We start from the raw sequence: 54,697 nt of genomic DNA, 5'->3' as shown, positions 1-54,697 counted from the left end.
TGGTAATTAAGGCTGTTTTGACCGCGGCCGTCATTGGAAGTGCAGCTTCGGCGAATCCTGCTTCATCAGCAGCGTGCAAGGTTGCTACACGCGGGACTTCCTCGGCGATGCAAATCGCACTATCGACCGTTGCCACCGTTCATAATGTGTTCCCGATCCGGATTGCCGGAGTGGATATCAACCCAACGGCAAACGAAGACAGCTCGCTCAATGGTTCAAGAAATCCGATATGCACTTGTATGGACCCTTTCCCAAGGGTGGGCATAACGCTTTCATTATGGGAGCCAATCTTGATCTCTGAACCAACGGCCATTCCGTACTGCACACCTACACTAGGGACAAGCCTTCCTGTATCGGTTGGGCTCGGGGCCGCCAGTTTTGGGCAGAATAACAGTGATAACACGAAGCAGACCTACACATACCAGATCCAGTTAATCAAATACCCGATTTTCAAACTGCTCGGGTTGTTTCTTGATTTTGTGTGTCTTCAGGACAGCGGAAACCTCGACTATCTCTATATCACAGAACTTGACCCGCTTTGGCAAAACGATATTTGGGCTGCCATCATCGGGCCAGAAGCGTTCTTGGTGGCAAATCCGATCGCCGAAATGGCGTGCATGGTGGATGCGGTAACCTCCGCAGTCGGGTTCCCAACCGATCCGCTTTGGTGGTGCCTTGGTTCTTGGAACGGTACGTTCCCAATGACACAGACCAACAAGGGGACCAGCGCAATGCAGGCTCAGGCGGCGATGACCTCACGGATGCTTTCAAAAATGCACCGGCAGCTCATGCTAAAAGGCGGGGTTGGGAATCAGGGGCTATGCGGCCTTTACCCTATGCCGATCATGCAAAAAAGCCAGTATGGGATCTTCCCAGTTTACCCGTTTGTCTGGCCAAACCGTATTCCGATCGGCAGAACCGGCGTTATGTGGGAAGCCGGGTTTGATAATCCAGCCAACCAGCACGTCGGGGCGTGGATGGTATATCGAAAGCGCGATTGCTGCGCATTTTAATAGGAGCACATAGAATGAAAATAGAAACCGTTTTGAAAATCACCCGCGAATGGGAATTTGCGATGGCACGAAATGCAAAGGAATCTTTGTGTGTGCTCATATCGAGCGCAGTAAGAAACGGCGATGTTGGACGACTGGCGGAGTTGATCGATTCAAGAGACGTCGCAGAGAGGGCGATAGCGGCTTATATGCGGATTCATCGATCAGATGAACCATCTCATCTGGAGGCCGCATCGTGATGAAAGCATCCGGGTTTACCGCCCTTTTCTTATTGGCCTGCCATCTCAACGCATACGACTTGAATTCCGAAGCGGCAAAGCTGCAACAGCGTGCAGCCGGGCAAAGCGTCAATGGAACCATCAAGATTTCTGATGAAATGCAAAAACGTGCGCAAAGCGTCGGATACACGTTTGACGCCAAGAAGCCAGAGATCGAGAAGTGGAAAGATTCTATGAGCTACGAGGATGGGAAGGTGGTCTTCAACCAGCAGAAGAAAACCGGCAAGCCCGACGCGAAGAAGCATCCGATATTCGGGGAAGACGAGCGGGTTTATATTTTCATCAGCTCATCGATTCCAAAGCAGACGCTTATCGAGTATGCCAAGGCGATTGATGCCTATGGCCTCGGCTACCATGTCGTGATGGTTATGCGCGGGTGTATAGGTGGTTGCGAAAAGATCCGTCCGACACTGCGTTACATCAACGACGTGATCACTGACGGGGGGAATGAAAAAAACGGAATGAAAGCACAGGTTTGGATCGACCCGCTGCTGTTTCGCAGATACGGAATTACCTCAGCCCCGGTGTTTGTTTACGCAAAAGGGGTAAATACCCAAAAGATCGAACTTTCAGAGGGAATGGAGCAGAACTTGCGCGGTCGGCCGCTTACCTATAAAAGCGAGGGGGACTGGGATATCGAGACCCACCTAAAAACTCTTTACCAAAAATCCAAAAGCCCCTCCCTTCAAAAACTTATCGCCCGGATGAACCAAAGCGGTTTTTTCGGTGCAAATAAATAAAGGAGACAGAGTATGTTAAAGCGGATCGCCATACCGGCATTGTTGTTGTTTTCAGCGCAGGCATTCGGCGCAGAGATGATTTATGCTTGGGGGGACGGCGATTCCCTTAGCAAGACATTGACTGCTGTAAAATTCACATTTGCACACGGCGACTTCGAGGGGCTTTTTAAATTCGTCCTCCTGATCGCCATCACAATGGCCCTCATATCCACCGCACGGCTCGGTATGAAAAGCGACATGCTCAGTCTCCCAAAAATGTTTGCCATGTCGATGGGTATTTCTACGCTGTTCATCGTATGGCGAATCGATACGGTCGTCAAGGACGTAAACACCAACCAGAATTATGTCGTCGATAGCGTCCCTTGGGCTGTCGCAAAACCACTTGTATGGTTTACCGGAGCGGAAAAGACGCTCGGCGAAATCATGGAATCGACGTTTGCGGTGCCGGGCGATCTGACGTATTCAAAAAGCGGTTTTTTGTCTCCCTTTGCCATTATGGACGGCGCGGCCAATGCGAAGATTGTCGATCCGTATATCTTCCAAAGCGTTGACAACTTCATCATCGATTGCGTGGCGCCCGACATCTCCTCTGGATACTATGACATCACCGCGCTGGCGAACTCGGAGGATTTATGGGCTGAGTTTGCAGATACCAACCCTGCCCGCGTTGTGTATTATTACGATCCTGCGACGCGACAACCTCAACTTGAAACGTGCCAATCCGCCTATAACCTGATAAACGGCAATCTGAATACCTATGCAAGCGGGGTTGGTATGACGTCGCTTGGGAGTATGCTAGGGGGATATACTGGGGCGCAGATCAGTTCGCTTCTCGGAACATCTTCTAACTACTTTATGGGGTATTCCAAATCGGCATCGAGTTTTCTTCTCCAATCGATCATGGTCAATCAGTTTAGTGAAACCTACAAGAACTGGGCGACTGTCAACGGAATGTCAAATGAGGCGGTCGCGTATGGTGTAGGTAAAGGGGAACAAACTGCACAAGCAAATATGGTAATTTCGGGAGCGCTTGGGAGTAAATATCTCCCCGTTATCAAAAGCATTCTCACGATCATCATCGTTGCGCTTACGCCGATTGTTGCATTGCTGCTGCTGACCCCATTGTTTTGGAAGGTTCTTGCCGGTTATCTCACTACATTGATTTGGCTTTCTTTGTGGCACGTCGGTGAGGTCATCCTCAATTTCTACATCCTCAATAAGGCGGCAAGCTACATCCAGGGCGTGACCGATTCAAACGGCGTTTATAATCTCGTTTCCAAGCCGGTTGTTGATGGAAAGTACATCGAGTATGTCAATATGGCCGCATCGATGTACTGGATGATCCCGACGATTGCAGGGGTGATCGTAGGTGGGTTCGGATGGATGGCGTTCCAGGGCATGACTGGTGGTATGACTGCGCGTGTTGCCAGAGGTGAAGGGGCATCTATGGAGGTTGGATCGGGTGAAGCGAAGCTTGGCAATATCACCATGAACAACGCCAGAACCAATCAGCAAAACTGGGCGGCAAATTCGTCTTTTGGACAGGGGACGAATATGAACAGTAGTTTTGGAATTGACAATGGTTACAATGAAAACAATAAAAATAAAGCAAGCACCCGTTCTCTGAGCGTCGGAGGCAAAACATATACTGGCGACATTAATTACGAAACTGATGGACAGGGAAATTACATTATTTCAAATATGTCGGCAATTGGTAATGACGGGAAAAGATATGACACAAAAGGAGGCAAGGTCGTCATGGATTCATCCGGCCATCTAATTAACGGAACACTGGTTGCTTCATGGTCTGACGACGGAAAGCCAATGTCAAGTGAAACAACCGCCGCGGGTGGAGGAATGCTTGCTACATCGGAAATGCTTGGAAACGGAAACACACTATCGTCCAACAATGCAGGTGGAAAACTCCAGTTCAAACTGTCCAATGATAATGGCAATCAGGTTGTATATGCGCCTGGATATGACTTGCGTGGTATTAAAGGCGCAGTGTCACTTGGGAATGAGGCGACAAGCACGGAGGAGCAGGTTAAGCAAGAGAATGAAAAACTCGCTCTACAAAAAGCGATTACGGCGCAACAGTCTGGAGAAAAGCTTGTAGGAACACAGGCGGAGCTTGTGGCAGGTGCAAAATTCGCGGCGTCGAGTGAAAATTCGACAGCCTCAGAACGCATAAAAGCAACAACCAGGAGCGACGTTGTTTCCGGTACCTCAAGTACCTTAGAGGCATATAGCCAGAAAAACGATAAGGCATTTGAGAAGGCAGAGAGTACCAAAGAGTCGGAAACCCGTCGCTTTGCAAACGGGACAAAGGTATCAGCAGCGGTTGAAAGTGATAAGGCATTGCTTGGCAAATTGGCTTCTGCTTTGTTTGGCGCGAAAGCTGGAGCTGAGGCAAGCACAAGCCTTGAAAATGCTTGGGTGGATGAGCATGGGGTTACAGTCACCACCAAGGATGGGACGACAATATCTCGGGATTACTCACAATCGTTTAAGCATGACGTGACAACATCCGTTGCTAATTCGGATACATTTAGTACAAAAACAGCACATACGGATAAACAAACTCGGACTGACGAGGTGGGGGCTTCCGCCAAGAAAAATATTGGAATGAGCTACAAAACAGGACTTACCGAGGAAGAAAAAGAGAGTTATACTGCCGAACTGAGCGCGGCATATTCTCAGAAAATGGCTAACAACACCAAGCTTTCCAGTGAGTCCAAATTTCTTGAAATTATGAGTGGGTTTTTTAAAGAAGAAGGCGCCGGATATAAATCCACACAATATGGAAATGGTGTTGAAGGACTTATGCAGGCATGGACGGCAAACGATCCTGAAGCAATCAAGAGAAGTGAAGAATACATACGGTCTAAGGCCGGGCTGGCAACCCCCGAACCCGTGCTGGATCAATCAACAAAGGCAGCAGTTGTAAAAGCAGGTGGACACGCACAAGGCGTCAGCACCATGCCAGAGGCGACTGCAATCTATGAAACCGCCGAAAAACTAAAGAACAGCGGAATGTCTCTTCCGGAGCTCAAGGGTATGCTCTCTCAATTTTCAGGCAACATTCAAGGCGCTGGTGGAGGCAGTGTTTCGAGTAATAGCCAGGAGGCGGCCGAACTACTAAGACAGATAAACGAACTAAAGGCCAGCAGTCCCGAAATGCTCAAGGAGTATATTTCACAATTGAACAAGGCTGCCGATACTGTTTATACGGGCAGTGTTACCAATCAGGCATTTAAGTATCCAACCTTTGATACGACTGGAGGCACATCGGCAATTGTAGATGTATTGGGAAACAACAAAAACAATAAGGGGACTGGCAGCACCATAGCGAACCCACCCGCAAGATAAAAAGGTTTTGCCAAATTAAGCATGAGTGGAATAAGGGCTGTCAAAGGAAAGCTCCGTGCTTCTGATGTGATAATCACTGAAGCCACCAGCGCCAGTGCCAGATGACAAAGAAAAATCACTTTCTTTGTCGTTTGTCTCATGGGCATCATATCTGGCTTTCATCGAGTTGATGCTAATCTCTACTTTTCCTACAATAAAAAGAGAAGCCAAATAAACAATAAACCCAACTACCCCTAAAATAGGAGAATTCTTAATCGCCCCTACGGACATAACTAGAAGCGAAACAAACATCACGAAAGATGAAAGCGATCTCAACAATGGTTTATCTTTCCCCCGAAGAATTTTTTTTGCAACAAAAAAGAAAGGTGTCATGCCCACCAAAATACCAAGATATTGCATGGTTTCTGAAAAAGTTTGGAGCACTTCATAAAGACCAACCGCAAATACGATGGCAATAAAGTTAATAACTGAGAATAGAACAATGTAGTCGCTTTTCAGAAACTTGCTCTCATTGGTTTTCAAAATATTCGCAGCAACCCCTACCGACTTCGCTCTCGCGCTCTGCGCCTGATCGAGCGTTACCAGCCCAAGATCGTAATCCTTCGCAATTTCAATAATCCGAGAATCATTGATGTCTTTAGCGCGATACCATTTCCGCGAAAGAGTATAAACGTGCGCACCGCTGTCGATTGAACCCTCCGTGAGAGTATCATTTTTCATTACGGGCATCCCAGTTTCAGGGAGAGTGTCGAGCGTCTTAAAATCGTTTTTATTGAACTGACGGAAGAACTCACGGGCGTTGTAGCCTTTTGATCCTTCAGCACCTTTGTTGCCGTCTAATTCGCGCAGAACGACATCAGATACGAACACATTATTCTGCTTATCGAGCATCGTGACGTTTTCAACTCCGTCGAGGACAATCGATGTATCAATGAGGACATTCTTCATGTAGCACCTCCTAAATCTTGTATAAATTATACCGAATAATATACATAATGTCAATATTATTTACATATTTATATTATTGTTTTTTTGTGGACGTTATACATATTGTCAAATAGATTATATCCGTGAATTTTGTAAAAAAATCAGCAATTTCCCCATAAGGAATTCAATGCGTACCATCACCCTTTCTTTAATGGCCTGCACCGTCTTGATTGCGGCCGATCCCGCTGCCGCTTCAAGGGGGTCAAATATTGGGAACACGGCTCTCGGAATCTTTGGCAGTAAGGACGGTGTAAACAATCGCCTTGCACAGCCGCTTATGAGCAAAACGCAAATGACGACCGTTGACGGGACAAAAAGTTTTGACGCGCAGATTCAATGTCCTGCAAGCTCCAAAAGCGTCGGGATCACTTTCATCCCCGCAGGCGGAAACGATTACCGCCTTATCATCAAACAAGACACGAATCTCGACGGGACGTATGATTATACATACGACACGAATTCGATCGGCAGGACGGTTTCAGGAGTTTGCACCAATGGGGTGCTGATGTGTAACCCAGCGGGTAGCTGGACGGATTGCAAGCCATACGTTTGGGACGCTACCAGCAACAAGCAAGTCAAACTGCGCGGTGTTACCGCCCAATCGACTGAACTCGGAGCTTGCTATTGCTCAAACGCATCCTGCGGGGTTTCCTCTCTCGCTCCTCAAATCTACGAAAACATCGGCGGCGGGATCTCTGCCGCGATCATGAAAAGCAACCCTTTGTTTTTACAGTCAAAAAGCGAATGGAGTTTCGCGGAAATGACCTATTTCCTATACGGGCAGGATAAAACGAATTGTACGGGTCTTGGGTCGTCTAACTGGGATAAGTACGGGGAAAAGAACCCAACGATCTATTACGAGGGACAGTTTCCACCAAGCACATCGATCGGCGATGTCGCCATTGAGCAAGGAAGCGACCCAACCAGCTATTATTCGATGATTAGCCATCAGAATGAGGTAGCCTACAATAATGCTGGGGACACGATCACGATGCCGTCAAAAACATCCTGTGTCGTTACAAAAACCCCAATCGCACAGCTTACAACCAAATCAACCACTTTATCAACCACCCAAAGCATCTGTACTGACCATGAACTTTGGCTCAAGCTGGTCTATAATAAAGACACAAGTGTATTTACATACGATATGGCTGGAGCTGCTCCCGGAAGCTATCTGCTGCCAAATGGAAACCCAAACACGATGGGGCATAACTGCGGAGGGGCTGGATGGCAAAATTTCATTACCAAAAATCTCAGCACAACGCTTGGTTTTGGCGGCGGGACCGTTCTCAACACATCTTATCGTGTAAATATGACGGTCACAGATGGAGGCGGGTGCAATGTTGGTGCAACCGGAACAGCGAACTACCTTGGAAACAATGGGGTCTCCATTGCAAAATGGTTCCAGAATTTATGTCCAGCGAGCGGAGCCCAAACACCCACGCTGGCCGTGTCGATTGATGTTAGCGCTGAAAAAGAGGAATTCAAACTCACCGAGTCAAATGGCTGTGCGACGCAGGAGGCAGACAGTACATGTCGAGTCGTTGACGAACAAATATGTGACCAAGGTGGGAGCAACTGTATATACACCATCAGAGATGGCGCCAAACAAACAACCATCCCGCAAAAGCGATGTTACTCTCATGACTCATCTATTGTCCCAACAACCCTCTGTGCCGACGGCAGCAACATTACGGCAGCAAACACAAGTGGAAGTGTTGTTCTTGGAAGTGGGGACAAATCATGGTTTTACATTAAAAGAACCTACGAATGCACCGCCAAAGACATTAACATCAACGCATCTGCCATGACCCGTGCCGCCGGTACCGCTTCAAAAACCGATCAGTCTGCGACATCAATGACCTATACCGATTTGGATGGCTCAGTTAAAACGATCAGCAACCTCCCCGGAGGCGACGACTGCCCAAATCCGGTATGCACCGTAAAGCGGCCGAAACAAAGTGCGGACCAGTTCGGCGACGGCACCAATCGGAGCCAAACGCCGGGCGGGACAACTGTTACCGAAACGATCATCAAAACCTGCACCAAATCCGGCAGCACGATGACTTGCCCCGTGGATGCCTCCTTGTCTGAAACGAAGGTGGAGGATTGCTCATGTACCGGAAGCTGGACAGGGTTTCAGCAGGCGGTCACAACGGTCGGTGCCGTCAGCGAGGCCGCAAAGGATCTTATATGTTCTCAAAATTAACCACCTTCATATTAATCACTATGACCCCGCTCGTTTTACAGGCGAACCCGTTTGTAGAAGCCGGAGAGCGATATGGGATCGACCCGTGGCTTCTTTATTCCATATCCAAAGTTGAGAGCGGAGGGAATCCTATGGCGATCAACAAAAACCGTAACGGCACTACTGATATCGGGATCATGCAGATCAACACGGTCCACCTCCCTACTCTCGCCAAATTCGGGATAACCCAGCAAAACCTTTGGCACCCTGAAACGAACATCAATGTTGGTGCATGGGTGCTGGCGGGGTGTGTGAATAAGCACGGATACACCTATAAAGCCCTCGATTGCTACAACGGCGACCGGACCGGCAGATATTCGCGTAAGGTGATGGATATGTTTAAAAAGGAGACTCGACGCTATGCTCAAAACTGATCTGAAAATAGCCATTTTGGGGTTGGCCATATCGACGTCGGCTCTGTCCGCACCTTTTCATTGCAGTAACAACGGCTTGACCTATTCGGTGCAAGCCATGTGTAACTCCGTCTGCGGAAAGACCTGTGAGGAAATGGACCCGAATCCGACAAATGCGGGGGCTTGTGATACCGCCAATTACGACGGATTCGTGAGTGACGGTTCAAAGTCCTACGGCATCAGCAAAACAACGAATTTCTGGACGTCATTCTCGAACCTCTCCGTGCCGAACGATTCGAACGAAAACGATCTCATCAAGGGGATTGTCGGATACTATGGAGTGAATGCTTGGATCGGCATTTATGATCCGCTCAAATCAAACAGCTACAACAGCGTCGATCCGAGCCGATTCAAAGACAAAGACGGCCTTGCGATTACGTTTTCAAACTGGGCGGCGGGGCAACCCGACAACAAAAATGATAGTGCCGATATCGGCGTTGTTCCAATCAACGGTGAGCATTGGGCTCGAATTGGAACGGATGGGAAATGGAGCGACGACGGTTACCACGCGAGCTACGGGGGAGATTACAAGGCAAAATTCAAAGCGATTGCAGAATGGAATGGCGAGCTTGCATGTGTCGCCGGAACGCCAAAGCCGACCACCTCAACTTCGACTGGGTATTGGTGTTCTAATGACAGCGGGCAGTTGGCGCAATGTGCGTATTCTACCGACTACACCTCAAAAACGGGGTCGTCTTATACTTATCCGGCGACAGCTTCAAGTGGATTGACGTGGGATGGATGCGAAGGGGGAATTACCGCCTATGCCGAAGGAGGCGGGGATAATTGCTACCCCCATTCGGCGGCAGGCTATTGCGCCTCGAAGGGCATGCGGCTTCCAACATTGGGCGAAACTACTGCCGGGGGCGGCCCTACTCCCTCATGTCCCTCGGGAGGATGGACTTCCAATAAGGTCTATTACAACTATGGATGGGTTAATTATATTTGGAGCGGGGCAAGATACATGCCCTATAGTGATAATAACGGCGGATCTGGTTGCGGTTCTTTTGTTGGGATTCGTTGCGTCAAAAACACAACAACCTACTCCTGCCCTTCCGGCGGCACTCTCTCCGGCACAACGTGTACCGTAAATACTCTTGCGTGTCCGACCGGATACACCGCAACAACCGGGGCGGAAACCGCATTTGGCGAATGCAAAAAGACCGTCGGGCCGAATTGTCCGCTTGGAAATTTTCAGTGCGTCAACATATCAGGGGGTGTAGAAAACACCGACACGACCGAGGGGCAGACCGATAAGCAAAACGACGGACAAGTTGACTCATCTGGAAACTGTCTTGGGACTATCTACATTTTTAATGGTCAGGACCACAGATGCAGAACATCAGGAATTCAGACAGGCTATACCGACTGCTGCCAAAAGGGAACCACATGGTTTGGTCTTGGCCAGTGTCGCGAATCCGAAAAAACGCTTGGAAAGTTGCGGGAATATGGTGAGCTTGATGGGAACTGCCATTACGTTGGAGACTACTGCGCAGAAAAATGGCCGCTGATCGGATGCGTGCAGAAGAAAAAAACGTTTTGTTGCTTTTCCTCTCCGCTCGCACGGATCATTCAAGAAGGCGGAAGACCTCAACTTGGGATAGCATGGGGGTCCCCACAAGCGCCGAATTGCCGCGGGTTTACCCCGGAAGAATTTCAGAAGATCGATTTCTCAAAAGTGGATTTCAATGAATGGATTGAGTATGAAGTTGTGCCAAATATCCAAAACAACGTCGTCGGCGATCTTCAAAACGTCATCAACAATGTTGACACAAACCTGGCACCGTAAGGTGCCCCTCCCCTATTTCCTCGTTACGCCCATTTCTCTTCCTTTGCCGGATCAAGAACTGCTTTAATTACCGATTCCTTTGTCGCCTTGGCATACACCGTCGTGGTTGTAATACTCGAATGCCGAAGCGCATCTTTGATGTCAACCAGATCCACACCTCGCGACGTCATCCACATAGCAAACGTGTGTCGAAGAATGTGTAATCCATCGTGCCGCACCCCCGCGTGACGATAGAGAGTCGATGCAACCTGATAGGCTCCCTGTCGCGTCATGCGTTTGCCGGAGCGTGTCTGCATAATGTATTCGTCCGGTGCCAGGGCGGCCACCTTTTTAAAATATTCCAGCTCATCCTCGATCTTTCTTGAATCGATATGTGCTTCTTGAAATATTCCCCCCTTCGCAAACACTTTGATTGCAAAAGTGTCGTCGCTCGATCTGGAGATATCGGACAGTTTCACTCCGAGGGCTTCGGATATCCTGAGACCGGCGAAAAGCATCAGCCTGATAAGGAGAGAGTCGCGGTACGATCCGTAATCGCCGGATTTGCTTTTTTGGCGTTCGAGAACCGAGATCAACGACGACACTTCTTGCGTGGTGAGGTAATCTATCTTCCCTTCCGGTTTTGTATCGTTTGCGATTCGGATGTTTTTGAAAAAACGCTCAAAGGTGACAAGCTCATCGTTGTTGTCGCTGATAAAGGTAAAAAAAGCCTTTACCGCCTTTAAATATGTCTCTTTTGTCGATTTTGACAAAATATTACCGTTTAATGCACTCTTTCCTTGCTTTTCAGCTTGTTCTTCCATCCATCCGAGAAATCCAGTGAAGTGATGCGCCCTTATGCCTACAATCATAATATCTTCTTGATATTCGTGCATATACTCAATAAACTGTAATATAGCTCTGTTGTATAGCTCTAGTGTGTTATTAGAGTATGAAAGCGCCTTTATATGTCTAATATAAGCTTTATGCCATCGGTTTAGATCGGCTATAAGATCGTCTGTTTCGAGCTTCATCGCCTATTTTCCCCTTTTTCTTTGGTTTTCATATTCATACTGTATAGTATGTATAGTATATCCCACAACGTTTGTCATTGTTCAAAAAACAAAAAGCGCTATTATGGAATAACCGTTATGAATAGTATGATATTCTATATTGTTTGTTATGTATTGTCAATGGCGTTTATTGTGTTGACAGTCAATTTATATACGATATAATAATACATATATTGATAAAGGGGTTTTAAATGCCAAATATCGACGATATTCCTGAAATTCAAAACGGAACTGATGAAACTGCTGATTGCGGCGACTCGCAAGGCAAAGTTGAACGCAATAGCAGAAAAAGTGAAAATGGCGTTGTAAATAAGCGTATTGACTTCGAAGCCAAATCATTAAAGCGTATTGAGATGATGATCCCCGCTTTTCGCGATGAAGTCGGGTCAAATGCTTCCGCCAATGATGTAATGTCTTATATCGTTGGAAAAGGGATCGATGCTCTTTTTGATGGCGAGTTCAAAAATAAACTGGAAGAGATGTAATGATCTCGGTAGTTTTTTCAGTCAAGCCCAAGCGCATTACTGAGGAAGTCATCAGAAAGTCATTTGGGTATTACACCAATGCGGACGAGTTGGAGCAGTATATTGAACGCGATCTGCTCTTTCTTCGCGACATCCAAGATAACATCCTCGACCGATACTTCAATGAGAACAAATTTATCGTCTCATATCTGAATGATTATGACATAACCCAATGCGAGGGAGAGAGCGACGAATACAGCCTCACGACGGTAATTTCGCAATATCGCGATCACTGTTCCGATCCTCTGCATGTTCGTCGGATTGCCGAGACGGCCGAAGAGGGTGTGCTTTATGAAAATATCGAGCCTCTGTACGAGTGCTACAACATCGAACGCGAAATAAACAATTTGCCAAAAGGCACGGCATAAAGAGCTACCAACGCAAGTTTTTTGAATAGGAAGAGAGCTACCAAAAACTTCTCCAAAAAAGGAGCTTGCAATGCAACGGATCACACTTCATCGGATTACAGATCAGGGCCATACCCGATACTATCGGGTTGAACTCTTCGCCACCCTCTTCGGCGAATATGTCGTAGAGCGCGAATACGGTGCGACACGGAACAAGTCGGCCACCGGACAAAAGAAGACTGAATACCACTCGCTTGAAGAGGCGAGGAGCGCCTTTATGGTGGTGGTTGGAGAGAAAAAAAAGAAAGGATACACATGAAAAATAATACAAAAAGAGACTATTTCCTTGAGCACGAAGAAGAAATTGCCGAGATCGCGAAGAAATATGGGGCACGCGGGGGCCTATTGACATTTAATGAATTTGTTGAACGGCACAAAGACTGCAAGCTGAATTATCAGGATTTTATGTATTGTGCAAGAAAAAGCGGGCATATAGCCAACATACTTAAACTCAAGAGAAGCGGGTTGGCCGAAAAGAACGATAATGCAAGCAAAGAGCAGCAAGCTCCATCTGATGCCAAAGAAAACCTTCGTGAGATGATCTTGCTCAACAAAGACAAGATCGCTGCGGCTTCATTCCAAAAACTACACCGCCTGTCCAATGCAATAGTCCAAATGAATGCCGTCAATATGGAAATTTTTACACCATTTCTTTCAAAGAAATATGGATCAGAGGTGTTAAACAACTATATCGATGCTGTCAACGATATAAATGAAGCTTGCATGAAGGCTTCCGCTCGATCTACCGGCTTCCCGGCATCACTGGTGCCGGCGCAAGCACTTTTCCTTGGTGCGTTTGGAATCGGACTTAATCCCCACATCCTTCTTGCTGTTTTAGCAATCTACGGTAGCCAAATAAACGAAGATGTTTACGGGGATGAGTTGCTCTTCGAGTCTCTCGGGGAAGGCTTTGAGCAACGATTTGAAAATGCGGTCGAGCAGTTTCATGATGCAGTACAATACACCGAGTTTACAGCACTTGACTTGGAGCAATTGGCTGAATTACTTTGAGGACAAACAAAGAAAAAAGAGGTTTAGATGAAAACGAAAACAGTTCAATATGCGTGTGCAAAATTACCAATCTACAAAAAAAAGTTCTTTGGTCTTTATAAGGGTGAAAAAATTGGAAGCAAACCCGCCCTTGCCGATGCTCGAAGAATTAAATATCGTCCAGGTGAATCCACCCTCTTTATTTCGACCGCACGGACTGGAAAAACCACCGCAATGGCTAGATGGGCAATGGAGTTGCTCGAAGAAAAAAAGCCTTTCGTTTATTTCTTGACAAGCTGGCACATTACTGAACACAGTGATGGGCGAGTGCTGATTCGGTGTGGCAATGAAGAAGGGATCAACTTCCAAGATATATTTTTGCCAATAGGAGAGTTTAAAGCCGATGGTATGTCTGCTTTGATTAAGATAGAGAAGGAGGTTAATATCGTTGAAGAAGCCATCGATGCACTTCAGAAGGCGGTTTATGCCGGATACCACGTCTTTGTAGATGAAAATATTTTCACAATGGAAATGCTTGAGTATCTTTCAAAAAATGAATACAATAAATATACAGTCGCCTTGCAAAGTCTTGCGGACATTAATGGCTATTTTGGGGATAGCAATGTAATCAACCCTGACTGGATTTTTCTTGGCAGATCCAACGACCTCACTGCGCTTAAAAAGTTTTTGAATATTTATGGCAAATACGAACTTGATGATCATAGCGAAACAATGCGTCTTGGTGTTGGTAAATTTATGGTATTTAAAAAATATCTTATGACACCAGAACATAAACTTCTAATGGCAATTAAAAAGATCGAAAAAGAAGGCAAGCAGTGAAGCTAACAACAACCCGCACCTCCATTAAAATCAATTCCAGATCCTACCACCTCGACTCTTTTTATGTCGAGATGGTCTCGCACAAAGAGTTCGGGGCTCCATACTCCGAATTCACAGAAAAAACCAACGCTCTTATCCGTTCAATCGTAGGCGACAGATCGGGCTTAAAAGTGGCACAAATACATCAGCTTCTCGTCCTTTATTGCCTGCCGGAAAAACTGCAAAATTCACTTGTAAATTCGCCCTAAATGGTTGCATGTATGCAACTTTTACGCTAAAATAAACACAACTTTCAAGAGGATAACAGCATGGTATCAGAACGCATTTTAGGACTAGACATCACCAAAAAACGGATCGGTTGGGCGCTGATCGATTACAACCCAAATGACAACACAGAAAACATTCTCGTCGATTGCGGTGGATTCGACTTTAACGCCGGAGAAATTCCCAAAACGGGCGAATCGCCAAACAAACCACGGCGTGATGCCCGCATTGCGCGTCGCACCATCAAGAAGCGTCGCCGTCGCAAAGCCGCCCTGCTCAAGCTTTTTACCGAGAAGGGTCTTATTGATACCCGCGACACCGACAAGCTGTTCCGCAACCGCTTTATCGTCTCACCCTGGGATCTTCGCGCCAAGGCTCTCGATGCCGTATTGACCGGCGAAGAGCTTGCCCGCGTGCTCTATCACATCGGCGGCAAGCGCGGGTATCAGTTCACCAGGGCCGAAGAGATGGATGCCAATGACGGCGAAAGTGGAAAGCTCAAAGAAGGCGGCCGCGCTCTTGCGCTGGCAATGGAGGAGGCCGGATCGCGCACGATTGGCGAATACCTCTCGGCACTGGAGCGAAAACGCAACCGTCCACAGCTCAACGAGAAAAAAGGGGTCCTCGAATCGGTCTACGACCGCTCTATCCACCGCTCACTGCTTCGCCGCGAAGTAGAGACCATCTTTGCCGCCCAGCAGGCGCTTGGTTCAACCATTGCGACAAACGAGCTGAAGAGTGCATTCGAAGAGATCGCGTTCTTCGTGCCCGATCCGCAGAGTACCGAGCGGCTCCTCGGCAAATGCACCTTTTTCCCAGACGAGACCCGCGCTGTCAAAGCCTCGCTCGATGCCGAGGAGTTCGTCGCCCTCACCCGCTTCATCAACTGTGTCATCGAAATGCCCGGAATCGGGAACGAAAAGAAGCTCACCTCTTTTATCGGCCTCGATGAGCTGATGGGGATGGCCAAAGAGAAGCCCTCGATTTCGCATGCCGATATCCGCAAACTTCTCGGCCTTGGTGATGAATGGACCTTCAAGGGGGTCAAGTACGACACCAAAACCAAAAAAGCCTCCAAGAAAGTGGCCAAGGCAAAAGTCGGCCTTTTTGACGAATCCGCCGATGAGCCGCAAGAAGAGATCGTTCTCGACTACAAATACGAGAAAAAACCTCTTGTCGAGATGAGAGCCTATCATCTTCTCAAAAACGCCCTTGGAAGTTATTTCGGAGAGGTGGAGAAGGTTTACAACCGCGTCGCGTTTATTCTGACCGTGGAGCGCGGCGAAAACCGCATGAGAGATCGTCTCGGGAAGCTCGGATTGGGCGATGAAATCGTCGAGATTCTGATCAATGCGGCCGACCCAAAGGTGTTCAAAGAGACCATCAATATCTCGCACAAAGCCCTTGATGTCATTCTCCCACAGATGCGCGAAGGGAAACGCTACGATCAGGCGGCGCTGGAGCTGGGGATGCCTACGTTCTCAAAAGACCGCTTCCTTCCTGCGCTGGAGAAAACCCACATCGAAGTCAACAACCCGATCGTGCTGCGTGTCGTCTCTAAGCTCCGCACCCTCGTCAACGAGATCATCCGCTATCACGGACAGTTTCACAAAGTTCATATCGAGCTTGGGCGTGACATGAATACCAAGGCCGAACAGAGGATTATCGATTCGGCACAACGCGAGCGTGAAGCCCAGAAGAAAATCGCCGCCGCGAAGATCAAAGAGCTTTTTGGTGACTCGATCCAGCCGACACGCAAGAACGTCGAGAAGATGATGCTCTGGAGCCAGCAGAACGAAATCTGCCTCTATACTGGGGAGCGCATTTCGATCGAGCGCCTGTACGAGGACGGCTATGCGGCGATCGACTATATCCTGCCGCGCTCACGAAGCTTCGATGAGAGCTTCGGGAATATGGTCCTCACCTTCACCAAAGAGAAGCATGAGAAGGCCGATAAAACGCCTTTTGAATGGTTTGGTGACAATGGGGATAAATGGGAGTCGTTTAAGTCCCTGCTCTCTTCTCCTGCGTTCTATGCAAAGCTTGGCCGCGGGAAAGTCAACCGCCTACTCAAAGAAAACTTCAATGGGCAAAGTGCGGGCGATGCGGCGTCAAAACGCCTTGAAAATTCCCGTGCCTATGCTGCGAAGGTAATAAAGGAACTCTTCGAGGAGTACCTTGATATGCCAAAATCCCCCCTCGGTGGAAAGATTCAGGTCTACACCCGTAACGCATGGCTCACCGCAGAACTTCGCCGTCAATGGATCGGATATGAAGCGCAGCATGAATACGACGATCGTATGGGTGTGCTAAATGCTGTTCTCGTCGCATTTAGCACACAGGGGATGATCCAGTCGCTATCGCAGCACTTCAAGTGGAAAGAGACGCAGTGGGAAAAAGAGAAAAAATCGTTTGATCTGCCGTATCCATCTTTCCGTAAAGATGTCGCCGAGCTGCTTAAGCATGATCGGACGGAAGCGGATAAAAACGGCGTTATCCGTCGGCGTTTGCTGATTTCACATGCACCACATCGTCCAACAACGGGCCAGGCGCATGATGCGACCGTGTTAAGCCCAAAAGGATTGAAAGATACTAATGGTTTTGTCCGCGTAAGAAAAGGTATCGGTGTATGTAAAACACCGGACATCGCGAGAATCGATGTTTACCGTGTTGATGATAAAAATGCTTTCCAGATTCTATCCCCGGCAGATATGGCCAAGCCATTCAGCCAAAAAGCGGCCAATAAAGATGGGGTCATTGATCATGAGCGCGCGGAATTTCTCTTTTCGCTCACCACTTCCGAAAATAATTTGATCGGTATTGTTGGTAAAGACGGTAATGAACAGGTGGTTTGGTTAAGCTCGATGGCCCGCAGTTCTTATCAGGCCACGGCGTATTACCCGGATGGCAGAAAATGGCAACCCGTATTAATTTCCCCAGTAATCCATAAATACACCGTCAACGCGCTCGGTTTTTATAATCGTGTTAAATCCGAAAAACTGCAAGAAACAAAAGTCAAAAAGAAGTAGCAAATGGGCTGGCGCATCCTCTTTTTTTCCGAGCCAAGCAAAATCAGCCTGGTATACAACAACGTGGTTGTCGAAAAAGATGGTCGGAAAGCTCTATTTCTTTCGTTGTCCGACATCGATGCTGTTGTGATCGAAAATCGGCAAATATCTATCACGTCCGCCCTGCTTGGACGCTTCGCAAGCGAGAAGATTTCCCTCATTGTGGTGGACGAACACCATCAGCCCTCCGGCATCCTCAATCCCATCGGTGCCAATGTGCGCCATGCACAGTTTGCAAAGGCGCAATTGCTGTTTCCTGAAGAGAAAAAAGCCGCGCTTTGGCAAAGTATCATCCACCAAAAAATCACAAACCAGGCCAAGGCTTTGGAGTTTTTTGGGCACGAAAAAGAGTCCAAAGAGCTCTTTAATATCTCCGAAGCAATTGCCATCGACAATGCGATACAGACCGAAGGATATGCCGCTTCATTGCACTTTAAAACACTTTTCCCAAAGTTGATTCGCAAAAGCATGGAGATTGACGCGAGAAACGATGCTCTCAACTATGGCTATGCCGTTCTTCGTGCCGCAATTCTCAGATCAATCGCCGCGAGCGGTCTGCTTCCAGCTGTTGGAATTTGGCATTCGAGTGATCTGAATCCCGGCAATCTTGCTGACGATATCATTGAGCCATTTCGGCCAATAGTGGATGTTGTTGTGCGGGAGATGTTTGCAGAAAAACCTGATCAGCCAACAATCTATAAAACGGAAAAGCTGAAGTTAGTCGGCATTTTACAAGAGAAGATTTTGATTGATGGGAAGGCGCTTTCCGTGTCTGATGCCATTGGTGTTTGTGTCGATTCGCTGCGAAAATGCTATATAAGCTGCGAAAATGTGCTGAAGTTGCCTAAAATAGAGGGTTTTCGGTAGAAATTTGGCTACCGTACTACCTTCTCACTTTTAAATACGGTATAATCGCTCAACCGTTTATGCCAATATCAAGAAAACCGTACTACCTTCTCACTTTTAAATACGGTATAATGCATGGCGAATCATTATGGAGGAATTGCGTACCGTACTACCTTCTCACTTTTAAATACGGTATAATCTCACCTCTAGCAATAACCGAATAACAAGACCGTACTACCTTCTCACTTTTAAATACGGTATAATAGAGCATATTCTTCTATTCCAAATTCACTAACCGTACTACCTTCTCACTTTTAAATACGGTATAATCTTGCGAACGATCACGAGATAGCACTTGAGACCGTACTACCTTCTCACTTTTAAATACGGTATAATTGCGCTGATTCTACAGAGTGCTGCGATTTATACCGTACTACCTTCTCACTTTTAAATACGGTATAATTATTTAAGTAAATTGTTCACAAAAGATAGACCGTACTACCTTCTCACTTTTAAATACGGTATAATACTTTACGTGTTTTAGATTCAAAAAAACACACCGTACTACCTTCTCACTTTTAAATACGGTATAATCAACGAAGGATCTCCGTGAGAACGCGGATACCGTACTACCTTCTCACTTTTAAATACGGTATAATACGCTCAAATGGCGTTCGATCTTGACTGAGACCGTACTACCTTCTCACTTTTAAATACGGTATAATTACGAAGTGTTTTTGAATGACACCATACGAACCGTACTACCTTCTCACTTTTAAATACGGTATAATATGTTCCCTTGCAATTTCTCGGGCCAATTGACCGTACTACCTTCTCACTTTTAAATACGGTATAATAATGGTCGTGAATCCGAGTTTGACATTTGCACCGTACTACCTTCTCACTTTTAAATGTTGACATTGATTGAAAAAATCGATAAAATAATTTTTGTATTTAAACGTGAGAAGGTAAATACGACAATGACCTTCGGGTCAGAAGAGCTCTAACCTACGGGTTATCTCTTTTCTTCAAATTACAAATCCAAAATCCCCTGCTTCCCAATTTTTTCCACCTCCGTTTTTTCACCAACGACAATTTCCATCCGTTCGTAGAAGCTGTTCGGCACCGGCAGCACCCGCACGCTTCCTTTTTTTGGCACATTTTGTTTCACGCGGCGCATATATGTTTCGATACACTCTCGTCCTTTACAGATCCTCATATAGACCGACCACTGGAGCATGTCAAATCCATTTTTGATCAAGAATGAGCGAAATTTTGCCGCCGCCTTTCGCTGCTTCTTCGTACCGGTTGGCAGGTCAAAAAAGACGAGAATCCTCAAATATCTACTCTCTATTGCCCTGCCCCGCCGTCCGGGCCTCCAACTGCCTCTATAACGCTCTTGGTGGCTTCTGCCTGCACCGTATCGACGGTCTGCACCACCTGAGCACTCGCTTCGCCCCTTAGCGTATCAAAAAGACCGGGGTTCATGTAGAAATACCCCCCGATCGCCAAGATAATGAAAAAATACAGCTTGCCCATTTTAAAACACCTCCGCTTCTGTTTTCGAGCTTTTTGAAACCCTCTCTTTAAAGGCTCCAAAAAATCCGAAAGAGTGTAGCCCTGACTACGCAAGGCTCATAGGTAAAATCCACACTTTTTTGACAACCGGAACATATTGCGGAGAACGCAATATGTCGCCATCATCCTCACCCCACAACTGCAACCCCCCACGAAAATGTTGAAAATCCGATATAGGCTGCCGTCACACCGATCATGGCAAGCGCGGCAAAGCGAAAGACGAAGCCGTTTGGCTTTGCATCTAATTCCACTTGCACAACTGCCGAACGGCGCGGCTGAGGTTTGCGTGCATTGAGGGCGGCTTGCGTCCCGAAGTAGTCTGGTGTGGTTGTTCTTGCATCGATCAACATAGGAATCCCCTTGTGTGTAGTAATGGTGGCCGAATGGCCCCGTTGAACACTCCAAAGAATGCTCAGGGAGGGACATCCGACCAACACGCAAGGCCGCCTTATTGGCTCACATGGAGCGCTCTATTCGGCGGATACCGGAGTCAGGTATGGATCACTATGCCTTTCTTGCCTCTTCCAGGATCTCGGTGAGGTGCTTATTCCAAACACGCTCCTCCTCGTCTGGATCTGGTATTTCGTTTTCAAACTCATCAGCCGGGTCAAAATGCCCGCGAGCCAGAGGTTCTTTGTTTCCGATGATTTCGATGCTGTCGATCTCTTCGTCATAGCGGACGTCACCACTGTCGAAAACCTCCCACACACAATCGTGATCGTATGTGACGGTAATGCGAATAAACTTCCCTGATTGCTCATCGTGGAAGCCAGTGACACCCCAATCAGAAGAGATGCGGTTCATTAGTGTTTGGAAATCCATGTCACACCGCCCATACGCCGCGTTTGACGTTGGTGAAGTGGATCTGGAGCTGCTGCCGAATTTTCGCCTGCCAGTGATTGTTTTTGGCAATCAGCTCGCCGGCGATTTTTTCAACTTCTGCGTAGATCGATTTCAACTCAGCGGTTCCGCCGAGCTTCATCAGGGCGATTCGGATAACCGAGCGCCATGTTGCCGCGATCTGCTTCTTGATCTCTTTTGCAGTATCCCACGCAACCGCATAAAGCGATTTTGCAGTCTTTTTCCAGAGAATCAGGTATTCATGCTCAATGGGGATAAACTTCCCGCTGTACTGCGTTCTGTTGCTCACCATGTTGTTCTGCACTTTGATCACAACATTCAGCAATTCGTTTTTCGGCATCATCTGAATGAAATCAGATTGGAAGGAACGGTATTCGCCGTTCTTTCTCATATCGCCGATTAACGTGGCGTAAATGCCTCCATCGCGAGTCGCCTCGCGCTGGTTCAAGAGCATTACTTGGGACTTCTCGATGAACTCATCAACACCGCAAAGCGATGTATCACCAGCCACCGGAGTATTTCCCCAGACAGCTCCGCTGTATTGGATCATCTGCCCATAAGGCGGATGAGAAAAACAGATATCGGCCGGGCGCGGCAGCTGACTCAGAACAAAGTCCCGAGTAAAGTCGTTGCCCTTATGCAGGTCGAGACCAACATACTGAACGCCCATATCCAGGCATACATCGCCGCTCGTGCCGCTTCCTTCGCATACGTCAACAAAAAGTTTCGGCTGGAAGTGCTCGATCAAATCGACAATGATGTGTCCAGACGTGTTTCCACGCCAACTTGATTTTCCCCATTTCCCGCGATCGGGATAATTTACAACTGATTTCATTTGGTAGCTCCTGTTGAATTGTTTTTTATGCCGCCAAGGCGGCTTTGATTGAATGCGCAACCTGTCTCCATCCCGAAGCCAGAACCCCGTTGCCAAGAACATGACACGCAGCTGTGAAGCTGTCCGGGAGGATGTAATCCTCGCTCAGGCCGTGTATTCTGGCGATTTCTCTGGCCGTAAACAGCCGGAAGAGCTCGGTATCTGGATCTGGATGGGCAAGCAGTGGCTCTGAGACGCGACACTTCGCATAACCAGCCCCAAAGGTTCCGGTAATCGTGTCATCGTAACGGATTACATTCATGGTGAAGTTTCTGCCTTCTGCGAGGTTTTTTTCCTCTCTGGCTTTGTAGTTTTCAAAAGCTTTCCACTCATGATCTTCCACATTGCCTTCGATGATTGAACCGATCGTTTTGGGTTCAAGGGGTTTGAAGATGAATTTAAATTTTTCTACAACCGTTGCCACCATGCAGTAGCGCCGCCGTTTTGACATGGCATTGAGCTCTTTCCCGTCCACGAAGTTTTCATGGATGGTATAGCCAAAATCTTCGAGCACCGCTTTTAGAAAGTCGGCACTGTATGAATTGGCAAAGCCTTCTACCTCTTCAATCAGCACGGTGTGAGGTTCGACCGCTAATACCGCCTCGATGACTGGAAACACCAACTGGGGCAAGGCCTCATCTCTGATTGCCGCTCCGGTTTGCTTTCGCTTGGTGACACCCTGCTTTGAGGCAGATTGACACGGAATCCCTGCCACCAGAACACCCGCCTGCGGTAAACGCTTGCGCATGTCGATCTGATTGACCGGAGCCTGTATCACTTTGCAGTCAGGGAAATTTGCCCGGTACGTCTCAAGCACGTTGATAGAGTGGTATATTCCCTCTTCCTCTTTTGTTTTATTGATGCTGTTTTGCTCAACGTCCATATCGACCGCGCATATCGGCGTAAACCCTGCATCCATCATCGCTGATGATAGGGTCCCGCCACCGCAGTACAGCTCTACGAACGTCGAATCGTTTTCTTTTGCCTTTCGTCGGGCGTTTTTGAGCATCTTTGCTCTATCGGACGCAGACACGACGATGCAATCCTGCGACACCTCGATATGGACGTGACCGACCCCTTCGAACATCTCCTTGATCTTGACATTCTCGATGTCAATGATGGGGCGTTTTTCAGTTCCGGACACGGTGCGCTCGCCGATCACCGAAGATTCGATGATGATTTGGGCATTTTCCATATCATAGGTGATCATGTAGGCGGTTGCCTTCTCAAACCCGTATTTTGAAAGAATTTGGCTTTGACACCAGATCCGGCGGGTATTTGGGCGCGCCTTGTTTGCGCCGACTTTAAGTACGATTTCTTCTTTCATGGTAGCTCCTGTTTTTGTTTTAATAGGACGCAAAAAGCTTGATCATTTTTCGAGCTTTTCTTTCTGCGCCATTTTGTGTTCGCGAGTACCCACCGTCGCAGATGTACCCGGCCGAGTTTCGGACGGTAAAGCACCAGCGGGATTTTTCTTGGGCTATCTCAAATGAGTAGCCAAGGAAGTAGGTTTTCATTATATGCACCTCAGTATTTGCTGCTAACGCAATGTCCGTGGGACCATTTCCATTCTTGGAGCTGCTCAAGAGTAACATCCGGGAAATCCCGTTTGTATTGCTCAACCAGATCGATCAGCGTTACCGCCTCTCCTTTTCTCGGGCCGTCTTTATGAAGCTTCCCGGAAACACCAAGATTTCGTTCCGCGCTTGAGTGCGCATCAAGTTTTTTTTGCTCGTATTCCGCCCATTCGTGAAAACGATCCGGGTAGCTGTGGTACATCCACAACAACTCCATCCCATTGCATCCGTAAGGGCAGAACATACAATTTGAGGGCATCGGCAACGGATAGCCGAGCGACTTGATATATGCCTGACAGCCAGAGCGGTCCAAGCCGACATCGATCAGCGGATATTCCACCGTGATCGCCTGCTTTTTCCACAGAGCCGTTTCGGCTTCGGCGTCAGCCACGCGGGATTCCTCCCCTTTGGCGATACCGACAAGCCACCGGATCTTTCCGTAATACTTGGCAAACTGGACGTAAGCCTGCTTGCGGCCGTTATTGCGGATGCCTTCATAGCGTTCTGCAATCCAGTCCTCTACAAAACGATATTGCGGGACCAGTTTGAGGTTGTGGGTGCATGTTTTTGGATAGGCCACCGAACCGATTGTTGGTGTGCCGCATTCCCATTGATGAGTCAAAGATTGCCATGTCTCACCGTGGTATCCCATTTCTGGCACGATGTGGACGAACTCAATCCCATGCTCCCTGCAAAACGGAATAGTGACATCCCGCATGTAGTCATAGGTATGCGGATGCTCATTGCCGGTTTCGGCGAAAAGCACCAACAGTTTGTGCGGAGCGTATCTGGCCTTAAACACCGGATCATGCACGATTTTAAAGAGGATGGCGTGGCTATCCTGGCCAAGCCCCATAGAGAGGATGGTGAGGTCGGAGAACGTCTCCCGAAAATCAAGCCGCAGAGAGTTCATTGCTTCCCCCTTTGCTGGCAAAAAGAGCCTCAATTTCGGCTTTCACCTTTTTTAGACTCTCGATCATCTCCAGTTTGAAACGTTCCTCGTTTTTCAAAGCCGTTTTGTAGGCTAACGCCGCTTGGGCGCAAATTTCGTATGCTAGTGAGTTCATGGTAGCTCCTAAAGAGAAAGGCACGCCAATCCCTTTCGGGAGGCGGCCAGAATTGACCAGCTCCCGTTCGGAGCAACTTTTATTTGAATTCTTTTAAGGTCTTCATACAGCGCCCCCATCAATGGAGTTGCCGCAACCTTTACAGTTGCCGATCTCGTCAAAGTGCATATCCATTTTACAGGATGGGCACCATGATTTCTCCTCTTCTTCTTCTTCCTCTTGGCAGTCCGGGCAAAGCCCTTCATCGTCAAATTCAGATTTATGAAAAAGACCGCAACAGTCATTGCAAAGCTTCATCCCCGTGAGCGCGCAAACACCTTTGTACAATTCAGGATTTTCGTCTCTCATCCGCTCGTAGTCGTCTGCCTCAAGGTCCTCAATGTGACGGTAATCATTCCATCCACACATAGCCTCAAGGCCGCGCACAAAAGCAGCCCATTCAACCTCTGAATCAAACTCGTAAGTCCCCAGATTTGAGATATTTCCGTCGCAGTAAATTGCTTTGGCATCCTTGATAAGTGCATGAAGCACTTCATATTTTTCATTTAGCATTGGTAGCTCCTTTACCTCTGAAACAACACCATGAGGATTTAGAATTTTGTGGTGTTGAGTGGATTTTGCGATCCAGAAAAAGAGCTACATTACCCCCATTGGGAGTTTTGAGGCTCCCTCTCTGGGTGGCAAATGCAAGTTTTTTGATGTAGAAACCCCTTCCCGATTTCTCGGGCCTCAGTAGGAAAAGAGGTTAAAAAGGGGATTTTTTAGCTGTGTGCAGGTTTGCGGCGGTGATGTTTCTTTTTGCTGTTAAAGTACATGCCAATCAGCAGTACCGAACCGATGAGAATCATCGGGATAGCAATCCAGTCAATCAGTTGCATGACATCTCCTTATTTTGCCAGCTTCAAGACGAAGCCGATCGTAAAGACGATTATACCATAGAGGAAGAGCTTGAAGATGGTCACATCATCAAGTTTATCGTCTTTGATAAAGAAATATCCGATAACGCCTGTGGTAAACATCACAACGCCCGCCTCATACATCAAGTCACCAAAATAGGCGACAATGTTTCGGCGAACCGCTTTGCGATACAGTCGCAATCCTTTTATTTTGAGTTTTCGTATAAAGCGCATAGCACCTCCTTTGTGCCTATACCCCATGAATCGGGATAGCGTTGTTTCTGAGACGCTGCAACGCCGGGACATCCGTTTTCGGAGTAGAACCAGGATAGATCCCGCTTTCCCATGCGTCACGCAGAGATTTTTTCCACTGTCGTCCGTTGGCCGCGATGAAGCGGTTTAGGGCGATATTGTATTCGTAGATGGTTTTACCTACCTCAATGGTCTCGCGGCGATCAAGCGCGAGCTTTACGCCTGCTTCATCACCTTTTTTCGCCTTGTCTGGCGAAGCGCAGAGATAGGCTCTGTTTTTATAGAGATCATGCACAACGATCATTTCGCACCTCAATTCCCTTGGCTTTCAATAATCCAGCCAAAGAAGAGAACCCGTTGGCTCTCGTTTCCATCAAGATGGCGACCGTGTTTTGCACGAACCAGTTGATTCCAGCCTTGTCGAGCATTTCTGCCCAGCGCATAGCATCGAACGACGCGTCGTTTTCGTGGTAGTAGGTCCAGATATGATATTTGAACCCAAGCAGCATGTTGAACTGCTCTTCTGTGATTGAAGTAATCATTTGTGGTGTGCCTCCAAGCACGATGCGACCTCAAGGATCTGATGAAGGAGACACAATACTCCCCTGCGGGAGATTGTTCTCCCAATAAGGGGTTATGATTTACGCCGCGAAAAGTCCGCCGAGTTTGGCATCTTCCTCGCTTTTATTCTGTTCAGGTTCAGTCACCGCATCGATTTCAACGATGTCCACCAACTCTTCATCCAACACCGGGACCGCATCCGCTTCAGTTTCTACCTCGAAAGGTATCTCTTCGCAAACAACGGCACTGTCAAAACTGACAACCGGCTCAGATTCGATTTCGATCTCAGGTTCAGCCGCAGGAGATGCAGGCAAAAGGTTTCCGACGTGTGATGGAAGCATCTGATAATTGGAATTCCAATACTCATTTGCCTCTTCCGCAGTAATGTCGAATTCTTCCGCCGCTTCTGCCGGTGATTTAATCCATCCACGCAAGCGACCTACTTCGAGGTTTAGTTTCTTGATGAATTTTTGGTTCAGCTGATAATGCACATTTCCATTTTTAAAACCTTTTACAGTCGTGAAAATGTCATCTTCAATTCGGACGATTGATCCGTGGTAGTATTGACCGTCAATCAGATACTGCATCCACTTTTTACCGTTATCTTCCGTCTGCTCATAAACCTCATCAATTCTTCCAAGATGCGTTTTGGTTCCTTTAGTTAGTTTTCTGTCGCCCGGCACTTTGAAATAGACGAAATCTTTCTCTCCCAGGCGGACTTTATTCATAAACCCATCAATTGAGAATCCAAGATTTTTTGCCACAATAATCAGATCATTAATTCTAGTGATCTGCTTAACCGAAAGCACATTATCTCTGCTCTCCCAATACTCCGGGTAATCGTGAAGCACGATGCGATAGTCAAGGGCATATTTAATCCCTTTTTTATCCAAGTCACTACGACAATATCGAAACGTGTCTTTCAGAAAGTGTTGATTGGATTTATAGAATTTCAAACCCTCTTCAGAAATGAACTGATCATACACTTCAATCATTTGTTGATCAAAGTATTGGTTTGCGTTCTTAATAGCCCAGATCACTACCGAATAGACGTTTGTTGCCGTGAAATCGATACTGGTGTTCGCCATAAGCGTTTTCAGCATCGAATCTCTTGAGCGGCTTGTCAGGCGGCTTGTAATCTGTTCAAGGTTTTCAAAGATTTCTTCCCAATACAACACCTTCAGGCCGGAAATTTTCTGTTTCAGTCCATCCTTGAGAGCGCCGACTTTTACGCCGAGCTCTTTGAGGATATCCGGATCGAGTTCCGTGACCTTCTTGTAGTTGCCAATCAGATGCTCCAACTCATGGTTGTAAAGCTCGACCAGGATAGTCACCAGATCGCGCCCGCTCACCAGAGCGTTTCGCACCTTCTCTTTATGGGAAGCTTTCTGCCCCTGACGCTTGGTGTAGTCGGTTTCGTAGCCATCGCTGGCTTTGTCTGCCTCAACACTGAACGTTTCGTTAAACCACAGATCGAATGGATCGACATGGGCTTGGGCATCATGATATTTGGAGTATTTCACTGCCAGTTCAACTTTCAGCAAAGAGACTTTCGCTCTTGCTTTGCGGTCTTCGCTGTTGAGAAAGTCAAACGAACCAACAAGTTTAACCGTAGCCTTTCGGGCTTTGAGTGCTTGCAGGACCGATTTGTTTTTACCCCAGCGCTGCGGAATGACCAGATACACATAGTCGGCGTTCGCCTCCTTGATAATCCGTTCGGTCCACTGCGCGTATTGTGAATACGGCGGGTTACAAAATACGATATCGGCCCGCTTGTCGATCAGAGTGTTTTCGTTGAAATCGGTCCCCACGACGAAGACGTCGTTAGGCATGGCATCGATCAGCGTTTGAGACTTTTCGATTGCCATGTATTTTGAGATATGTACCTGATTCGGCCGCTTCTCATATCCGTCGCGGATAGACTTGCTGCCGCCTGCATGGTAATAGTAATCGTCGAGGTCCGGTTGTTCGTCGGCAATTGCTCTGATCGTTGAAAAGAGTTTGCAGTTTCCTGCACCGATATCGAGGATGGAAACGTGTTTCCGTTCGCATCGATAAACACTCTCGTCTTCTCTCTCTTCGCCGCGGATGTCCCAGTACATCGCCTCAATGATCTCTCTCGTGGTTGGATACCACTCAAAATCCTCGTTTGAGGCTTTGAGTTGATCAACGATTTGTGTGACTGACATTTTTTTATCTTGATTTTTCATGGTGGTAGCTCCATTTTTTGAAAGTATTTTTTTTACTAACCCCGCGAGGGGGCGAAGATTATTTGGCAATTTCCCAAACTGGGACGTTGATTTTCCAATTCACGCGACGTCCAGGACCAGCATCATCGCCGGAAAAGATCCAGCAGTTCAGCGATCCAGTGACGGTCGTATTTACAAGCGACGAAATTTCAATTTTTCCGAAATTGTGAGTGCCTGAAAAATCAAGCCCTCCATCCGAAAAAAGATGAAACGATCCGCTATCGCAGACCTGAATCGTTCCGCTTTCGCGAAATCGATCCAATGAAACGAATTTGACGACTCCGTTGATGATAACGATGTCACCATTGATAGGGCCGCCGCTTCGATCAATTTTTGAGTTTAGGATTTCTCGCTGATGGAAAATCTCCAGATCCTTTTTGGCAGTTTCGACAGCATCGGCTTTGCCAAAGAAAAAGGATTGGTTGTTGTCGATGAATTGTTTGGTTTCCGTCATTGTTATGCCCCTCCGATGGACTGTAAAAATAGTACAGCCCCGTAAGGAGCCGTACAAGTACGAACTCCCTAATGGGAGAAACAGAAAAAGTCTTTGTCGACTAAGCCAAAAAGTCCCAGATAGTCGTTTGACGGGCTATCTTATAACTCTTTTTGCCATTGATTTTTGTGTGAACCGTCACTAATCCAAGCTTTTCTCTGCACACCGGACCGAAGCCCGTTGATACTGAGACAGGATCAGTTATGATTCGATTACAGCAAGCGCATTTCATGCGTTCCCCTTTTTAAATAAACGGATCGAGTTCCTTTTCGAGTTGTTGACGATCAGCACCCGTTTCTTTACAAACAAGCGCGACCGCATCACAATAAGAATAGTCATTGTCCATTAGTTGAAGCACTTTACGTGCGTTGTTGGTTTTGTCGTTTTTATTCCCGATCACCGAAGTCATCTGTTTGATATCACTCAACAATTCAAGATCGTTGTTGGCAAATGCTACATAGGTGTTACCGTTGATAATTTCAACGATTCCCCTTTTTGCACCAACCAAGACAATATCCCCTTCGTATATCTCAGTGCCAAAATCACCATCATATTGACCAGTAAATTCGCACACTGTTTCGGGTCTAACATATTGTTTCATTCCAATACTAAACCAGCCACCGTTACCAAACGCAGACTCAATAATCCATGTTTTTGTATGGGTGTGAGGCATGTGTTTGATTCCGTGAGTTGTTATAACAAGGCTGCCATAAACCCATTTGTTTTTAGTAGTCAGCCCTTTGAATTTAATATCTCTCATTCCACACCTCCCTTGTTAACACCAAGGATCAAATCAGAAGCCTTTTGAGCTTGACTTGCAGCCAATACGATCATTTTCGTATCCTCTTTGAGTTTTGAAGCCCAACCCTTGATATAGGAAGCGGAGTTTTGAATTGTGTTTTCGATCCCGACATGGGTACACAAGAACGCGGCAGTCATTTCGGCAACCAATTCCTCATACGAGTATGTGTGAGTGCCAAAGCCATTGAATTCGGCAATCCCTTTGCGGTTTAACCGCGTTGGGTGACCCGTGCTGTGTCCCATTTCGTGAAAGAGCGTCGAATAGTATTCCTCCGGAGATTCAAACACCTCTTTCAAAGGCATCTGTATTTGGTCTCTGGAGGGGTAGTAGCATGCTTTATTGCCACCCATGACAAACGCAGGGCGGTTCTTGTAATCGTTCCAGACCTGTTCCGCTGCATCGATCGGATTGAACTCTTTTACCGGAACCGGCAATGGCCCAAAATCGATACCCTCAATATCACTCGCACAAAATACGCGGTAATATTTGAGGACAAACTTTCCAAGGCTTTTTGAATCAACCAGCTCCTCGCCGCTCTCCTCATCTTTGACCGTTTTAACGCTCAATGGTGACCAAAACACAACGATGTGAGATTTGGCACCCTTCTTTACGTTACCACCAAGCTCTTTGGCTTGATTGAAGGTCAGGAAACGCGGATCAGTAGCGCCGGATAAAAGAATTGGGTTTACACCGCGATACTCTTTGCCGGTTTTGAAGTTGTATGGTTTGACCGTCGCCCAAGGCTTATGCCAAGGGATAACGCCTTGTTCGATTTGCGCAAGAATTGCATCTGTAACGATGTCGTAAACTGAATTTTTCATTGGTAGCTCCTGTTTGGAACCCAACGAGAAGACAATAAAACCCCGCAGGGAAACTTTGTCTCCCTGTCGGGCTGTTTTAGTGTTGATTTGTGTAGTTTTTTCTAAAAGCCTCTCCGGGTGGAGCAGCTAACCTATTGCAGGCTCTTGATCGATTCAGAAAGCTCCGTAATCTGACCACTGTAACATCTTTCGCACTTTTCGTTAACGTGCGACATCTCATTTCTCCTTAATGATGTTGATAGCATACCCATCATCGTCTTCGGCTACTTCGAAACGCCGACCATCAGCAAGCTCAACTTCTTGTAATTCCAAGACTTCAAGATCGAGATCGTCAACGTCAACAGTTTCGATGTCGATTACTCTTCCGGTTGAAAGATTAACCCGACATGAAGATTCTATTACCACGTCGCCATCCCATACTGAACGGAATGTGGCAATTTTGTTTTGTGTTTTTTTTGTACCCATGTCACACCGCCCCACAAGTCTTAGTGCAGCTGCTTGTATTGAGGGCTACAACTTCACTGAAAGCATAAGCCTCATTCCATGTAGCACCACATCCACACCAGCAATCCTGATAGGCGCGGGAATTTTCAATATGGATGTCGTCATATTTGACATCCTCTGAGCCGCAATGGGGGCAAGTCGATGGAGCATCTGAGACGGCAAATTTTACCGTCTGCACATCAACAAAAACTGTGTCGAGGTTTGATGCACACTCTTCAGTGTATTGTTCCCAGGCTGCCAACGCCTCATCATAGGTTGGGTCGGTATTGTCACCGAGATTTTCAAGCATACCGCTATATTCCATAACGGTTGTAATGAAAGCATTTTTAGCTTCGTCTTCAGATGTGTACAAATCGCAATTTGTACCGTATTGTGTGTCAGAAACCAATTGCCAGATTTCAACCTCTTCTTCTTTCAAAGGCAATGACGAAAACGGTCCGCAGTTGATCGCTTCGCAGAGCTCGTCGATCTCATCAACGGTCATTTCACCTTCAACCTCATACTCAACGGGATACCCGTGAGTTTGGAGTAGGCGTAGTCCAGCCAAAATGGCACTCAATTCGATTTTATTGATAGTTTTCATGGTAGCTCCCTTTTGTGTTTTCTTTTTTGTAATTTGACCGTCAAGCGGCAACTTTTTCATGTTTTCTATTCCCCACCCATCCGGTTTTCAGGCGAAGAGTATCCCCTTTCCTTACTGCACAGATGGTTGAGCGTCCGTTGGTCTCGGTAAAGTGTTTTCGCCCAGGGTTTTGCAGTGCCACATTGATCAATTGAACTATTACGCTCATATCGAATCCACGGGGCAGGCGTTCGGCAAAATGCATTGTGCTATATACTCTCATGGAAAGCCTCAATCCACCACCGCGCAGAATGCGCGATAATCATCTTCGGTCAAAACCTCGGACGCAAGAGATAAGGCATTGCCGTGGAGTTCAGCCAGCTCATCGCTCAACGCACCCATCAAGCCCTTTTGGTAAAGGTAGATGGAGAATTCAGACAAGGCGATCAAGAAGACCGCAAGGCTGAATGCTTTTGAGCCGATGTGAACGTCGGAGAAGTTATTTGGATTCTCAACTCGCCAGCGGCGCTCTTCGTTGAGGCTGAAAAACCAGCCATCCCCGATTTTTTCGCTGACCCAATACCCACCGTCATACGGTTGGTCGTCGGAAGCGGAAAGCCGTCTGGCAACTTTGTAGATATGCTGTTCCAGATTTGCCGGAATCAGCGGGTTTTTTATGAGACGATACAGATCGTCGAATTCTTTTGTTTTCATGGTAGCCCTCTTTATTATTAGATAAAGTTGATTCCCTCTTCGATTCCGGCGCGATTGCCTTTCATCCAAGAGATGCAGTTTTGTGCGGTGTCGAACGCGTACTCATACCCGTGCTTATCCATGAGATAATAGGGATACTCCGCATTCGCCTGAAGTGTTACGGTTTCATCCGCCCTCCCCGTAGGGTGGCAGGTTTCACCGATTTGAAGTGTCAGGATCAGGATCTCGCTCATTGGATACCTCCAGCCAGACGGTATTCACCGAATGGGTGGTTGGCATAGCCACGGCTCCAGAAAACTTTCGCCGCTTCCTTGATGCTCGATGCCTGAAATTCTTTTACGATCCGGCGTTTCCAGTCGAGAATGAAAAACGTCTTCATGCCGCACCTCCCAAATCAGCCCAATCGCTGAAGAGCGAGCCTTCGCCGTATGGAACGTCCCCGAAGTAAACATCGAGAAAATCGTCCTGATACAGCTCACAGACAACCTGACGGCCATCTTTTGCACATTCCCAGCGCTTGGTTTTATTGCCGTCGCCGTCCTTGCCTGCTGGCATGGGTTTGACGATTGCAACGCCGAGCCCTGAAAGGATACGGGACATGAAAAACAGATCCGCCTCGACCAGGGTGTAGTTGTCGTGCAGATTATCCGCATAACCGCCCTGACGGAAGCGCTGTTTCGCTTCAACTTTATTGTTTGCCATATAGCGATCGCATGGGCGACCGCGATAATCGATTACTACGTAGGTTTTCATCTTTCACCTCCGCAGTATTTCCATTCTTGTCCATCAAAGTCGGCGATGTCACACCAAATCTCTTCCCCGTCTTCGTATGTACCAACATACTGGATGGAGCCGATATTCAACCAGAATCGGAAATTTTCATTCTCGCACCCCTGATCGTTTTCAGCATCCTCTTCATCGAAGTATTTAAGCTCGTATGAAACCGAAGGATGAATGGCAACGTATTGCACATCAATGATCCCGTCAAGACGATTTTTTGTTTGTTCAAACTGCTTAATCAGCGTTAAAACATCCTGATGGTCCATTTCCAAAATTGATGGACACGCTCTGTACTCTGTGTTGTCGTTTAGTTTGAATTGCATTGGTAGCTCCTATTTCAAAAAGTGAATTTCACTAACCTCAGATGAGGCAACTGTTAATATGATTTGCCGCCTCTTCAGGACTGGAAAATCCAGCCCTGACGACGTTCCGGCCGCGCATGACGGCGAAATAGACTACCCTCTTCTCCTTGTAGGGGAAGATCGTGTACTGTCCGATTCGTACCATGTCGGCCTCCTTATGCGGCGTATGCACTCTGACCAACCGGAAGGTGGCCGAGCGATTTGATTGATTGTTCGACACGGTAGGTTCCGCCATCAAGAACAATGTCCTTAAACGCATACGTCAAAGCCTTGGTTGACGTGTTGAGAATAACCTCACCACCTTGCACCGCCGCCTTGAGTATCCCTTTTGCTTTTTTGATTGTCGCGTTGGCTGCGCCATGTCTGGCGAGCCACAGCTGGAAGTATTGAAGAAGCTGAGTCTGGCTCATGCTGCGACCTCCCCATTGTTGAGGCGGTCAACGATCGCTTTCGCTTCGTCTTCGCAGTATTTTTCGCCATAGTATCCCCAGCACGAATCGATCTCCTCCCACGAGTGGGTCGAGAGGTCTTCATCTTGGAAATCTTCTTCATCGCCTACATATTCATAGATGCGATATCCGTAGACATCCCCTGTGAGATACTGATCCATTGTCTCGATTTCACCTCGAAGGTATTTTTCAACCTTCTCTGCAAGAGTTTTACCGACACGCTGGCCTCCATACTCCTTGAGTGCGTCTTTCTTGGACACATAGATGTATCCAAGCTGTCCGCTGTCCCAAGGGCATGAAAAGCCTGTTGTGTTGATGGTCAGCCCGCTGTGGCTGTATCCGTAAACGGGCAGCCAGATCACCTGATCCATCGTCAAATCATTCTCGGCAAGATGCCATCTGAATGCTTCTTCGATAGAGTCGGCGTCGTGGGCCAACTGAACTTCGCCAAAATCCCAGCGACGGGATGCAATGCACAAAGTGCCGAGATTGTCCCATTCGCGCGGAGATTCTGGATTTTCGTCAGTGTCGATGCGGTATGCGAAGCGCTTCATCTCTCACCCCCCGAATGCAGCCAAAGCCGCACTCATGAAAAGGATAAGAGCGAGTACCGCGTAGAAACCTACGACGGCGATCGCTTCGATGATGAGCAAGTATGCCGCTGGTGTTGATTCTCTAAGAACGAAGTTGTAGAACATCGCCCCGAGTACCATATAGGCATACATCCATGCAAGCCCTGATGTTGTGAAGATGATGAAGGGGACAACGATTCCCAAGACTATTGCTTTTGTGACATCCGCGATGGATGTATTGAATTTTACGTTTGTCATAGTGGTAGCTCCTGACTTTGTGATTTTTTATTTGTTGGCTATACTTCTCGGAATGAAACGAGAAATACAACTCCTATTTTCCGCACTGCTCATTGCCCCGCTCGTCTATATCCTGATCGGCGACTACCAATCCGCAACCATCACCGCACTTGGCGTATCTGGCGCTTTTACGATTTGGTATTACCGGGATTCGATTCGTGGAAATGAAAGAGTTATGCGGGTTTTAAGGAAGATTTTTTAGGCTTCGTTCTGAAGGCAGAGCCAGTCAGTAAAATCGAAGCCTTTTTGAAGTTCAAAGCCCTGCTGGAGGGCTAAAAGTTCCCAATCCCAAACTTTCACCTCGGCGGCTACTCCTTCGAGTCTGGCTTTGATGCCGGGAATAAAATCCCCGTTTTTCGGTTGTCGTCCATGCACCCCTTCAAATCCGGCCTTGTCGTAATCGTAAACAATCACGATTTTCAGGCCTTCAAATAGATGGAGGTGTTCGTCGTCAAGTTTTGCACTTGCACTACCGAGAGTCACCGCCCGATACCCTCTTCCGAGAGCGTTCAGGCAGTCCTTCTCGCCTTCACATAACAAAACCCATCCGTTCTTGTCCTCACCGTACCCTTTCAGGTCTTTGAGATTGAACGGGCATCGATCGCGGCCAGAGGTAAATTTCACCTTCGCAGGCGTAACCATCTCCCCTTTTTGCTGATCAAAGTATTCTCTTGGGTGCTTGTTGTACTTCCATAGAGTGACAGCGTTGCCGCTCTCGTCCCGGATTGGCATGATCAGGCGATCCGCTTTCTCCGAGTACCCTATTTGATACTTTTTCGCTATCTCAACCTGTTGAGGTCTTGATAACGCCGGAAGAGCTTCGTTGAGAAGATACAGAAAACGGCCATACCGCCCCTTTCTCTCCCGCTCGAAGCCCTTGATCCACTCCTCTTTGATGAATCCTTCCTTTTTATCGGTTGGTTTTTCATAGTCAGAGAAGTTGATTGTGATGGGCAGCCCAAGAAGACGGCGGGCCTCGTCAAGCGAATCCTTTTTGGACATCCCCCGGTATTCACCGAGAAAATCCGCAAGGTCGCCGTGGAAACCGCATCCGAAGTCATGGATGCTGCCATCCGGATTAATGTAGGCCGAAGGGGTGCGCTCATCGCGTGCGGCAAAATGCCACGAGCGACTCACCCGATAACCGAGCGATATAAGCGCACTCGCGGCTTCTTCCCGCGTTGATTTCATTGCACACCTCCTTAGAATAGTGTTCCCTGATTCGGATGAATCGGGGTTGGATCCTCTGATGATTGCTCATCGTTGGCGACTTGGTTGAAGACGATTTCGGACTGGCCGAAAAGAACGTTTTGAAAATACATTGGTAGCTCCTTTAGATCGTAAAGAGAATGGACGCCCGAAAATTGATTTCCAGCGCACCTTTTGAGTTTGTTGCAAACCAGATTCCAAATGGAAGCCGTGTTGCCGTTCGAAGCCATACGCCGTCAAAGGTTGGCATTGGTTCCCAGCCGCCGATCGCGTCCATCAGTTTTTGTCTGACTTTCCCTCTCATGCAACTCTCCGTCTGTTGATAAACAGGCGCCCTTTGCCTTTTTTGATGATCTCAACCCCTTTGAGGTCTTTTTTAAGCTCTTCGAGCAACTCAGCCCAGATTTCTTTATCAGATTCGTATGTGTAGGTAAACATTGGTAGCTCCTTACTTTTGTGTGTATAAAAAGTCTTGCGACTAACCGTTAGAACGGCAACTGGTTGTTGTAAATGAAATCCGCGTCGTATTCCAACACTTCGTCCAACTGTTTTGCAACAATCAGTTCAGCGTCGCATTCGTCACGGTTTTCCATGTAGTATTCGTATCCTGTCATTGGTAGCTCTCTTTCATTGCATGATGCTTTTGTGTTATACTTTCGATGAACGTCTGACGCTGGACTTCCTGAAGGTTTAAACGCACCAACAAAAAATCCGGCCGAGACAGCAATCTCTCACCATCTCTTCATCAAACAATTCACGAAGCCATTACAATTTCCCGGACCATCTCTGTCAATTCCGAACCTCTGAAAGTTTCAGGATTCATGCGGAACAACAGACGCGCAGGCGTGCCGGCTCTGAGGGCCTGAATAGCCTCGACCATAAGATCGACTGCCATCGCACACTCACGCTTGTAGATGTGAAGCGGGAATTCTAGGATTTTAACAACCGGGGTCGGGTCATACTTGATGATGACCTCGATGCGTCCCCAGTCAATAGTATTTCCGGTTGCAGCCTCGTAAAGAAACGCATACGAAGCGAGCTGAAGACCATGCTTGTGCATTGCTGCCAAACAATCAGCCTCATACTGACGCTTCTCGATGTCTGGCGCGATCCGATCGATCTCAGTCTGAAGCTGATCTCTTTCTTCCTGCACCCCTTCGAGCCATTTATCAACTTCCCCTTGGAGTTCGACCAGGGAGGTTTCGGCTTCTTCAAGATCAACCTGAAGCATTGCTTTTTCCTCTTCGGTCGTCTTTTTCAATCCGAGCTTGCGCTGGATCTCTTTGACAACCTTGCCCGCCTCCTTGAGGTCATTGTATTGTGGCGCATGGCGCTCTGAGAGCTTGTTCAGCTCTTTGAGTTTCTGGCGCATGGCCTTGAGCTCATCGCTACCCTCGACCTTCTCGCCCGAAAGATTCTTGGCGGAAGTTTTGATGTCGGTGATCGCAAGTGTGCCGTCGGCTCTGCGCTCGATGCGGTCGGTGGTTCCGGCCAATTGAATCCCATCCCATGCTTCAAGCACAAATCGCTCTTCTGCTGCGACAGGGTTGGCAAATGGCATAACTTCTGTATGATAGACCGTAAAAAGGCGGATCGCCTCGGTGGTCATTTGTTCAATTGTCATCGTTGGGTTTTCAAGCCAGACATATTCGTTTTTCAACGACTCATCGATTGCAACCGCACACTCTTCAACCGAAGGCAAGCCCTGATTGTCAAGTATGCAACGATAGCCAAACTCAGCCGCAGCATGAACCGCAGTACCAAGGACAGTAGCTTCCGATGAAGGCGAGAGTACGCCGACGATCTGTTTTGTTGCCCAGGAGAACGGGTTGTCAAGAAACTCGACGATCCCGCTTGGGCGGATTGTGATGTGGTTATTCGCCGCCTGCTCGATCATCCCCCAAACCGTATGGAGCGGGTGATGGCCTGAAGTGGCGATAACTTCTTTTAGGTTTGACATACGCATTGGCATATCCTTTCAGTCCGATTGAATTTTTGTACGCATGGCGGACTAACCTTGAAATCTTTGCGCGAAGATTGGATTTGACTCCCAAAAGAAAGGACACACCACTCCCCGCAGGGGATAGGATATATCCCCTTTTGGGAAGCAAATGCGACAGAAGAAAGACCCCGCAGATGCGGGATCGAAGATTTAGAAAAGCGTACCGGCTTCGGCTGCAACCAGATCGGTCACCTCCATTCCCCACTCTTTTTTCCCTTTGGCAAAACCGTATCCGGCCAGAGTTTCCTCCAGACCGCCAATGTTTCCGCCAGAGATCAAAGCGTAGGTTTTTCCGCCGTGCTCTTTGGTTGTCATTTCAAGACCAAGCTCACTCAGCGCAATGCCGAGCTCTGCGAGGTCTTTAAATTGCGACGCTTCTGGTTCTGGCACAACTTCAGCGACGGGTTCAGGATTGGCTGCCTCGGCTTTCGCCGCTGCAACTTTTTCCATCAGCCCGCCGGGGGTTGATGTCATATTGACCGTTGTTGGCTGCGGGCGCTGGGCATTGCTGCCTTCCGCTTCCACATCCAGAACGCCGGCATCGATTGACATCACGCCATCGAGCCCGTAAATGGCATCAAGGAGCTGAAATTCGGCTACCTTTTCAACCATCACGGTTGGCATGTCCTTCCAGAATTTTGTGACGCTTCCGTCTTTTGTGGTCTGCTTATAGACGGAGTAAGCGGCTTCCTTCCGGACCGTCACTCCATCAATGGTCATTTCTGCCCATCCTACAAGATCACGCTCCTCTTCCCACGCTCCGTTTTTCAGAACGGGGATTTTTTTGATCGTCGTACCCGTGTTGGGTGGAACTTTCATTCCTTTGCGACGAGCAATGGCGCGCGCACCTTTTCGTCCCACCATCGGCTCATGCTTCTCAACCCATTGACCATTAATTTGCGCTTTACGCGGGACAAAGTAGATTTCCTTGATGATCGGATTGAGTTGAGCCTGTTTGGCGATCTCCAGACAGTACATCAAGTCATTGTCCGAGATACCCGGAGCAATCTGGTTCTTGATGATTGCCATCTGCTCTTGTGTAAGCGCAGCGGCGCTGAATGGTGACTGAACGATTGTTTGGTTTTGAACTTGTGTAGATTGAGCTGTAACAGCAACTTGTGTATTTTCCATTGGTAACTCCTTTACCTCTAAAACGAGTGCCGTGAGGATTTTGAATTTTGTGGCATCGAGTTTGGATTTGCATCCACAAAAGGAGCTGCACAATACACCCGCAAGGGAGATTGGAACTCCCTTTGTGGGTGTAAATAGTAGATGGTTAAAACGAAAAAAAGCCCCAGCTTAGTGCCGGAAACCAGCATTTATGCGTGGGGCCAAAAACCGGTTGAACGGTTTTTTCTAAAAGGGTATATCCTCCTCGCTGATGTCAACCTCCGGGAGGTTGCTTTCAGGCATCGGCACTTTTTGCGGCGTTCGTGGCGCAGAAGATGCAGGAGCAGAATACCCGCCCTGTTCTTCATAGCCTTGATCGCCGCCACCCTGTCGTGTATCGAGCATTTGCATACTTTCTACAATGACGGAGTGTTTGGAGCGCTTTTGCCCGGATTGTTGATCGGTCCACTGTTCAAAGTGAAGCCGACCCTCAACGAGGATTTTTGATCCTTTTCGAAGGTATTGGTTGGCGACCTCACCGGAACGGCCAAAGAAAGTGATATCGACGAAACACGTCTCCTCTTTCTTCTCTCCGTTCACCGTGAAGCGGCGACTGGTAGCGATAGCCGTATTGGCAATCGCGGAACCGTTTTGCGAATAGCGAAGTTCGATATCGCGGGTAAGATTTCCAACCAGGATGATTTTGTTATACATAGGGTTTCCTTACTGAGCCGCTACAGCCATTGCTTTGTACACAACAAGAACAACAGCAGTAACAATCATCGCGTATGCCGCGAAACTAATAAGGTTTGAGTGATTGCTCACTTGACCAACTTTATTTGAAACGCGAACGTTCTTAACTGGTGCAACATAGCCTGTGCGGCAGTCAATAGCTTGATTTAACATGAGTGGTAGCTCCTTTTGCCAACGCGCCTGTGAGACGTTGGGCTTGGTTTGGTATTTAACAGACTTGAAGGTTATTACTTCCGAAAAAAGGAGCTGAATAAATAGAGGTATCCCTAAAGGAGATACATATTTCAGATCCCCTTTTCGGGAGTAACATTAGTGTAGAACGAGAAAAACCCATCCCTCTTTCGAGGCAGTTCCGAAGAACCGGCGCATCAGCGCGATGGGTATTATTTGATTCCGGAGGACGTCTCAGCCCTCTTTATTTATTTTGAAGCGCAAATCACCGCGCTTTTATGATAGGTCGCAATGCCCTTTCTTCTCGTCATGTTCAGCAATAAGCTTTCCAATGGCAAGAATACCTGCAAAAGCAATAAAACCGCCAATGACGATCTTTGCAATGAGGACTGACATAGCTTCTCCTTTATATTAATTTTTCGTAGTTATCTTTTAAGTATTGATCCGAAGATTATACCCAAGACTCCCACAAAGATAGCGAAAATTGTGAATGGCTGGTTTGTCAACCAGTTATACAGGCCGTTTCCTGCTATACCAATACCCATTGCGTAAGCAATGTCACCGATAATCCGCACAAAGCGTCCATTGCGATTTCTCGCCCATCCATAGACTATTCTAAAAAACTGTATTGTCAAATATATTAACATTTTTTTGCTCCATAAAGCGATCTCGCATTCAGGTAACTCGATCTTGTAGATTTTGCTTCCCTTAGTAGTGCAATACGGAGCCCGTGAGGGGTATTGAACTACCCCTACGGGAAAAGATGATCGATAAAATTGCTTTTCCTTTATGTTCCCCATGAATCGCCAGATCATGAGCGTTCACCTCTTCAAGACACATACCGCCGCATCGAAGACGTTAGGACCACCCCCTAAAGGGCGGCGGCTCGCTTCTCCATTTAGAAGACGCGATGACCTTTTTGACTAACCAATGCAATAGTGTGACTATAAAGGGTTTTTGTTGACATACTCCCTCCTTTGGTTGAAATACCATGTGTTCGGAAAGGTATGTGCCTTAAAAAGGTGAACTGCTGCACGTCTCCGTGCAGAGCGGACTATATCTTCACGCGATCGGTTGTACGATCGTGCGCCCCATTTTTCGAGCGCCGTTTTATCGCCGATCCCCTATCAACCAGGGACCACTCATTTCTTTGTGGTCGCTGGCTCTCCCTCTTTTGCTGGTGCCGCTTCCGGTTTTGCCGATCCGGTTGCTGCGGCTTTTTTGATCTCTTTGCGCATATCTTCGACCACACCGCGAACAAAGCGGTTGCGGATAAAGCGCGTCTGGACTTTATCGTTTTTTGCAATCAAAGCGAGCATCGCTTTCCCTTTTTCTTCAAGGACTGTCGAGATAGCGTGGAACTCTTTGAGATGTTCTTCAAAATCTTTGAATTCTACTTCCAACCCAGCCTGCGAGCGCATGATTGCGTCCGCTGAATCGATGAGCTGGATTGCATTTGTCAAGCGCCGTGCAACTGGTGATTCCGGAACGAATACGATCGCATTCGGATTGTTCTCTACCACTCTACGCTTTCCTTCCTGACGCTGCTCGTAGCGCTCTTTCGGGGAAAGCTTCTGCTTCGGCGCAGGGCCCTTTTGGTTTTGCGCTTTTTCTACTGTTTCTGCCATGATGTGCTCCTTGTAGGTATTTATTCGTGTAATGGCTTAAAAGGACAGACCGATGTGGTGTGTCAACTAAAAAAGACGTGTTTGAAGTTGCAAAAGAGGGAGATAAAGATAAGGGGATGGAGATAGTGGCTTGCGCCCTATACCAAGCGGCCAATACGAATAACAATCACAGCGACGTCGCCGGTTTGCCTCCCATCCAGGTGGATACTCTGAATAAAATGCGACAATGATTGAAAAACGGAATAATGATTGTTAAGTCGTAGAAGCAGCTTGGATTTATTAGTCTCTGAACCTGGGCCGTATTGTGAAGACATGGGGGAAACTTTAGAGGCGGAGCTACCAACTCTTTCAAAGACCTCTGCGGTCTCCACCATATCTTCATAACGTAGGCCCTCGGCTGCGGGTTATCCCTATGATACGGATTTTTAGGGTAGAGTATCCCTACATCGCTTTTTTTCAAAAGCGTTTTCCTACCGTATCCTTGGCAGGACTTCCCCGCAATTTAAGGGGTTTCAACTCGGCCAGTTGACCGAAATATACGCTGCCGCCGCAACTCATAGCCATTCTTTAAGACGCCCTTTCCATGATGTCGGCATGAGGTCGCGCCAGGTCGTTCCAGATCCACTGTGTCTTGCAATCGACGGGGACAACAATTTTTCGGCGGAAAAATCGTTTATTGGCTTGCTTTGGGGCAAGCTCTGAAAAACCTCTTCAATCCTTATAGGATAATGACATGTGAAAATTCTATAAAAAATTCACAGCAATGTCAAGGCTTTTGAAGCAACTTGTTTTTTGTTGCCGTTAGATATTTTGAATCCGAATAAAGTTCAGGTCTCCCAATATCCATTGCTAGTTCTTCGAGGAACTCTGCGTTTGCGATCGCAAGCTCTTCGTATCGCTTCTGCCACATGAGCGCCCGCTCGGGATCAATAATCGGGCCTGAATTCATGCGTAGGAATCGAAATATCTTTTCAGTTCTCAGGAGAACGTCGTAAGCAAGCTGCGCTTCATAGGTATTGATGATCGCTTTCTTCTCATTTGCCATCGCCCTTCCCTCCTTCGCCAAGTTTGTCAAGTTCGTTGTCTATCGCAATCTCCAACAATCTTCTGCGAACTTTTTTTATTATGGTGTGGTGGAATTTGGCAAACTCCTTGACGCCGTAGCCATCAGGCGTCTCAATCGTGACGGTTGCCACCTTCATTCCTGAATCGTCTTTGATCTCAATAATTTTCTGGCTATTATTTTTCATATCAGTTTGCCTTCTCGGAATTTTTATAGGGTCTTACGTTTACCCCCCTCAAAACCGGGTTAAGCCGCTTTGATTCTTCAAGCTCATCTGCGGATAGACCAAAGAATTCGCCCGACACCGGGATGAAATTCCCTTCATCTTTCCGCGTTGGGAATTCAAGAATAAATCGCGACACAAAGAAGCCCTTTTCCGTATCGATCAGTTTGACAACCCCGGCGGCCTTGAGCTGATCGACGATATTTGAGAAAACCTTGTTGTCGATCCGTCGCCCTATTGTTTTTTCGATAGCATTTTTGAAAAAGATATATTCAAAAATAACCATGTCTCCGAATGAAACGCCAAGTATTTTTTGTCTATTAAACGCAGTGCCCGCGGCGATATTATTAATCCCGCCGTGAAGCTCTCGTACCAAAGCCTCACCCTTCGCCTCAAGATAGTCAAAGTCGGGTTCATCATCTTTGGGCGCTGCAACAACTGCGTCATCTTTTGTTTGCTTCTTCTTTGGACGACTCTCGGCAGAATGTGTGCTTATGGGCTCTTCAGGGCCCGAAAGTTCTGCATGTTCAGCAGCGGCAGCTTCACCAAAGTCTTCAAACGGGACCGTCTCAGGAGCCGATTGCTCTGCCGTTATCGGTTCGACTTTTGCCTCATTTTCAACCGATGTTGATGTTGTTTGCGCATTTGAAGCTACTGCGTTTTTATTTCGAATGCGCCACTCGCCAAACTCTACTTCCCTCGCCTTTTTATCGGCATCTTTCAAGAGTTGCGGAAGCGTACCCTCAACCTTTCCAAGGTGATGGCTACGGATGGCATCGGCGACACTTTTGGAGTGCTTGTATTCCGGGTACATCTCCTGAAGCATCATGACGCTGATGTGCTCATGAGGCGTCTTGTGATACATTTCTCCCGTAATGCGGAGAGTTGAATTTTTAACAATGATTTTCCCGATGTCGTGCGAAATAGCGGTGATCACCACGCGGCTAAACAACGGTCCAACCGTGAGGCGGTCAGTATTCTTTTCGTGCATAGCGACCATAATCTCAGCCACCCGGATCGTATGGTCAAGAAGGGTGAATTCCCCGAGAATTTCATACATTGTCTTTCCATCGAGCGTAGCCGCCTTGTCGCTATACATCTGACGCTCAGGATCTTTCGGACAAAGGGTTGCAACACTGGTGAGGTCGCGGTTCGATTCAAGCATGCGTAAAAGGTCAAACATCATGCCTGTCTCGTATTCATCGAATTTATCCGCATTCGGTATCAGGATGTTCTTGACAAAATCGCGCACCCTCTGGGTTTCAAACTCCAAGGCGCGGGTGGCCAGCACATTGGTCAATACCCTTTCCTGCCCCTTGTCACCTTCGGTTTGAGCAGTTTCGGCGGTGATTTTTTCGCGGATATTGTTTTCTACTTCATTGTATTCGAGCCAGATAGGCGCAATCTGCGCCAGGTCAACATACTGAATCTGGCAGTTTTTTCGTTGCGCCATAGCCCACAGGAAATAGTTCACCACGGCAAACAGGGCAACAGCCATCAAAAGTAGCGCGAACAGGAGCACTGGGATGTTGTCAACAATGCTGTACTTTACTGTTTCCCAGTCAAAATAAAACGACCCTGTTTCAGAATAGACGATGAACGCACCGGCAAAAACAAATAGGGAGGATGCCCCGAGCACCAACACGCCAACATCCTGAATGAAAGACTTGACGGGGGATTTTTTCACGACCCAACCTCCTCATCAAACCCTTTGATGATTTTTGGAGGTTTGACCATAATCTCGCTCGACTCGACCGGCGCTATCTTCCCTACAAATTGCCCCTCAAAGCCGAAATAATAGATTTCCCGCTGCTTGAGGCGAATCGGCTCTTCGAGCTTGATAACGGATTCTTCCACCTCTCTGGCGACGATGTTTCCATCGGAATTAAACATCGATGCGTGGCGATTCATTACTCCACCGAAGTCGGTAACAATCTTGGCGCTCCCTATATCGTTCATCCGGCCAAAGATTTTTGTGTTGGTGTTGTCAAACAATTTTCTGGCCCGATCTTCACCGATCTCCGTGATAATGTCGGCCATACTCTGCGTCAAGCCGGTGATGCACAGCCCGGACGAGCCTCCTTTGTTGAATGCGTCCTCAATGCCCCTATAAACACAGTTGCTCATCTCATCGATGTAGAGGCATAGAGGGTGTTTGAACTTTAACCCCGAAGCGTAAAATCGCCCCGACACGGACTGGATCATGGACACAACAACCTTGCCCAGAATATCGGCCGTTTTTTTGGTCAGCATCGATCCGGTCTGAACGTACAATACCACCCCCTTGCCCCTCTCGATCCGATCGATGAATTCGTTTTTTTCTGCGCTACCAATGATGGTGGATATCGATCCGATCGTCATCTGTGTCAGTGTGGTTCTCAGCGTGTTTGTGACCTTCGAGAAGTAATCCTGCGGCGATTCAAGGATTTGTTCTCCAAGGACTTTTAGTTTTGGCTGTTCCGGGTCATCAAGCCCAAGAATGCTCTCTTTTAGCTCGGTGATCCCTTTGTATGATGCTTTGCTCGCAATGTCCTCGAAGCGCAATGGCGAATAATCCTTTTTGAACCGTTTGAGCATCAGCGTGCAACGTACAATAAAGGTTGTTGCGTCAAGGGCTACGTTGTAAAAGAATTCGTCGTCGGTAGGCACACCGGCCATAATATGACTGATCGGCTCTTCGGGCATGTAAAAGTGCGACAGCGGGTTGATTTTGATGGAATACTGCGGAAAGATTGGCGACAGCAGCATAAGATCTTCCTCTCTCCCGGACTGAAGACACGACTGATAGATTTTTGAAAAGAGGGCCCAGTCAACCTTTGGGTCGATGATTACGACATTTTTCCCTTTTTTGATGTCCTGTTCGGCCATCCATTCTACCAACCTCGTCTTTCCGACTTGCGTGGTGGCAAAAACAAACAGATGGCCACTGCGGTATTTGTCCATAAATCGAATCTCGTGAAGATGGCGCTTTCCCGTATCCGACAATGCGAAGCCTTTCCCAATAAGGGTGTATGGCTCTTTTTCCTTGCTAAACAAGCGCTTGAGTCTGCATTCCATTACCAATGATCCAATCAATAGTTGTCAAGCTCGGTTTGAGCACGCCCTTCTGAAATAGAAGAGGTTTTTTTATGAATAGCCGCAATAACAATCGGTGCAATTACCGAAACCATAGCGATGATAGACAACAGCCACCATGATGAAAAAAGCTCCGGGATAAGCACGGTCAGCGAATATGCCACAGACCATTCCGTAACCGGGAATGAGCCGCCGAACGGTATCATGACAAACGAAAAACCAGTCGCGGCTATATCATATCCACCCCCTTCTTTTGAAGGCACAACAGCAACCGCCCATTTGAGAATGGCGGAAGGATCGGAATAGACATAGGTTTGGAGTGCCCAGAGTGCCCAGCCAACGGAGAGCATGATAATCGCAACGACAGCAAAGCGTCCGGCAAGGAGCGAGTTGATCGTTTTTGACGTCAGGATGCCAACGTCATATTTCGTAATATGGATCGAATACGCAACACCATACGCCAAGGACACCAAAGACGACAGCAGCAGTCCGTTTGTAATAGCCGAAGTGTCTTGCGACGGAACCTTCATTGTTGTTGCGAATTGAACAATGACGAACACCAAAAACAGCAGTACCATGATAGCCCCCTCTTTGAAGCCATAGCGAAACCCAATTTCTATAAATTCGTTGCGCTCACTGGCGGTCACAAGGTTTTTTGGCAATGGGTCTTTTGATGTTGTCTCCATCACAAAAAGCTGTTCTATCCGTGCCGTATGATTGTGTGGATAGAAGATATCAATGAAACGACCGTCATCCTTTTTTTGGTTTTTATCGGCTTGAGAATTTCCCCCGAGTGTCTTATTCAGGTTGTTAATATCGGAAAAATCATTTGACCATCCATTAGACATAATGCGCTCCTTTTAATTCTGCAAATATGTATAACGCCTACACCGCCAACGGGTGATGATTTAAAACACATTTTTGGAGTTCTTTACGCTTTATTTTTGTGTAGATTTGAGTATTTGCCAAAGAAAAGTGGCCAAGCAGCTCCGAGAGAACAAAGATGTCGCACCCGTTCGAGTGTAAATGGGTTGCGAACGAATGACGCAGAACATGTGGGCTGCACCCGATTTTCTTTTTGATTTGGAGACTCGCACTGGAGCGTGATAAACGCCGCCCGTCTTTCGATCTCCACAACACCTTTGTTGTTTCAAATGGGCACTGATCGCGATATTCCTGGATGATCCTCCATGTATCCTTTGGGTAATAGACAATTCTCTCTTTTGCGTTTTTCCCATTTCTCACCAACAACATCCCTTCTCCAATAAAATCAGATGTATCCACGAAAAGTGCTTCGGAAATACGCATCCCTGTGCCATACAGGAGATAGATAAGCGCCGCGTCTCTAAAGTCGATCCAGGAATCTCTGCTAGAGATGAGTTCGTTTATTTTAGGCAGCAACTTTTTTACGGGCATTGCCTTCGGAAGAGGTCGGATTTTTCGAATATGTCGAAGCTTGACATCGCAGAAAATTTTGAAAGTTCTACAAGCAAAGCGACAAAAATCATTCAGTACCGCAATATTCAAATTTCGATAATTGATCGAATAATCCGTCAACTCGTTCATGTAAGCTTCAAGATGGTGTTTTAGCTTGAGATCTGAATGGTAATGAATAAGGTCCTCATTTAACAGATTGAATTTTTTCAGCACGTTTTCAACGCAGCAGAAATATGTCTCCGCTGTTTTAATTGACAGCCTTACCGGCAAATGAATCTGATAATTTTCAAGTAGATCTCCAAATGTATAAATATGTGAATCAAAAAGGTTTTTCATAAAATATTTCCAGTTTAAGAAATGGGCATGATTTTAGCAGTAATAACTTTCTTTTTAGTTGTGAAAATGGAGGAAAAATAAACAGGAATTATTTAGAATAGCTTGATTTTTAAAAAACAATAAAGATAAATTCAATAAAATAGCGTCGTATTCTTAAATCATTAAAAAATAAGTGCCCCTATGAAAGTGGAAAAATCAACAAAAAGTCAAAAAAAAGAGGCGCGGCGAAAGTTTCGCATAGGGCTTCTCATGACGGAGCAGGAAATAGGCAAGATACACGCCGATGATAAAATGCTTCGTGAACGGTATGGAATTACCCGAAATGATGTAGTTCGCCGTCTTTTGACAGAATCACTTAGCGATGGTCGCATTTTATTTTTAATGGGATTTACACCGAAGAAAAAGCAGATTAAGTAGAGGAGCAACCACACAAACCTGACCCTGCAAGGAGAGTTTGTATGGTTTTTCATAAAACTTGCGATCAATAAAAGCCTGCCAGCCTTTTGATCTCAACATAAGGAAAGGAGTTTCCAGATGTTTTTTTATTGCCATCTATCGCGATTCGGCATAACCTCGACAAACGGCTTTGCTGTACCTGCCCAGTCGTCCCAGGCAAGGGAGTATCCACTCAGTACAAGAAAGGAGGCTTACCTTTCATGACTGCGACATTCTATCCCCTCTCCTTTCCGGAAAACAATAACATTTATATATTAATTACTTCTATTAAGTTTAGATTCAATACTTTTGTATTCTTTAATTTTCTAAAACAATATGAATGTCTAAGTTTGATGCGGTTTTTCTATTTACTAAATATATATTATATTGAAAGGGATAGGCTACGGATTCCCGTATATAGGCTGTTTCCGGTGTTGCGCTTTAAAGGCTTTTGATGAGTGTTTCGGTTGATTTCTTCTTTTCTGGCTTAAACGTTGATGTTAAACATTACGTTGTTCGTTTTAAACAGATAGGTGTTCAGGATCGTTTTTTTCTTTCTCGTTCCGATCTCGAACTTATTGTTAAAAAACTACCTTCGCCTCGTGCTCGATACAAGACGGCGTTGGTTGTTAAACGTGCCAAAGATTTGTTACAGGAGTTCGATCATGTCCGCCCGTCTGCATAAATCTTACAGTAACAATTTTACCATAACCCCGAATCATATTATAAACGATGAGAAAATAAGTCTCAAAGCCAAAGGACTTTATCTTTATCTCGTTTCAAAACCTGACAATTGGGCTTTTTCTATCGAGCGAATTTCTAAAGAGTCAAAAGATGGCGAAGACAGCGTTAAATCAGCGATAAAGGAGCTCGAAAAATGCGGTTATTTGACTCGTTCTCAGTTTAATAAAAACGGTAATTTTGGTTCGAATATTTACACTCTTTTTGATGAGCCGTTACCGTCAGGGGAAAATCCCCCAACGGTTACCGTTAGGGGAAAAACCGCTAGCGGAAAAACCGCCAGCGGAAAAACCGCCAGCGGAAAATCCCCTGACTTAATAAAAAAGAGAGAAGTAAAAAATAATACAGAGAGAGAGAACTTTTCTGTTGCTGAGATTGTTGATGATGTTTCGGATCATCGTTTTCCTCACATTGAGAATTTTCTCGATTTTGTGTGTAAATCCTCTCGCATCAAAAATCCCCTCGCCTATCGTTCGCAAATTCGTGCATCTTTGCTTGATGAAAAGAATAAGCGTCATAAAAAAACGCTTTATGCTTACGAAACATTTGTCCGCCGTACTGCGGTACACAATTTTCCTAACGGATTTGATGTCTTTGGGGTTTATGAGTCATTAGGATTTCAAGGAGTTTCACATGAGTAAGTTTTCTTACACGCCGTCTCTTTTTGATGATGTTTCGGATTGCTCTGAACCTACTTTCGCTATTGATGAAAAGTTGATCTGCACGTTTCAAATTTCAAAGAAACAGCATGATTATTTAGTCAAAGTTGCCGAATATCAAAAGGTTTCGGTTTCGGCTCTAATTCGTTCTGCTTTAGACACGTTGATTTTTAATAAATCTTTTCAGGGGGATTTAAATGAAGATGAAATCTAAGCTGAAACGTTTTTCTAAATATCGCATGAAAAGAAGTGCACAACTTTGTTGTATGTATTTTCGCAAACGCAATTCACTTGTTTTGACTTATTGCATGGAAAAACGAAAGGTTTTTTTGTGACTCGCCAGGGCTTTCTAATTCTTTCGCTTTTCTCAGGCATTGGCCTTCTTGATCGTGCTTTTCGCGAAGCTGGTTTCGTTGTTGTCTCCGCTGGCGATCTTGTGACTGGCCAGGACATAAGAGACTTTCGTGGTATCGCTGGCCGCTTTGACGGAATTATAGGCGGCTCTCCCTGCCAAGCGTTCTCAGACGCAAACCGTGACCGTCCGGCAGACGATAATCACTATGGTTACCAGATGATCGAGGAGTATAAAAGAGTCGTTTTCGAGTGTGACCCGACCTGGTATCTTTTTGAAAATGTTCGAAATGCTCCTAACGTAATTATTGATGGCTATGATCATCAGCGCATCGATATAAATCAGGGTTGGTTCGACGACGTATATCGTCTCCGGCATATCCAGTTTGGTCACAAACAAGGTAAAAAAATTTTCTGGCCTCGAGGTGTGACTCGTCCAGGACTAAAAAGCGCGGCTCTGGCTTCTGATGATCGTTCATTCCGCGAGCTTTGTCGACTACAAGGATTGGAGGATGATTTTGATCTCCCCGATTTTACCGTTAGAGGAAAAAAGAAAGTCGTTGGGAATGGTGTTCCCATAGTCATGGGACGTGTGATCGCTAACGCTGTTCGTGACGTGGCCGGTTTGGAAATCTGTGACTCATCGATCGCTAATAATTGTGACTTCCCTGGACGCACTTATTGTGACTCGACGTCTTTCGATAATGGTGACTTGGCAGCAGATAAAAAGTGTGACAATGAACTGCGCTTTTTCTCTGGCACCTCGAGGCAAAAATGTGACTCCCCGGCAATTCAAAATTATTGTGCTTGCGGTTGCGGTCGTAGTGTGACTGGACGTCGCAAAACTTACGACTCTGCTTGTCGCAAACGTTTATCCCGCAAAAAGGCTCAATATGAAAAATGATTCTCTCCCTAATTTGGGTCGCCCATTTGTTGCTGACTCTCCTCGAAAAAACTATATCCGTTTCAGGTTATCTGATCTTGAAAACGATGATTTTTTGCGACGTGAGGAATTTGTTAAATCTTTTTATTCGGATCGTGGTATTTCTTACAATCGATCCGATTTTTTACGTGCTCTTTTAAAATTTGTCGATGATGTTGATATTTTGGATTCTATCATTGTGACTGATAAAAAAACGGTAGGTTAAATGCTGTAAAATCCTTTTATCTTTTGTTATCTTCCGCGAATGTCTGTTATACATTTTCGTTTAATTTTTTTTCTTTAAACTGCCCCTTGAAATTCAAATTTAAAGGGGTCAATATGTCTCAGGAAGTAAAAAAAGAGAATATCCGTGACTTTCACGGTCTTTACATGATCGGCACTCTCGAGGGTGTCGATTTTAAAAAAGGGGGAGTTTATAACGGCAATCCCTACCCTGCTCGTGTCATTCTGAACTTTACAGTTCCGTATCTTAACAAACAAACGGTCAACGGTGTCGAAATTGTTTCTCATGCGAAACGTTCTCAACTCATCCAAATCGCCACTTCCGATGATCTTCTTCCTATCGAAGTATCAAAATACAACGCACAAATCAATCAGCACGTAACGCTTTCGCTCGTTCCAGATCAGGGGGCTACCTTCAAGTTGGCGTAGGTCTTTTCGGGCGTCGGCTCCGATCCCTTTAAGATCACCGCCGAGTAAGTCCCGAAATTAAATTTGGGGGTTCCTATGAAAAAGGTTCTTTCTTTCCTTTCTCTCGGTCTTGCATTTTTGGGTACTCAGGCTTCTGCTGCGCTGACGGCTCCTACTCTTGCTACGACTGATTTCGAAACTGTTGCGGGTGCGGTTATCGTCGCTCTTGCCGTTATGTGGGCTATCAAAAAAGCCATCGGACTCATCCGCGTTTAACACGCTTCGCGGCTTAGGTAGTGATCCCGAATATCCCTACCTAAGCACAAAAAGGATTTTAATGCTTCTTCCCGTTATCTACGCTGACGATGTTGGATTACTTTTCGGCTCTGCTCTTGTTGCCTTTGCCGTTTACTGGGGCATTTTTAAAGCCATTTCCCTGATTCGCTAGGAGGTTTAAAGTGAAAAAAATTCTTTTGTTTCTTTCCCTTTGCGCCTTTCTGCACGGCTCCGTTACTGTTCAGGGTGTCACCTTTAACGACTATGAACAAAACGCCTCTAATTTTTTACTTCATCGCTATCCCCTGCAAACTTTTAACGATCTTGGCTTTTCATCTCTGAGTTCGTCGATAGTTTTTAATTGTCGTGATCTTGGAACTCCTACCCTCGAATGTGTTTCGAACAGCGGTTTAACGGTTTCCGATCTTCTCCGCTTGCGGGATCAATCGTATCTTATAGACTGGTCTGTTGTTACGAACTCTCTTGGCATTAATCAGCGTGACTATAACTCTTTAATGGCTCTTTTCGGCGTATTGGTGGGTTTTCTTTTCGCTTTCGGTTTGATCTATGCGGTCTTAAATATTTCACGTCATAGGGGTTGATTATGGAAGTTTTTGTCGTGTCATCTGATCCAGTCTTTAACTATTTCTTTTCGTTTGGTGTCTATTGGGGTTTTTTCTTGGCGGGTTATTTTGCCTTACTTAGTCTTTTCAGGGTGTAATCATGGAAACTTTTTTTAATAAAAACGATTTTGTCCGCTTTAGCGGGATTAAACAAAATCGTCCCGCGCTCCATCTGCGCGGTATCGCGAAGCGTAAAATATTTTTGTTTTCGTCTTTGTTCGTGTCCTCTTTGCTTTATGCTGGTGATAATCCTTGCGGCGTTTTGTACGCTTTGAATACGTCGGTTTCTCCGAATCCCGCTTTAAATGTTCAATTCGCTCAGAATCAGAGTCCTGATTGTGTTGAACAGTCTCCTACCGATACTTGGTCTACTTGTTCTACAACTCTTAACGCCACACAAACTTTTTGGAATGGTAAGTATTGGGCTGTTCATCCTACAAATCCCGCTTACTGTAATCAGTACGGTGATAAATACTCTTTAAAGGTTGTTTCTTCTTGTCCTGTTGGCACTTCGGCTAATAATTTAAATATTTGCGGTTTGCCTCATTTTGGTCTATCTTCATTTGATAATGATCCCGTAGGCTGTTCTAAAGCTGGTGGGACTTTTATGAGTATTGGGACTCAGCAGGTAGGTGGTACTAGCTATGGTGCGTCTTTTTTTGGTGGATCGGGTATCGTCTTAGGCGGTGAAGTAACGGCGATTACAAAGTGCGGAACCCCTGCCGATGTTACGGGTGAAATTATTTCGACTGCTCTAAATTTTATTCCTTTGGCTTCGATCTTTTTTAAGGCTCCAGCACTTAAAAAAATGGCGAATATGGCTATGATCGCCCAGCTCCAAAAACTCCCCTATTTCGGCGGTTCAAATAATATGCCCGATTATCACGTCGGGCTTCCCAAATTGCCATCTCCTGAACAGATTGCGGCTGGTAATTCGGCTCCTACGGTTCCTATTACTCCTAAGCCTGTTCCTGAAATTACTACTCCTAATGGTACTGGCCCTTCCCGTGCTCCCGAAATAACTGTCGATTTGGAATATTCAAAAATTGATGGTGCATTTATTCCTACAAAAACGACGGGTGATCCCGTAATCGATTATTCGATTATTGATCGTTACAATAATATTAACGCTGCCGCTAGCGCTACCAAACTCGAATCCCTTTTACCCGAAGTCGGCACCACTACGAAACCCGTTAAACAGACTTTCGATCTTTCGCAGTTTATGCCTGATTCCCCTTCCCCGTCTGTCATCGCTCATGTTCCGCAAACTACTACAAAAACGACTACTTATGACGGTGCTGATCCCGTTGTCGTTTATAACACCGCTCGTACTTATCCCGATGGTTCTCAGGTTACGGATCAGTACAGAATCAATACAGCTACCCGTGTTGGTACGCTTTCTTCGACTTCTTTGGCTCCTACGGGTGAAACGACTACGGTTACGACCAAGTTTTCCGTTCCTGATCTCGTTGTTACGCCTACGAAAGTAAGCGGAACTTTGGAGGTTTCCCCCTCTACGCCTCCCATTTCTACTTCCGCGTCTGATCCGTCGCCTTATCCTATTTCTTCGTCCAGTCCCGATTTGATTTCGGCGCAAGACCCATCGACGATTATTAATGCTGTCATGCCTTCGTATTCGTTGCCTTCTACTCCCGATTTTATCCCGTTTGACTCTAATCCTATTACCGAGCTGGTCGATGAATCTGCGGAGCTTTTTCAAAATATTAACGATCAGATTACCAGTACAAAAATGGTTTTCGATAATACCCTTTCAATGATCCAGGGCGGCTGGAACCCTCCCCCTATTCCTCCTGGTTCATGTGGTGATTCTTTGGCTGTCAAGCGCGGAGTTAAATTCTGCAGTTTTTTCTAACAATTTTTACGTTTCGTAACCTTAAGCGACGGGTTCATCCGAGTGTTCAGAGGAACGTTT

Annotated in this window: 71 protein-coding genes and 1 CRISPR repeat array (2 of these 72 running past the window's edge); of the genes, 26 read left to right on the top strand and 45 right to left on the bottom strand. The window is 46.6% G+C overall.

Annotated elements, in window-relative coordinates; all coding sequences use genetic code 11:
- Positions 1-10 carry the final stretch of a hypothetical protein gene (locus E0765_RS07310; RefSeq protein ID WP_132812575.1) on the top strand. The gene continues 581 nt to the left of window position 1, outside the view, so 10 of the gene's 591 nt are visible here — the last part of the coding sequence; its start codon lies off the left edge, out of view; the stop codon is at positions 8-10.
- Positions 1-1,013 carry the 3' portion of a TraU family protein gene (locus tag E0765_RS07305; protein ID WP_132812574.1) on the top strand. 16 nt of this gene lie to the left of the window's left edge, so only the last 1,013 of its 1,029 coding nucleotides appear in the window; its start codon lies beyond the left edge, outside the window; its stop codon occupies positions 1,011-1,013. The genes E0765_RS07310 and E0765_RS07305 overlap by 26 nt, the downstream gene beginning before the upstream one ends.
- A 14-nt stretch (positions 1,014-1,027) precedes the next feature.
- Positions 1,028-1,252 carry a hypothetical protein gene (locus E0765_RS07300; protein WP_132812573.1) on the top strand — a complete coding sequence of 75 codons (225 nt, stop codon included), beginning with the start codon at positions 1,028-1,030 and terminating at the stop codon, positions 1,250-1,252.
- On the top strand, positions 1,252-2,031 hold the full coding sequence (locus E0765_RS07295) for a TrbC family F-type conjugative pilus assembly protein (protein ID WP_255417882.1): 780 nt from the start codon (positions 1,252-1,254) through the stop codon (positions 2,029-2,031). The genes E0765_RS07300 and E0765_RS07295 overlap by 1 nt, the downstream gene beginning before the upstream one ends.
- 12 nt (positions 2,032-2,043) lie before the next feature.
- Positions 2,044-5,400: a conjugal transfer protein TraG N-terminal domain-containing protein gene (locus E0765_RS07290; protein WP_132812571.1), complete on the top strand. Its 3,357-nt coding sequence runs from the start codon at positions 2,044-2,046 to the stop codon at positions 5,398-5,400.
- Positions 5,401-5,415: 15 nt separating this feature from the next.
- Here E0765_RS07290 and E0765_RS07285 read toward each other — a convergent pair whose 3' ends face one another.
- The gene (locus E0765_RS07285) at positions 5,416-6,348 is read right to left on the bottom strand and encodes a PIN domain-containing protein (RefSeq protein ID WP_132812570.1); all 933 of its coding nucleotides are present in this window, start codon (positions 6,346-6,348) and stop codon (positions 5,416-5,418) included.
- A gap of 166 nt (positions 6,349-6,514) precedes the next feature.
- Between E0765_RS07285 and E0765_RS07280 the strand changes: the two genes are divergently transcribed.
- From E0765_RS07280 to traN, 3 genes are read left to right on the top strand one after another with little or no spacing between them, the layout of a single operon-like run.
- Positions 6,515-8,596, top strand: a complete 2,082-nt coding sequence (locus E0765_RS07280; protein ID WP_132812569.1) for a hypothetical protein — start codon at positions 6,515-6,517, stop codon at positions 8,594-8,596.
- Entirely contained in the window at positions 8,581-9,009 is a 429-nt protein-coding gene (locus E0765_RS07275) for a lytic transglycosylase domain-containing protein (protein ID WP_165921710.1), read from the top strand. The genes E0765_RS07280 and E0765_RS07275 overlap by 16 nt, the downstream gene beginning before the upstream one ends.
- Entirely contained in the window at positions 8,996-10,837 is a 1,842-nt protein-coding gene (gene traN, locus E0765_RS07270) for a conjugal transfer protein TraN (protein ID WP_132812568.1), read from the top strand. The genes E0765_RS07275 and traN overlap by 14 nt, the downstream gene beginning before the upstream one ends.
- 23 nt (positions 10,838-10,860) lie before the next feature.
- Here traN and E0765_RS07265 read toward each other — a convergent pair whose 3' ends face one another.
- Positions 10,861-11,850, bottom strand: coding sequence for a tyrosine-type recombinase/integrase (locus E0765_RS07265; protein ID WP_132812567.1), 990 nt, complete (start codon positions 11,848-11,850; stop codon positions 10,861-10,863).
- 230 nt (positions 11,851-12,080) lie between these two features.
- On the opposite strand from E0765_RS07265, the gene E0765_RS07260 reads away from it, so the two are divergent.
- The 7 genes from E0765_RS07260 to cas1 all read left to right on the top strand — a co-directional run bounded on the left by E0765_RS07260 (position 12,081) and on the right by cas1 (position 18,849).
- Positions 12,081-12,374 (top strand): hypothetical protein, encoded by a 294-nt coding sequence (locus tag E0765_RS07260; protein WP_132812566.1) that lies wholly within the window; start codon positions 12,081-12,083, stop codon positions 12,372-12,374.
- Complete coding sequence (locus E0765_RS07255; RefSeq protein ID WP_132812565.1) at positions 12,374-12,781, top strand: hypothetical protein; 408 nt, start codon at positions 12,374-12,376, stop codon at positions 12,779-12,781. The genes E0765_RS07260 and E0765_RS07255 overlap by 1 nt, the downstream gene beginning before the upstream one ends.
- Positions 12,782-12,851: 70 nt before the next feature.
- Positions 12,852-13,079, top strand: coding sequence for a WGR domain-containing protein (locus E0765_RS07250; protein ID WP_132812564.1), 228 nt, complete (start codon positions 12,852-12,854; stop codon positions 13,077-13,079).
- Entirely contained in the window at positions 13,076-13,831 is a 756-nt protein-coding gene (locus E0765_RS07245) for a hypothetical protein (RefSeq protein WP_132812563.1), read from the top strand. Before E0765_RS07250 ends, E0765_RS07245 begins: the two co-directional genes overlap by 4 nt.
- A 27-nt stretch (positions 13,832-13,858) precedes the next feature.
- Entirely contained in the window at positions 13,859-14,650 is a 792-nt protein-coding gene (locus E0765_RS07240) for a hypothetical protein (RefSeq protein WP_132812562.1), read from the top strand.
- A gap of 308 nt (positions 14,651-14,958) precedes the next feature.
- On the top strand, positions 14,959-17,943 hold the full coding sequence (gene cas9 / locus E0765_RS07235; RefSeq protein WP_132812561.1) for a type II CRISPR RNA-guided endonuclease Cas9: 2,985 nt from the start codon (positions 14,959-14,961) through the stop codon (positions 17,941-17,943).
- Between the two features lie 3 nt (positions 17,944-17,946).
- Positions 17,947-18,849, top strand: a complete 903-nt coding sequence (cas1, locus tag E0765_RS07230; protein ID WP_132812560.1) for a type II CRISPR-associated endonuclease Cas1 — start codon at positions 17,947-17,949, stop codon at positions 18,847-18,849.
- A gap of 10 nt (positions 18,850-18,859) precedes the next feature.
- Positions 18,860-19,751: direct repeats of the CRISPR family, unit length 36 nt; unit sequence ACCGTACTACCTTCTCACTTTTAAATACGGTATAAT.
- Between the two features lie 110 nt (positions 19,752-19,861).
- Here the strand turns inward: cas1 and cas2 are convergent.
- The 28 genes from cas2 to E0765_RS07110 form a co-directional block, all read right to left on the bottom strand.
- On the bottom strand, positions 19,862-20,167 hold the full coding sequence (gene cas2, locus E0765_RS07225; RefSeq protein ID WP_132812559.1) for a CRISPR-associated endonuclease Cas2: 306 nt from the start codon (positions 20,165-20,167) through the stop codon (positions 19,862-19,864).
- Positions 20,168-20,178: 11 nt separating this feature from the next.
- Positions 20,179-20,367 (bottom strand): hypothetical protein, encoded by a 189-nt coding sequence (locus tag E0765_RS07220; RefSeq protein ID WP_132812558.1) that lies wholly within the window; start codon positions 20,365-20,367, stop codon positions 20,179-20,181.
- A gap of 167 nt (positions 20,368-20,534) precedes the next feature.
- Positions 20,535-20,756, bottom strand: a complete 222-nt coding sequence (locus E0765_RS07215; RefSeq protein ID WP_132812557.1) for a hypothetical protein — start codon at positions 20,754-20,756, stop codon at positions 20,535-20,537.
- Between the two features lie 154 nt (positions 20,757-20,910).
- Positions 20,911-21,228 (bottom strand): hypothetical protein, encoded by a 318-nt coding sequence (locus E0765_RS07210; RefSeq protein ID WP_132812556.1) that lies wholly within the window; start codon positions 21,226-21,228, stop codon positions 20,911-20,913.
- A 1-nt stretch (position 21,229) separates the two neighbouring features.
- Positions 21,230-22,102: a hypothetical protein gene (locus E0765_RS07205; protein WP_132812555.1), complete on the bottom strand. Its 873-nt coding sequence runs from the start codon at positions 22,100-22,102 to the stop codon at positions 21,230-21,232.
- Between the two features lie 25 nt (positions 22,103-22,127).
- Positions 22,128-23,468, bottom strand: coding sequence for a DNA cytosine methyltransferase (locus tag E0765_RS07200; RefSeq protein ID WP_132812554.1), 1,341 nt, complete (start codon positions 23,466-23,468; stop codon positions 22,128-22,130).
- A 200-nt stretch (positions 23,469-23,668) separates the two neighbouring features.
- A complete protein-coding gene (locus E0765_RS07195; protein WP_132812553.1) occupies positions 23,669-24,631 on the bottom strand; it encodes a hypothetical protein in 963 nt (320 codons plus the stop codon).
- Positions 24,612-24,785: a hypothetical protein gene (locus E0765_RS12525; RefSeq protein WP_165921709.1), complete on the bottom strand. Its 174-nt coding sequence runs from the start codon at positions 24,783-24,785 to the stop codon at positions 24,612-24,614. The genes E0765_RS07195 and E0765_RS12525 overlap by 20 nt, the downstream gene beginning before the upstream one ends.
- 102 nt (positions 24,786-24,887) lie before the next feature.
- A complete protein-coding gene (locus tag E0765_RS07190; RefSeq protein ID WP_132812552.1) occupies positions 24,888-25,337 on the bottom strand; it encodes a hypothetical protein in 450 nt (149 codons plus the stop codon).
- Positions 25,338-25,672: 335 nt separating this feature from the next.
- A complete protein-coding gene (locus E0765_RS07185; RefSeq protein ID WP_132812551.1) occupies positions 25,673-25,915 on the bottom strand; it encodes a hypothetical protein in 243 nt (80 codons plus the stop codon).
- A gap of 16 nt (positions 25,916-25,931) precedes the next feature.
- Positions 25,932-26,237: a hypothetical protein gene (locus tag E0765_RS07180; RefSeq protein ID WP_132812550.1), complete on the bottom strand. Its 306-nt coding sequence runs from the start codon at positions 26,235-26,237 to the stop codon at positions 25,932-25,934.
- Positions 26,221-26,475 carry a hypothetical protein gene (locus E0765_RS07175; RefSeq protein WP_132812549.1) on the bottom strand — a complete coding sequence of 85 codons (255 nt, stop codon included), beginning with the start codon at positions 26,473-26,475 and terminating at the stop codon, positions 26,221-26,223. Before E0765_RS07175 ends, E0765_RS07180 begins: the two co-directional genes overlap by 17 nt.
- Positions 26,476-26,574: 99 nt before the next feature.
- Positions 26,575-28,704 (bottom strand): DUF4942 domain-containing protein, encoded by a 2,130-nt coding sequence (locus E0765_RS07170; protein WP_132812548.1) that lies wholly within the window; start codon positions 28,702-28,704, stop codon positions 26,575-26,577.
- Between the two features lie 58 nt (positions 28,705-28,762).
- Positions 28,763-29,197: a hypothetical protein gene (locus E0765_RS07165; RefSeq protein WP_132812547.1), complete on the bottom strand. Its 435-nt coding sequence runs from the start codon at positions 29,195-29,197 to the stop codon at positions 28,763-28,765.
- A gap of 100 nt (positions 29,198-29,297) precedes the next feature.
- Complete coding sequence (locus E0765_RS12855; protein ID WP_223175684.1) at positions 29,298-29,468, bottom strand: DUF6011 domain-containing protein; 171 nt, start codon at positions 29,466-29,468, stop codon at positions 29,298-29,300.
- Between the two features lie 12 nt (positions 29,469-29,480).
- A complete protein-coding gene (locus tag E0765_RS07160) occupies positions 29,481-29,996 on the bottom strand; it encodes a hypothetical protein (protein WP_132812546.1) in 516 nt (171 codons plus the stop codon).
- Positions 29,993-30,859, bottom strand: a complete 867-nt coding sequence (locus E0765_RS07155) for an ArdC family protein (RefSeq protein ID WP_132812545.1) — start codon at positions 30,857-30,859, stop codon at positions 29,993-29,995. Before E0765_RS07155 ends, E0765_RS07160 begins: the two co-directional genes overlap by 4 nt.
- 216 nt (positions 30,860-31,075) lie before the next feature.
- Positions 31,076-31,324: a hypothetical protein gene (locus E0765_RS07150; RefSeq protein ID WP_132812544.1), complete on the bottom strand. Its 249-nt coding sequence runs from the start codon at positions 31,322-31,324 to the stop codon at positions 31,076-31,078.
- A 1-nt stretch (position 31,325) separates the two neighbouring features.
- Positions 31,326-32,006 carry a hypothetical protein gene (locus E0765_RS07145; protein ID WP_132812543.1) on the bottom strand — a complete coding sequence of 227 codons (681 nt, stop codon included), beginning with the start codon at positions 32,004-32,006 and terminating at the stop codon, positions 31,326-31,328.
- 210 nt (positions 32,007-32,216) lie between these two features.
- Positions 32,217-32,639: a hypothetical protein gene (locus tag E0765_RS07140; protein WP_132812542.1), complete on the bottom strand. Its 423-nt coding sequence runs from the start codon at positions 32,637-32,639 to the stop codon at positions 32,217-32,219.
- 17 nt (positions 32,640-32,656) lie between these two features.
- Positions 32,657-32,872 carry a hypothetical protein gene (locus tag E0765_RS07135; RefSeq protein ID WP_132812541.1) on the bottom strand — a complete coding sequence of 72 codons (216 nt, stop codon included), beginning with the start codon at positions 32,870-32,872 and terminating at the stop codon, positions 32,657-32,659.
- Positions 32,869-33,018, bottom strand: a complete 150-nt coding sequence (locus tag E0765_RS12520; RefSeq protein WP_165921708.1) for a hypothetical protein — start codon at positions 33,016-33,018, stop codon at positions 32,869-32,871. The genes E0765_RS07135 and E0765_RS12520 overlap by 4 nt, the downstream gene beginning before the upstream one ends.
- Positions 33,015-33,392 (bottom strand): hypothetical protein, encoded by a 378-nt coding sequence (locus E0765_RS07130; protein WP_132812540.1) that lies wholly within the window; start codon positions 33,390-33,392, stop codon positions 33,015-33,017. The genes E0765_RS12520 and E0765_RS07130 overlap by 4 nt, the downstream gene beginning before the upstream one ends.
- Positions 33,389-33,742, bottom strand: coding sequence for a hypothetical protein (locus tag E0765_RS07125; RefSeq protein ID WP_132812539.1), 354 nt, complete (start codon positions 33,740-33,742; stop codon positions 33,389-33,391). Before E0765_RS07125 ends, E0765_RS07130 begins: the two co-directional genes overlap by 4 nt.
- 37 nt (positions 33,743-33,779) lie before the next feature.
- On the bottom strand, positions 33,780-33,926 hold the full coding sequence (locus E0765_RS12515) for a hypothetical protein (protein WP_165921707.1): 147 nt from the start codon (positions 33,924-33,926) through the stop codon (positions 33,780-33,782).
- A gap of 10 nt (positions 33,927-33,936) precedes the next feature.
- The gene (locus E0765_RS07120; protein ID WP_132812538.1) at positions 33,937-34,191 is read right to left on the bottom strand and encodes a hypothetical protein; all 255 of its coding nucleotides are present in this window, start codon (positions 34,189-34,191) and stop codon (positions 33,937-33,939) included.
- A complete protein-coding gene (locus E0765_RS07115) occupies positions 34,188-34,784 on the bottom strand; it encodes a hypothetical protein (RefSeq protein ID WP_132812537.1) in 597 nt (198 codons plus the stop codon). The genes E0765_RS07120 and E0765_RS07115 overlap by 4 nt, the downstream gene beginning before the upstream one ends.
- Before the next feature lie 3 nt (positions 34,785-34,787).
- The gene (locus tag E0765_RS07110) at positions 34,788-35,060 is read right to left on the bottom strand and encodes a hypothetical protein (protein ID WP_132812536.1); all 273 of its coding nucleotides are present in this window, start codon (positions 35,058-35,060) and stop codon (positions 34,788-34,790) included.
- Between the two features lie 52 nt (positions 35,061-35,112).
- Between E0765_RS07110 and E0765_RS07105 the strand changes: the two genes are divergently transcribed.
- Positions 35,113-35,301, top strand: a complete 189-nt coding sequence (locus tag E0765_RS07105) for a hypothetical protein (protein ID WP_132812535.1) — start codon at positions 35,113-35,115, stop codon at positions 35,299-35,301.
- On the opposite strand, the gene E0765_RS12575 is transcribed toward E0765_RS07105, so the two are convergent.
- The 15 genes from E0765_RS12575 to E0765_RS07040 form a co-directional block, all read right to left on the bottom strand.
- Complete coding sequence (locus tag E0765_RS12575; protein WP_188109930.1) at positions 35,298-36,290, bottom strand: hypothetical protein; 993 nt, start codon at positions 36,288-36,290, stop codon at positions 35,298-35,300. The two genes, E0765_RS07105 and E0765_RS12575, sit on opposite strands and share 4 nt — an antisense overlap.
- Positions 36,291-36,432: 142 nt before the next feature.
- Complete coding sequence (locus tag E0765_RS07095; RefSeq protein WP_132812534.1) at positions 36,433-36,612, bottom strand: hypothetical protein; 180 nt, start codon at positions 36,610-36,612, stop codon at positions 36,433-36,435.
- Positions 36,609-36,746 carry a hypothetical protein gene (locus E0765_RS12510; protein WP_165921706.1) on the bottom strand — a complete coding sequence of 46 codons (138 nt, stop codon included), beginning with the start codon at positions 36,744-36,746 and terminating at the stop codon, positions 36,609-36,611. Before E0765_RS12510 ends, E0765_RS07095 begins: the two co-directional genes overlap by 4 nt.
- Positions 36,747-36,793: 47 nt before the next feature.
- Positions 36,794-36,922 (bottom strand): hypothetical protein, encoded by a 129-nt coding sequence (locus tag E0765_RS12720; RefSeq protein ID WP_255417880.1) that lies wholly within the window; start codon positions 36,920-36,922, stop codon positions 36,794-36,796.
- A gap of 140 nt (positions 36,923-37,062) precedes the next feature.
- On the bottom strand, positions 37,063-38,274 hold the full coding sequence (locus E0765_RS07090; RefSeq protein ID WP_165921705.1) for a PD-(D/E)XK nuclease family protein: 1,212 nt from the start codon (positions 38,272-38,274) through the stop codon (positions 37,063-37,065).
- Between the two features lie 186 nt (positions 38,275-38,460).
- Positions 38,461-39,441 (bottom strand): recombinase RecT, encoded by a 981-nt coding sequence (locus E0765_RS07085; RefSeq protein WP_132812532.1) that lies wholly within the window; start codon positions 39,439-39,441, stop codon positions 38,461-38,463.
- 225 nt (positions 39,442-39,666) lie between these two features.
- Entirely contained in the window at positions 39,667-40,134 is a 468-nt protein-coding gene (gene ssb / locus E0765_RS07080; RefSeq protein ID WP_132812531.1) for a single-stranded DNA-binding protein, read from the bottom strand.
- 9 nt (positions 40,135-40,143) lie between these two features.
- On the bottom strand, positions 40,144-40,326 hold the full coding sequence (locus E0765_RS07075; protein ID WP_132812530.1) for a hypothetical protein: 183 nt from the start codon (positions 40,324-40,326) through the stop codon (positions 40,144-40,146).
- 1,160 nt (positions 40,327-41,486) lie between these two features.
- Positions 41,487-41,972, bottom strand: a complete 486-nt coding sequence (locus tag E0765_RS07070; RefSeq protein ID WP_132812529.1) for a hypothetical protein — start codon at positions 41,970-41,972, stop codon at positions 41,487-41,489.
- A gap of 766 nt (positions 41,973-42,738) precedes the next feature.
- Complete coding sequence (locus E0765_RS07065) at positions 42,739-43,017, bottom strand: hypothetical protein (RefSeq protein ID WP_132812528.1); 279 nt, start codon at positions 43,015-43,017, stop codon at positions 42,739-42,741.
- The gene (locus tag E0765_RS07060; protein ID WP_132812527.1) at positions 43,007-43,222 is read right to left on the bottom strand and encodes a hypothetical protein; all 216 of its coding nucleotides are present in this window, start codon (positions 43,220-43,222) and stop codon (positions 43,007-43,009) included. Before E0765_RS07060 ends, E0765_RS07065 begins: the two co-directional genes overlap by 11 nt.
- A 1-nt stretch (position 43,223) precedes the next feature.
- Positions 43,224-44,945: an HD domain-containing protein gene (locus E0765_RS07055; protein WP_132812526.1), complete on the bottom strand. Its 1,722-nt coding sequence runs from the start codon at positions 44,943-44,945 to the stop codon at positions 43,224-43,226.
- Positions 44,942-46,201 carry a type IV secretory system conjugative DNA transfer family protein gene (locus E0765_RS07050; protein ID WP_255417879.1) on the bottom strand — a complete coding sequence of 420 codons (1,260 nt, stop codon included), beginning with the start codon at positions 46,199-46,201 and terminating at the stop codon, positions 44,942-44,944. Before E0765_RS07050 ends, E0765_RS07055 begins: the two co-directional genes overlap by 4 nt.
- 128 nt (positions 46,202-46,329) lie before the next feature.
- A complete protein-coding gene (locus E0765_RS07045) occupies positions 46,330-47,181 on the bottom strand; it encodes a hypothetical protein (protein ID WP_132812524.1) in 852 nt (283 codons plus the stop codon).
- A 37-nt stretch (positions 47,182-47,218) separates the two neighbouring features.
- Complete coding sequence (locus E0765_RS07040; protein WP_132812523.1) at positions 47,219-48,106, bottom strand: tyrosine-type recombinase/integrase; 888 nt, start codon at positions 48,104-48,106, stop codon at positions 47,219-47,221.
- A gap of 180 nt (positions 48,107-48,286) precedes the next feature.
- Between E0765_RS07040 and E0765_RS07035 the strand changes: the two genes are divergently transcribed.
- The 10 genes from E0765_RS07035 to E0765_RS06990 all read left to right on the top strand — a co-directional run bounded on the left by E0765_RS07035 (position 48,287) and on the right by E0765_RS06990 (position 54,637).
- Positions 48,287-48,523, top strand: a complete 237-nt coding sequence (locus E0765_RS07035; RefSeq protein WP_132812522.1) for a hypothetical protein — start codon at positions 48,287-48,289, stop codon at positions 48,521-48,523.
- 472 nt (positions 48,524-48,995) lie between these two features.
- Positions 48,996-49,226 (top strand): hypothetical protein, encoded by a 231-nt coding sequence (locus E0765_RS07030; RefSeq protein ID WP_132812521.1) that lies wholly within the window; start codon positions 48,996-48,998, stop codon positions 49,224-49,226.
- Complete coding sequence (locus E0765_RS07025; protein ID WP_132812520.1) at positions 49,207-49,923, top strand: helix-turn-helix domain-containing protein; 717 nt, start codon at positions 49,207-49,209, stop codon at positions 49,921-49,923. Before E0765_RS07030 ends, E0765_RS07025 begins: the two co-directional genes overlap by 20 nt.
- Entirely contained in the window at positions 49,916-50,155 is a 240-nt protein-coding gene (locus tag E0765_RS07020; RefSeq protein WP_132812519.1) for a hypothetical protein, read from the top strand. Before E0765_RS07025 ends, E0765_RS07020 begins: the two co-directional genes overlap by 8 nt.
- Before the next feature lie 48 nt (positions 50,156-50,203).
- Positions 50,204-51,196 carry a DNA cytosine methyltransferase gene (locus E0765_RS07015; RefSeq protein WP_165921704.1) on the top strand — a complete coding sequence of 331 codons (993 nt, stop codon included), beginning with the start codon at positions 50,204-50,206 and terminating at the stop codon, positions 51,194-51,196.
- Positions 51,186-51,440, top strand: a complete 255-nt coding sequence (locus tag E0765_RS07010; RefSeq protein WP_132812517.1) for a hypothetical protein — start codon at positions 51,186-51,188, stop codon at positions 51,438-51,440. Before E0765_RS07015 ends, E0765_RS07010 begins: the two co-directional genes overlap by 11 nt.
- Before the next feature lie 113 nt (positions 51,441-51,553).
- On the top strand, positions 51,554-51,886 hold the full coding sequence (locus E0765_RS07005; protein WP_132812516.1) for a hypothetical protein: 333 nt from the start codon (positions 51,554-51,556) through the stop codon (positions 51,884-51,886).
- Between the two features lie 75 nt (positions 51,887-51,961).
- On the top strand, positions 51,962-52,141 hold the full coding sequence (locus E0765_RS07000; RefSeq protein ID WP_132812515.1) for a hypothetical protein: 180 nt from the start codon (positions 51,962-51,964) through the stop codon (positions 52,139-52,141).
- Between the two features lie 182 nt (positions 52,142-52,323).
- Positions 52,324-52,743, top strand: a complete 420-nt coding sequence (locus tag E0765_RS06995; protein WP_132812514.1) for a hypothetical protein — start codon at positions 52,324-52,326, stop codon at positions 52,741-52,743.
- Between the two features lie 121 nt (positions 52,744-52,864).
- Complete coding sequence (locus E0765_RS06990; protein WP_132812513.1) at positions 52,865-54,637, top strand: hypothetical protein; 1,773 nt, start codon at positions 52,865-52,867, stop codon at positions 54,635-54,637.
- Positions 54,638-54,697 lie beyond the last annotated feature (60 nt).

It is taken from the genome of Sulfuricurvum sp. IAE1 (assembly GCF_004347735.1).
Lineage (GTDB): Bacteria > Campylobacterota > Campylobacteria > Campylobacterales > Sulfurimonadaceae > Sulfuricurvum.
This window is presented reverse-complemented; position numbering and strand designations above follow the sequence as displayed.

Coding starts and splice junctions, on each gene's coding strand:
- E0765_RS07300 (WP_132812573.1), top strand. CDS start 1,028: ATGAAAATAGAAACCGTTTTGAAAATCACCCGCGAATGGGAATTTGCG.
- E0765_RS07295 (WP_255417882.1), top strand. CDS start 1,252: ATGAAAGCATCCGGGTTTACCGCCCTTTTCTTATTGGCCTGCCATCTC.
- E0765_RS07290 (WP_132812571.1), top strand. CDS start 2,044: ATGTTAAAGCGGATCGCCATACCGGCATTGTTGTTGTTTTCAGCGCAG.
- E0765_RS07285 (WP_132812570.1), bottom strand. CDS start 6,348: ATGAAGAATGTCCTCATTGATACATCGATTGTCCTCGACGGAGTTGAA.
- E0765_RS07280 (WP_132812569.1), top strand. CDS start 6,515: ATGCGTACCATCACCCTTTCTTTAATGGCCTGCACCGTCTTGATTGCG.
- E0765_RS07275 (WP_165921710.1), top strand. CDS start 8,581: ATGTTCTCAAAATTAACCACCTTCATATTAATCACTATGACCCCGCTC.
- traN (WP_132812568.1), top strand. CDS start 8,996: ATGCTCAAAACTGATCTGAAAATAGCCATTTTGGGGTTGGCCATATCG.
- E0765_RS07265 (WP_132812567.1), bottom strand. CDS start 11,850: ATGAAGCTCGAAACAGACGATCTTATAGCCGATCTAAACCGATGGCAT.
- E0765_RS07260 (WP_132812566.1), top strand. CDS start 12,081: ATGCCAAATATCGACGATATTCCTGAAATTCAAAACGGAACTGATGAA.
- E0765_RS07255 (WP_132812565.1), top strand. CDS start 12,374: ATGATCTCGGTAGTTTTTTCAGTCAAGCCCAAGCGCATTACTGAGGAA.
- E0765_RS07250 (WP_132812564.1), top strand. CDS start 12,852: ATGCAACGGATCACACTTCATCGGATTACAGATCAGGGCCATACCCGA.
- E0765_RS07245 (WP_132812563.1), top strand. CDS start 13,076: ATGAAAAATAATACAAAAAGAGACTATTTCCTTGAGCACGAAGAAGAA.
- E0765_RS07240 (WP_132812562.1), top strand. CDS start 13,859: ATGAAAACGAAAACAGTTCAATATGCGTGTGCAAAATTACCAATCTAC.
- cas9 (WP_132812561.1), top strand. CDS start 14,959: ATGGTATCAGAACGCATTTTAGGACTAGACATCACCAAAAAACGGATC.
- cas1 (WP_132812560.1), top strand. CDS start 17,947: ATGGGCTGGCGCATCCTCTTTTTTTCCGAGCCAAGCAAAATCAGCCTG.
- E0765_RS07220 (WP_132812558.1), bottom strand. CDS start 20,367: ATGGGCAAGCTGTATTTTTTCATTATCTTGGCGATCGGGGGGTATTTC.
- E0765_RS07215 (WP_132812557.1), bottom strand. CDS start 20,756: ATGTTGATCGATGCAAGAACAACCACACCAGACTACTTCGGGACGCAA.
- E0765_RS07210 (WP_132812556.1), bottom strand. CDS start 21,228: ATGGATTTCCAAACACTAATGAACCGCATCTCTTCTGATTGGGGTGTC.
- E0765_RS07205 (WP_132812555.1), bottom strand. CDS start 22,102: ATGAAATCAGTTGTAAATTATCCCGATCGCGGGAAATGGGGAAAATCA.
- E0765_RS07200 (WP_132812554.1), bottom strand. CDS start 23,468: ATGAAAGAAGAAATCGTACTTAAAGTCGGCGCAAACAAGGCGCGCCCA.
- E0765_RS07195 (WP_132812553.1), bottom strand. CDS start 24,631: ATGAACTCTCTGCGGCTTGATTTTCGGGAGACGTTCTCCGACCTCACC.
- E0765_RS12525 (WP_165921709.1), bottom strand. CDS start 24,785: ATGAACTCACTAGCATACGAAATTTGCGCCCAAGCGGCGTTAGCCTAC.
- E0765_RS07190 (WP_132812552.1), bottom strand. CDS start 25,337: ATGCTAAATGAAAAATATGAAGTGCTTCATGCACTTATCAAGGATGCC.
- E0765_RS07185 (WP_132812551.1), bottom strand. CDS start 25,915: ATGCGCTTTATACGAAAACTCAAAATAAAAGGATTGCGACTGTATCGC.
- E0765_RS07180 (WP_132812550.1), bottom strand. CDS start 26,237: ATGATCGTTGTGCATGATCTCTATAAAAACAGAGCCTATCTCTGCGCT.
- E0765_RS07175 (WP_132812549.1), bottom strand. CDS start 26,475: ATGATTACTTCAATCACAGAAGAGCAGTTCAACATGCTGCTTGGGTTC.
- E0765_RS07170 (WP_132812548.1), bottom strand. CDS start 28,704: ATGAAAAATCAAGATAAAAAAATGTCAGTCACACAAATCGTTGATCAA.
- E0765_RS07165 (WP_132812547.1), bottom strand. CDS start 29,197: ATGACGGAAACCAAACAATTCATCGACAACAACCAATCCTTTTTCTTT.
- E0765_RS12855 (WP_223175684.1), bottom strand. CDS start 29,468: ATGAAATGCGCTTGCTGTAATCGAATCATAACTGATCCTGTCTCAGTA.
- E0765_RS07160 (WP_132812546.1), bottom strand. CDS start 29,996: ATGAGAGATATTAAATTCAAAGGGCTGACTACTAAAAACAAATGGGTT.
- E0765_RS07155 (WP_132812545.1), bottom strand. CDS start 30,859: ATGAAAAATTCAGTTTACGACATCGTTACAGATGCAATTCTTGCGCAA.
- E0765_RS07150 (WP_132812544.1), bottom strand. CDS start 31,324: ATGGGTACAAAAAAAACACAAAACAAAATTGCCACATTCCGTTCAGTA.
- E0765_RS07145 (WP_132812543.1), bottom strand. CDS start 32,006: ATGAAAAAGTTGCCGCTTGACGGTCAAATTACAAAAAAGAAAACACAA.
- E0765_RS07140 (WP_132812542.1), bottom strand. CDS start 32,639: ATGAAAACAAAAGAATTCGACGATCTGTATCGTCTCATAAAAAACCCG.
- E0765_RS07135 (WP_132812541.1), bottom strand. CDS start 32,872: ATGAGCGAGATCCTGATCCTGACACTTCAAATCGGTGAAACCTGCCAC.
- E0765_RS12520 (WP_165921708.1), bottom strand. CDS start 33,018: ATGAAGACGTTTTTCATTCTCGACTGGAAACGCCGGATCGTAAAAGAA.
- E0765_RS07130 (WP_132812540.1), bottom strand. CDS start 33,392: ATGAAAACCTACGTAGTAATCGATTATCGCGGTCGCCCATGCGATCGC.
- E0765_RS07125 (WP_132812539.1), bottom strand. CDS start 33,742: ATGCAATTCAAACTAAACGACAACACAGAGTACAGAGCGTGTCCATCA.
- E0765_RS12515 (WP_165921707.1), bottom strand. CDS start 33,926: ATGGTACGAATCGGACAGTACACGATCTTCCCCTACAAGGAGAAGAGG.
- E0765_RS07120 (WP_132812538.1), bottom strand. CDS start 34,191: ATGAGCCAGACTCAGCTTCTTCAATACTTCCAGCTGTGGCTCGCCAGA.
- E0765_RS07115 (WP_132812537.1), bottom strand. CDS start 34,784: ATGAAGCGCTTCGCATACCGCATCGACACTGACGAAAATCCAGAATCT.
- E0765_RS07110 (WP_132812536.1), bottom strand. CDS start 35,060: ATGACAAACGTAAAATTCAATACATCCATCGCGGATGTCACAAAAGCA.
- E0765_RS07105 (WP_132812535.1), top strand. CDS start 35,113: ATGAAACGAGAAATACAACTCCTATTTTCCGCACTGCTCATTGCCCCG.
- E0765_RS12575 (WP_188109930.1), bottom strand. CDS start 36,290: ATGAAATCAACGCGGGAAGAAGCCGCGAGTGCGCTTATATCGCTCGGT.
- E0765_RS07095 (WP_132812534.1), bottom strand. CDS start 36,612: ATGAGAGGGAAAGTCAGACAAAAACTGATGGACGCGATCGGCGGCTGG.
- E0765_RS12510 (WP_165921706.1), bottom strand. CDS start 36,746: ATGTTTACCTACACATACGAATCTGATAAAGAAATCTGGGCTGAGTTG.
- E0765_RS12720 (WP_255417880.1), bottom strand. CDS start 36,922: ATGACAGGATACGAATACTACATGGAAAACCGTGACGAATGCGACGCT.
- E0765_RS07090 (WP_165921705.1), bottom strand. CDS start 38,274: ATGCGTATGTCAAACCTAAAAGAAGTTATCGCCACTTCAGGCCATCAC.
- E0765_RS07085 (WP_132812532.1), bottom strand. CDS start 39,441: ATGGAAAATACACAAGTTGCTGTTACAGCTCAATCTACACAAGTTCAA.
- ssb (WP_132812531.1), bottom strand. CDS start 40,134: ATGTATAACAAAATCATCCTGGTTGGAAATCTTACCCGCGATATCGAA.
- E0765_RS07075 (WP_132812530.1), bottom strand. CDS start 40,326: ATGTTAAATCAAGCTATTGACTGCCGCACAGGCTATGTTGCACCAGTT.
- E0765_RS07070 (WP_132812529.1), bottom strand. CDS start 41,972: ATGGCAGAAACAGTAGAAAAAGCGCAAAACCAAAAGGGCCCTGCGCCG.
- E0765_RS07065 (WP_132812528.1), bottom strand. CDS start 43,017: ATGGCAAATGAGAAGAAAGCGATCATCAATACCTATGAAGCGCAGCTT.
- E0765_RS07060 (WP_132812527.1), bottom strand. CDS start 43,222: ATGAAAAATAATAGCCAGAAAATTATTGAGATCAAAGACGATTCAGGA.
- E0765_RS07050 (WP_255417879.1), bottom strand. CDS start 46,201: ATGGACAAATACCGCAGTGGCCATCTGTTTGTTTTTGCCACCACGCAA.
- E0765_RS07045 (WP_132812524.1), bottom strand. CDS start 47,181: ATGTCTAATGGATGGTCAAATGATTTTTCCGATATTAACAACCTGAAT.
- E0765_RS07040 (WP_132812523.1), bottom strand. CDS start 48,106: ATGAAAAACCTTTTTGATTCACATATTTATACATTTGGAGATCTACTT.
- E0765_RS07035 (WP_132812522.1), top strand. CDS start 48,287: ATGAAAGTGGAAAAATCAACAAAAAGTCAAAAAAAAGAGGCGCGGCGA.
- E0765_RS07030 (WP_132812521.1), top strand. CDS start 48,996: ATGAGTGTTTCGGTTGATTTCTTCTTTTCTGGCTTAAACGTTGATGTT.
- E0765_RS07025 (WP_132812520.1), top strand. CDS start 49,207: ATGTCCGCCCGTCTGCATAAATCTTACAGTAACAATTTTACCATAACC.
- E0765_RS07020 (WP_132812519.1), top strand. CDS start 49,916: ATGAGTAAGTTTTCTTACACGCCGTCTCTTTTTGATGATGTTTCGGAT.
- E0765_RS07010 (WP_132812517.1), top strand. CDS start 51,186: ATGAAAAATGATTCTCTCCCTAATTTGGGTCGCCCATTTGTTGCTGAC.
- E0765_RS07005 (WP_132812516.1), top strand. CDS start 51,554: ATGTCTCAGGAAGTAAAAAAAGAGAATATCCGTGACTTTCACGGTCTT.
- E0765_RS07000 (WP_132812515.1), top strand. CDS start 51,962: ATGAAAAAGGTTCTTTCTTTCCTTTCTCTCGGTCTTGCATTTTTGGGT.
- E0765_RS06990 (WP_132812513.1), top strand. CDS start 52,865: ATGGAAACTTTTTTTAATAAAAACGATTTTGTCCGCTTTAGCGGGATT.